General features: G+C 42.1%; 34 protein-coding genes (1 of these 34 running past the window's edge). 16 read left to right on the forward strand and 18 right to left on the reverse strand.

Going from position 1 to position 44,842, the window contains the following annotated elements; genetic code table 11:
• Both aspA and EI162_RS00220 read right to left on the reverse strand, forming a co-directional pair.
• Positions 1-1,125: the 5' portion of an aspartate ammonia-lyase gene (gene aspA, locus EI162_RS00215; protein ID WP_192522417.1), read on the reverse strand. The gene continues 288 nt to the left of window position 1, outside the view; only the first 1,125 of its 1,413 coding nucleotides appear in the window; it begins with the start codon at positions 1,123-1,125; the stop codon falls past the left edge of the window.
• 152 nt (positions 1,126-1,277) lie between these two features.
• Entirely contained in the window at positions 1,278-1,607 is a 330-nt protein-coding gene (locus tag EI162_RS00220) for a hypothetical protein (protein WP_192522418.1), read from the reverse strand.
• A 241-nt stretch (positions 1,608-1,848) separates the two neighbouring features.
• Here EI162_RS00220 and EI162_RS00225 point away from each other — a divergent pair, with 241 nt between their 5' ends.
• The 4 genes from EI162_RS00225 to EI162_RS00240 all read left to right on the forward strand — a co-directional run bounded on the left by EI162_RS00225 (position 1,849) and on the right by EI162_RS00240 (position 6,428).
• Positions 1,849-2,451 (forward strand): class I SAM-dependent methyltransferase, encoded by a 603-nt coding sequence (locus EI162_RS00225; protein ID WP_192522419.1) that lies wholly within the window; start codon positions 1,849-1,851, stop codon positions 2,449-2,451.
• Between the two features lie 259 nt (positions 2,452-2,710).
• Entirely contained in the window at positions 2,711-3,328 is a 618-nt protein-coding gene (locus EI162_RS00230; RefSeq protein ID WP_225735144.1) for a hypothetical protein, read from the forward strand.
• 284 nt (positions 3,329-3,612) lie between these two features.
• Entirely contained in the window at positions 3,613-5,226 is a 1,614-nt protein-coding gene (locus EI162_RS00235; RefSeq protein ID WP_225735145.1) for a Dyp-type peroxidase, read from the forward strand.
• Between the two features lie 53 nt (positions 5,227-5,279).
• On the forward strand, positions 5,280-6,428 hold the full coding sequence (locus EI162_RS00240; RefSeq protein ID WP_192522420.1) for a catalase family protein: 1,149 nt from the start codon (positions 5,280-5,282) through the stop codon (positions 6,426-6,428).
• 221 nt (positions 6,429-6,649) lie between these two features.
• Here EI162_RS00240 and EI162_RS00245 read toward each other — a convergent pair whose 3' ends face one another.
• From EI162_RS00245 to pnuC, 3 genes are all read right to left on the reverse strand, one after another.
• On the reverse strand, positions 6,650-7,549 hold the full coding sequence (locus EI162_RS00245; protein ID WP_192522421.1) for a DMT family transporter: 900 nt from the start codon (positions 7,547-7,549) through the stop codon (positions 6,650-6,652).
• 81 nt (positions 7,550-7,630) lie between these two features.
• Positions 7,631-8,230 (reverse strand): AAA family ATPase, encoded by a 600-nt coding sequence (locus tag EI162_RS00250; RefSeq protein WP_192522422.1) that lies wholly within the window; start codon positions 8,228-8,230, stop codon positions 7,631-7,633.
• Positions 8,181-8,933 (reverse strand): nicotinamide riboside transporter PnuC, encoded by a 753-nt coding sequence (pnuC, locus tag EI162_RS00255; RefSeq protein WP_192522423.1) that lies wholly within the window; start codon positions 8,931-8,933, stop codon positions 8,181-8,183. The genes EI162_RS00250 and pnuC overlap by 50 nt, the downstream gene beginning before the upstream one ends.
• A gap of 353 nt (positions 8,934-9,286) precedes the next feature.
• Here pnuC and EI162_RS00260 point away from each other — a divergent pair, with 353 nt between their 5' ends.
• From EI162_RS00260 to EI162_RS00285, 6 genes are all read left to right on the forward strand, one after another.
• Entirely contained in the window at positions 9,287-10,432 is a 1,146-nt protein-coding gene (locus EI162_RS00260) for a beta-ketoacyl-ACP synthase III (RefSeq protein WP_192522424.1), read from the forward strand.
• Between the two features lie 251 nt (positions 10,433-10,683).
• Positions 10,684-11,775 (forward strand): peptide chain release factor 1, encoded by a 1,092-nt coding sequence (gene prfA / locus EI162_RS00265; protein ID WP_192522425.1) that lies wholly within the window; start codon positions 10,684-10,686, stop codon positions 11,773-11,775.
• A gap of 140 nt (positions 11,776-11,915) precedes the next feature.
• Complete coding sequence (lysS, locus tag EI162_RS00270; RefSeq protein WP_192522426.1) at positions 11,916-13,454, forward strand: lysine--tRNA ligase; 1,539 nt, start codon at positions 11,916-11,918, stop codon at positions 13,452-13,454.
• A gap of 125 nt (positions 13,455-13,579) precedes the next feature.
• Entirely contained in the window at positions 13,580-14,839 is a 1,260-nt protein-coding gene (locus EI162_RS00275; RefSeq protein WP_192522427.1) for a hypothetical protein, read from the forward strand.
• Positions 14,840-15,012: 173 nt separating this feature from the next.
• The gene (dnaX, locus tag EI162_RS00280; protein ID WP_192522428.1) at positions 15,013-17,010 is read left to right on the forward strand and encodes a DNA polymerase III subunit gamma/tau; all 1,998 of its coding nucleotides are present in this window, start codon (positions 15,013-15,015) and stop codon (positions 17,008-17,010) included.
• 234 nt (positions 17,011-17,244) lie between these two features.
• Positions 17,245-18,144: a LysR family transcriptional regulator gene (locus tag EI162_RS00285; protein WP_192522429.1), complete on the forward strand. Its 900-nt coding sequence runs from the start codon at positions 17,245-17,247 to the stop codon at positions 18,142-18,144.
• A gap of 102 nt (positions 18,145-18,246) precedes the next feature.
• Here the strand turns inward: EI162_RS00285 and EI162_RS00290 are convergent, their stop codons facing one another.
• Both EI162_RS00290 and EI162_RS00295 read right to left on the reverse strand, forming a co-directional pair.
• Positions 18,247-19,428 (reverse strand): aspartate aminotransferase family protein, encoded by a 1,182-nt coding sequence (locus tag EI162_RS00290; protein ID WP_192522430.1) that lies wholly within the window; start codon positions 19,426-19,428, stop codon positions 18,247-18,249.
• A 40-nt stretch (positions 19,429-19,468) separates the two neighbouring features.
• On the reverse strand, positions 19,469-19,660 hold the full coding sequence (locus tag EI162_RS00295; protein WP_192522431.1) for a DNA gyrase inhibitor YacG: 192 nt from the start codon (positions 19,658-19,660) through the stop codon (positions 19,469-19,471).
• Between the two features lie 105 nt (positions 19,661-19,765).
• Between EI162_RS00295 and EI162_RS00300 the strand changes: the two genes are divergently transcribed.
• Positions 19,766-20,446: a DUF938 domain-containing protein gene (locus tag EI162_RS00300; RefSeq protein ID WP_192522432.1), complete on the forward strand. Its 681-nt coding sequence runs from the start codon at positions 19,766-19,768 to the stop codon at positions 20,444-20,446.
• A 144-nt stretch (positions 20,447-20,590) separates the two neighbouring features.
• On the opposite strand, the gene EI162_RS00305 is transcribed toward EI162_RS00300, so the two are convergent.
• On the reverse strand, positions 20,591-21,985 hold the full coding sequence (locus EI162_RS00305; protein ID WP_192522433.1) for an ABC1 kinase family protein: 1,395 nt from the start codon (positions 21,983-21,985) through the stop codon (positions 20,591-20,593).
• Between the two features lie 449 nt (positions 21,986-22,434).
• Positions 22,435-23,784: a phosphoribosylamine--glycine ligase gene (gene purD, locus EI162_RS00310; RefSeq protein WP_192522455.1), complete on the reverse strand. Its 1,350-nt coding sequence runs from the start codon at positions 23,782-23,784 to the stop codon at positions 22,435-22,437.
• 557 nt (positions 23,785-24,341) lie between these two features.
• Between purD and EI162_RS00315 the strand changes: the two genes are divergently transcribed.
• Entirely contained in the window at positions 24,342-27,740 is a 3,399-nt protein-coding gene (locus tag EI162_RS00315) for an NAD-glutamate dehydrogenase (RefSeq protein WP_225736872.1), read from the forward strand.
• A gap of 68 nt (positions 27,741-27,808) precedes the next feature.
• On the opposite strand, the gene EI162_RS00320 is transcribed toward EI162_RS00315, so the two are convergent.
• The 3 genes from EI162_RS00320 to EI162_RS00330 form a co-directional block, all read right to left on the reverse strand.
• Complete coding sequence (locus EI162_RS00320) at positions 27,809-28,909, reverse strand: WG repeat-containing protein (protein ID WP_192522434.1); 1,101 nt, start codon at positions 28,907-28,909, stop codon at positions 27,809-27,811.
• Between the two features lie 56 nt (positions 28,910-28,965).
• Positions 28,966-32,880, reverse strand: coding sequence for an AAA family ATPase (locus EI162_RS00325; protein ID WP_192522435.1), 3,915 nt, complete (start codon positions 32,878-32,880; stop codon positions 28,966-28,968).
• A gap of 88 nt (positions 32,881-32,968) precedes the next feature.
• Entirely contained in the window at positions 32,969-34,486 is a 1,518-nt protein-coding gene (locus EI162_RS00330) for an exonuclease SbcCD subunit D C-terminal domain-containing protein (protein WP_192522436.1), read from the reverse strand.
• Between the two features lie 321 nt (positions 34,487-34,807).
• Here EI162_RS00330 and EI162_RS00335 point away from each other — a divergent pair, with 321 nt between their 5' ends.
• Positions 34,808-35,473 carry a DUF4377 domain-containing protein gene (locus EI162_RS00335; RefSeq protein ID WP_192522437.1) on the forward strand — a complete coding sequence of 222 codons (666 nt, stop codon included), beginning with the start codon at positions 34,808-34,810 and terminating at the stop codon, positions 35,471-35,473.
• Between the two features lie 68 nt (positions 35,474-35,541).
• Here EI162_RS00335 and cysG read toward each other — a convergent pair whose 3' ends face one another.
• Positions 35,542-37,212, reverse strand: a complete 1,671-nt coding sequence (gene cysG, locus EI162_RS00340) for a siroheme synthase CysG (protein WP_192522438.1) — start codon at positions 37,210-37,212, stop codon at positions 35,542-35,544.
• 20 nt (positions 37,213-37,232) lie between these two features.
• Complete coding sequence (locus EI162_RS00345) at positions 37,233-37,460, reverse strand: hypothetical protein (RefSeq protein WP_192522439.1); 228 nt, start codon at positions 37,458-37,460, stop codon at positions 37,233-37,235.
• Positions 37,461-37,643: 183 nt separating this feature from the next.
• Here EI162_RS00345 and EI162_RS00350 point away from each other — a divergent pair, with 183 nt between their 5' ends.
• Complete coding sequence (locus EI162_RS00350; RefSeq protein ID WP_192522440.1) at positions 37,644-38,129, forward strand: hypothetical protein; 486 nt, start codon at positions 37,644-37,646, stop codon at positions 38,127-38,129.
• Positions 38,130-38,374: 245 nt separating this feature from the next.
• Positions 38,375-38,866: a hypothetical protein gene (locus EI162_RS00355; protein ID WP_192522441.1), complete on the forward strand. Its 492-nt coding sequence runs from the start codon at positions 38,375-38,377 to the stop codon at positions 38,864-38,866.
• 28 nt (positions 38,867-38,894) lie between these two features.
• On the opposite strand, the gene EI162_RS00360 is transcribed toward EI162_RS00355, so the two are convergent.
• The 4 genes from EI162_RS00360 to EI162_RS00375 all read right to left on the reverse strand — a co-directional run bounded on the left by EI162_RS00360 (position 38,895) and on the right by EI162_RS00375 (position 43,195).
• A complete protein-coding gene (locus EI162_RS00360; protein WP_192522442.1) occupies positions 38,895-39,845 on the reverse strand; it encodes an acetyltransferase in 951 nt (316 codons plus the stop codon).
• 325 nt (positions 39,846-40,170) lie between these two features.
• Entirely contained in the window at positions 40,171-40,809 is a 639-nt protein-coding gene (locus EI162_RS00365) for a phosphoadenosine phosphosulfate reductase family protein (RefSeq protein ID WP_192522443.1), read from the reverse strand.
• A gap of 111 nt (positions 40,810-40,920) precedes the next feature.
• The gene (locus EI162_RS00370) at positions 40,921-41,517 is read right to left on the reverse strand and encodes a DUF934 domain-containing protein (protein ID WP_192522444.1); all 597 of its coding nucleotides are present in this window, start codon (positions 41,515-41,517) and stop codon (positions 40,921-40,923) included.
• Positions 41,510-43,195, reverse strand: a complete 1,686-nt coding sequence (locus tag EI162_RS00375) for a nitrite/sulfite reductase (RefSeq protein ID WP_192522445.1) — start codon at positions 43,193-43,195, stop codon at positions 41,510-41,512. The genes EI162_RS00370 and EI162_RS00375 overlap by 8 nt, the downstream gene beginning before the upstream one ends.
• Before the next feature lie 310 nt (positions 43,196-43,505).
• Between EI162_RS00375 and sat the strand changes: the two genes are divergently transcribed.
• Positions 43,506-44,759, forward strand: coding sequence for a sulfate adenylyltransferase (gene sat / locus EI162_RS00380; RefSeq protein WP_192522446.1), 1,254 nt, complete (start codon positions 43,506-43,508; stop codon positions 44,757-44,759).
• Positions 44,760-44,842: the final 83 nt, after the last annotated feature.

Consider the following 44,842-nt stretch of genomic DNA (forward strand, 5'->3'; position numbering starts at 1 on the left):
CATACCAGTAAATAAGTTAAAGGCAATCACTGGCTCAAAAACGTTGAGTTGTAGCTGACCATTTTCAGACGCCATGACGATGGTATTATCGATACCCATGACTTGAAAACAGGCTTGATTCACCACTTCTGGGATGACTGGATTTACTTTGCCAGGCATAATTGAGCTGCCAGGCTGCATTTCAGGCAAACGATATTGCGCCAAACCAGCACGAGGACCAGAAGACTGTAAACGTAAATCATGCGCAATTTTAGATAAGCGCGCAGCGAGTAGGCGTAAGTTACCAGACAAAGCCACATAAGCGCTGGTGTCTTGGGTGGCTTCAATCAAGTCTTCAGCGATATAGTAAGGTCTACCAGTCAGCTCAGATAAGGTCTTGGCAACCTCTTCTGAATAGCCAGCTGGCGCATTCAGACCTGTGCCAATCGCTGTACCACCCATATTGATTTCATGAAATAGCGCACGAGTCGCTTCGATTCGCTCCATTTCTTTTTTTATCATCGTTGCAAAAGCATTAAACTCTTGACCCGCTGTCATAGGCACGGCATCTTGCAAATGGGTGCGGCCCATTTTTAGCTTGTCAGCCAGCTCAACACTTTTATTTTTAAAGCTATTGTACAAAACATCCATTTTGGCAAGCAAGCGAACGCAATAATCATCTAAGGCGACATTCATCGCAGTGGGGTAAGCGTCGTTGGTGGACTGTGAAAGGTTAACATCGTTATTTGGGTGTACGTACTGATATTCACCTTTTTTGTGACCTAAAATTTCTAATGCACGATTGGCGATCACTTCGTTGGCGTTCATGTTAGTTGAAGTACCAGCGCCGCCCTGAAACATATCAACAATAAACTCATCATGGTATTTATTAGCGATCAAATCATCGCAAGCAGCCACAATAGCGTCTTTGGTTGTTTCGTTTAACACGCCTACTTTATTATTGGCAATGGCAGCTGCTTTTTTGACGGTCGCAAGTGCGCGAATAAAAGTAGAAAATTGATGTAAGCGTACACCACTGACGGTGAAGTTTTCAAAAGCACGTAAGGTTTGGATACCATAGTAAGCATCGGCGGGTACGTCACGATAGCCGAGTAAATCATGTTCTTGGCGCGTAGTAGTGGTCATTCAATAAACTTCCTTTAGTAAAAACTTTAATCATTGTAGATAGCATTATAGCGTAAGTGTTTTATATTAGGATTAATAATGAAAATTTATTATATGACGCATAATTAAGTCAGACGAGCCTGATACCGTATCGGACAGACTGTCGTTAATATTTAGTGACGGATGTTTTCTGTCATTACTCCCATGTTATAAAGTATGAAGGCAATCACTGTCAGTGCGACAATGAATGGTGTGAGCATCCAAATGATAATGTTAATTATTAACGATGGCACCAATCCGTTAAATAAAAGAAGGTTTGGGGCAAAAAAATCGGTCATCACATCGATTGAACGCTTAGCAATAGGAAACAATAAAGTACTTAGCCCCAACATATAAACGTACTTACCAAAGCTAGGGTCACTCATTAGTATTGTAAAGTAAAACGCTGAGAAGAAAGCCATGCCTAACGCCCAGCATTTAAGAGTGTAGCTTAAATGAATCATATTACTTCCTCCCAAGGCATTATTGTGGTGGCAGCCAAAACACGCCTCTAATACTTTCATTATAGTGAATATACTATATATGTTATATTATGAATATATAGACTAAGTCAACTGTTTTCTATAATTATCTTCATTTTACTAATCACTCACTGGGTGTTAGCTTTATACATAAGCATTTATCAGCTAATAATAAATAGCCTAAGTAGTAATAAATAATTAAGAACTAAAAAAGGAAAATAAAATGTGGAACGAACGCTATAACGAAGCGGAGTACATCTTTGGCACAGAACCCAATGATTTTCTAAAAGAAAATTTTCAGAAAATAGCAGCAGGTGGCAAGGTTTTATGTTTGGCTGAAGGCGAAGGCAGGAATGCGGTGTTTTTAGCGGAGCAAGGCTATCAAGTCACCGCCATGGATATGTCTGAAGTGGGCTTAAATAAAGCGTTAAAGCTGGCGCAAGATAGAGGCGTGCAGGTTACCACGCAGGTTGCCGACTTAGCCGACTATAATTTTGGAGAAGAGCAGTGGGATAGTATCGTCTCTATTTGGGCGCATTTACCCGACGCTGTCCGTCGACACGTTCATGCCCAAATTGTACCGGCATTAAAACCAAATGGGGTATTTATCCTTGAAGCTTACACCGAACAGCAATTAACTATGGATGCTGTCGGTGGACCACCAGAGACGCAAAGAGAGCGTTTTGGTTCGTTAACAGTTTTACGTAGTGAACTGGCAGCGTTAGAAGAAATAACCGGTACTGAAAAACAGCGTATGATTTCAGAAGGTAAGCGCCATCAAGGCTTGAGTGCGGTGGTTCAGTTTATTGCTAAGAAAGACAGCTAGGATCTGATAAAAAGTATTTAAAAGAAATGTTTTGAAACTTTGTCGACTTAATGTGAAGAGAAAAGGGTTTGCGTTAATCAGGTGTTCTGTTTTGTTGAGTTAAATTGCTCTGTTTTGATTCAATATTTATTTTTGCTATGGTAGTTGGAAATAAGTCTATGGGCGTATGAAAGGCTTGTTTTTTTAGTTATGAAAAATAATTAACAATACTAAATTCTCAATATTATAAAAACGATAATTAACTATAAGGGCAGAAACTATGAGTAATAGTGCTAAAAATAAAAGAAAGCATATCATCGATAACTCTGAAGACCTAAAAGATAAAATTACTGAGTCTATTGATGATTTTAAGCTACGGGCTGAGCTGTTGGTCGCCAATTTAAAAGAAGGCGGCGATGATGGCTATGATCATTCGACAAGCACTGCCGGTGAAAAAGGGCTTAAATCGGGTAAAGTTTCAGAGCTGACGGTTATTGCACCTCTGAAAGAGGGCGGTGCTGAGCGTTTAAGAAAAGTTTTGGAAATCGCTGGTGGTAATTTAGAAGGGGCAACGCGAGTTGGTACGCTACACGACTTACGCTTTGTATTTTTAGATGATGACACTAGAGTGTTGTTTTGTACCGCTTATGATGGCGATTGGGACCCTTATATCGACGACTTTGCGACCAAAATTCCTGAGCTAATGGATATCTTGTTTGGTAGTGTCAAAGGCTGGCCTGGTATTAAAGACCCCAGTGTTAAGCAATTTATTTTAGACCATCAAATTACAGCAGCCGGTTGGTATGTCGGTGTACCACATCTAACCATTCAAGATATCCGCCGCCAAGATCGTATTGTCAAAGGTATCAATAAAGCCTTAGACGAAGCACAGTCTTAACGTCAGCTGTGAACCAGTATGCTGTTATTAATAAGCAGCTATAGATAAGCTGCTATCTATATCACCCTTTTAAAATGGGCTGGGTGAGATAGTTAGTTCAATATAAAAGAGATACAGCGGGGCTGGAATAAATTTTTTGTAGCCTCTGTCGGCGTAGGCACAGCAAGCAAGAAAAATTTGTACCAGTCACGCAGCATAGTATCGTGTATCTATTTTATTCAGTATCAGCTATATAGAGAATAAGGGCGGCATAAATCAATATAACTATAAAAATAGGTTGAATAATGAGTACAAATACTTCTAATAATGATAAGAAAAACGACAGCACTCAAAGCAATGACCACCAAAATAACCCTCAGCAAGAAAATAAATCTAACAATAGTTTGGGGGATAAACTGCATGACTTAAAAGATGAGTTTGGCAATCGTATCGAGGACAGTAAGTTTGAATCTTGGTTACAAGATATCAAAAAAGAAGTCGGTGATGGTATTGAAACATTGACTCATAAAGCGCGCGGGGTGTTCAATCCTAATTTAGTGAGCATGGAATTAGAAGACATCCAATCCATTATTTTACGAGATCGTCCGACGCCTTATTTTGGGACGGTCGTTGCGCTTAAAATTAATAATGCTAAAGTTGGGCGACAAATGCTCGCGCAAGTTTTGGCTGATGTCACTGGTAGTAAAGAATGGCATAAAGATATGGAAGCCACGCTATCTGTGGTCATGACTTATGCCGGTCTAGAGGCGTTGGATGTACCGCAATCCTCGTTAGATAGCTTTCCAGACTCTTTTAAAGCAGGTATGGCAGGACGGGCTGATAAACTGCGTGATAATGGCGTGAACGCACCACAAAATTGGGCAGCACCGTTTGGTGAACAAGGCGATGTTCATGTTTGCGCAGCCATCATCGCAGATAGCAAAGACAAATGGCAAGTAAAGCTTAGCGAGCTAAAAGACAATATTAAGTCACATATCAATAAAGACGATCCTGCCAGTGGTGACATTGAAATCCTAATGGAGCATGATTTTGGCTCTGATAATAATGTCAAAAATGTCTTTGGTTATCGTGATGGTATTAGTAATCCAGAAATCAAAGGCAGCGGTATTCAGACACCACCAAGCAACACGGATGACGCCATTGCAGCGGGCGAGTTTGTACTGGGCTATAAAGGTGAAGCGGGTACGATACCGCCTATGCCGCAGCCTGAAGTTTTGGGTAAAAACGGCTCGTTTATGGTATTAAGGGCTTATAACAGTCATGTTGCCGCTTTTAATAAATTTTTAAAAGACAACAGCGCAAGTGATGAAGCAGCTGAGTTACTGGGCGCGAAAATGTGGGGGCGTTGGCGTTCAGGTGCACCTTTAGTATTGTCGCCTGATTATGATGATGAGGCGCTGGGCGATGACCCAAACCGGAATAATGATTTTGGCTATAAAGACGACCCATATGGCAAAAAATGCCCGTTTGGTGCGCATACTAGACGTATGAACCCACGAGACAGCAAGGACTTTATTTTATCTGATGTGCGTATCCACCGAATTGTCAGACGTAGTGTGGGCTTCGGTGAGGTGTTACCAGCTGATGTCACCGAAGAGGATGGCAAAGAGCGTGGCTTGTTCTTTATTGGTATCAATGCCCATGCTATGGAAACGGTTGAATTTTTGCAATCTCAATGGATCAATGATGGTAACTTTATGAGTTTAGGCGAAGAAAAAGACCCTATGCTTGGCGTCCATCATGGCGATAAAGACGCGGCTGCCGATACTTTTACCGTTCCTGCCGAGCCAATTCGTCAGCGCTATCATGGTATCGAAACCTTTAATACCTTGTACGGTGGTGAATATTTATTTATCCCAAGTTTGTCGGCGTTGAAATGGATTAGTGAATTATCCTAAAAAAATAAATAATAAAAAATGCATATCTACTTATAAAAAAGGGCGAAAAAACCATGTTAAAGAAACTATTTAAACCTAAATATGTGCCATACGATAATAAGTATATTCAGTTATCAGAGCAGGATGAGCGTAATATTCGTACCATTACTGACGATATTAAAAACTATATTGCTAAAAGTGATGAAGCTAGTGGCATCGACTATCATACCCGCGATGCCCATGCCAAAGGTTATTGCGCACTGAAAGCGAAATTTGAGATTTTGGACAATATTCCTGCCGAGTATGCCCAAGGTTTTTATGCCACATCAGGTATTCATGATGCGGTTATTCGCTTCTCCAATGGCGCCTCTCGCGTGTCAGCCGATCGAGAACTTGGCTTAGCACAAGGTCTAGCCATTAAGGTGTTCGACGTACCCGGTGAGAAATTAGCGCCTGGTGAAGAGGATAGCCCTAATTTTGACTTTAACTTAATCAATCATCCGGTATTCTTTTGCAATAGAATCGAAGACTACGCTTATATCTCTAAGCTATTTTTAGAGATACCTAAATATGCTAAACAAGGCGCAGTCGGCAAAGCAAAATTAGCGTTTAACTGGTTGACCAACTATGGCTCAACTCTGCCAAGCAAAGAGTCATTAAAAACCTTTAAAGCATTGGGCGGGTTTACGACAATTGAGCCAAAAAATACTTTGCTTTATGATTTCCATTCGCAAGGCGTGGTACGTCATGGCGACTATATGGCTAAAATAAGAGTGACACCGACAACGGCATCGGCTAAAAAGATCACCCGTCGCGAAGTAGATATCGCTGCCAAAGAAGAAGCGATTGGTCCGCTGATTATCGATGAGATACGTGAGCACGATTATCAGTTTGAGGTGCAGATCCAGCTTTGTCGTAACCTTAAAAAGCAGCCGATTGAAGAGCTCACTACTGAATGGAAAGCGTCTGATACGCCTTTTGTGACAGTGGCAACGCTCACGATTCCTTGTCAAGATGTACCTGATGATGGCAATTTTGAGGTTATGGAAAACCTATCTTTTACGCCATTTCGTTGTTTAGAAGAAAACCGTCCGATTGGCAATCTACAGCAATCGCGATTAAAAGCTTATCAGATAGCCTCAGAGACACGCCATAAACTCAATGACGTCAAACGCCAAGAGCCTAAAAGTCTAAAAGAAACCTTTGATAAATCATTTTTTTAAATAGATGTTCAGGATTTTGTATTGACTAGGGTGTTTCAGTTCTACATATATAGTTAAAATACTTTACAAACGCTACGATACTGCGGGTATAGTTTTTTTGCAGCCTCTGTCTGCGTAGGCACAGCAAGCAAGGAAAAACTATACCAGCAGTACGTGATGTATCGATTTTACTTTTCACTGACTATATATCAAACGCTGAAGTTTGATCAGCCGTATATTGTCTATGACGTTAAGGGTTTTGGCATTTCTTTATTTAAAATAAACACCAATACCGCCCCTAAAATCACCACGCTTGCGATAACGAACGGTAGTGTCAATGGCTCAGATAAAAACACCATACCTAAGACAGCCGCTAACACAGGTACGCATAGCTGGACGACTGCCGCTTGGGTGCTTTTTAATAAGGGTAGTGCCATATACCAAATACTGTAACCGAGTCCAGAAGTTAAGGCTCCTGAAGCGGAAGCTAGTAATAGCCCTTCAATCCTGATGCTGTTGAGCTCATTCATGCCTAATAATAACAGTATAGGGATAACGGTTAGGCTTTTTATAAAGTTAAAGCCTGTAGCTCGTAATGGCGATATGCACGCTTTACCACGGATGCTATAAACACCCCAAGCAGCACCGCTTATTGCCATCATTAACGCGCCAAATAAAGAGGGTGTGGTAGCTGATGGCAACATCAAGTAGATAAAACCTGCGAAAGCTATCAATAGAGCTGTCCATTGCAGAGTATTTAAATGCTCTTTATTATAAATCCCCCAGCCAATCATCGTCAGCTGCACCGCTGAAAATAAAATAAGTGCGCCAGTTCCAGTATCAAGCTCTAGGTAAGCCACTGAAAGACACAGCGCATAAATCACTAAGCTTATGCTACTAAGCCAACTGCCTTTATCGTTTAAAATAGTGTCAGCAATACTGCCGTTTTGTTTTAAAGCGGTCTTTTTTAAATAGTGCGCCTGCATCGCCATGATAAGTCCGAGGCATGCTGCACCACTTAATAATCGAATCGCTGTGAAGTTCCAAGCATCAATATAGCCTTCTGCTAATGCCATCCTACAAAGCAATGAGTTGGCGGCAAACGCTATTAAAGCTGTCGTCGTGTACAAGATGACTTTCAAAATAAATCCTACAATCATTCATAGAGTTTTTGTGCTTAATTATCAATAATAGCCTAAGTATGGTTATTTAATTAAAAACGTTTACTCCAAAGCTCTTAACTCTAGCCACTTTACTACCTGTCGAACTCGTTCATCTCTATCACCGGCAATATATCGAAAAGGCTTTTGGTGGGTGTGTAGCTGACTGGCAAAATAAGCACTTATCTCTTCACGCTGATGTGGGCTATCACGCAAATCATCAGCGACCCACGGGATATCCACCTCGGTCAATAGTATCAAATCATAATGGTGCGCCAATGCTGCTTTGGTAAGCGCTTCAGGACAATCGCCATAATACCAATTGGCATAAATCATCAGCTCAAACAGGCTGGTATCACAGAATAAATAGTGGGCGTTATCTGGTGTTTGGGCGGCTTGTTCGGCGAGCTTATTCTCTAACTCAATCTGACCTTGGGCGATAGGTAATAAATCATCCCAGGTACAAGTAAGTTGCTGTTTATCCCATTTCGCTTGCAAGTACGTACGCATATATTCTGGCACCCAAGGAGACCCAAAGTGCGCTGCTAAATCGCGGCACAAGGTGGTCTTACCCGTACTCTCTGCCCCCAGTATAGCGACGTTAATGACGGATTTAGGCGTATGCTGCTTTAGGTTGCATACGGTAGCGTCGTTGCCATTCATAATATGCCCAAATTGCGATGAGAGTGAAGACGACGTATTGTAGCGCGGTAAAGGTTAAACCTTTATAAAAGTATAGCGGTACGGAGATAGCATCGGCGATGATCCATAATAGCCAGTGTTCAATCTTGCGCCGCGCCATCAGCCACATTGCCATCAAAAACAGCGCTGTAGTCAGCATGTCGGTATAATCCACCCAGGTAAATAAATGCAGACCTAATACGGCACCATCAAAGCTAAAGTTATTATTAATCACCGGTCTAAAATAATAGATCAACGCCACAAAAGCCGCAGTTGTAGTGGCCAGTAATGCCAATATAGGCAGGTCTTTTTTGCTTAAATGTTCCACTTCAATGGTATTTTGAGTATTATTATTTTCTGAGCCGCTATCATGCTGCTGGCTGGTTGGGTTTATATGATCTTGATACTGTGTGCGCTCTTTATTCTGCGTCCAGTTGATCCAACCATAGATGCTCATGACCGTGTAATAAGCGTTGATGAACATATCACCAAACAGCTGCCACTTCCACAGCAAGTAGACAAATATAGCAGTACTTACCAGTCCGACAGGAAAGACCAAGATATTGGTTCTGCTGGCGAGCATGACACTAGTAACCCCAAATACAACCGCCATCAATTCAAGCACTATAAATAGTGTGGGGTAGTCGGCGTATTGTCCAAATAACCAATTAAGAAGTTCTACCATTAGCATTACCAAATATGAGCGTTTATTATGTTTCGTTGATTTTGAGATTTCTAATAGATCAGGGCAAGTATCGTTGATAGCAGGTTATTACAATCGTCTCACTTTTACTCTGAACCGACTATCGTTTAAATTGCGCTAATTATAGCGCAGCTGTCGTAAAATAAAGCCAATCTTTACCTATTCCTGATAAGAAGCTGATTATTTGTAACAAAGTATTAGAAAAATAATAATATTCAGGCATAATAAAGGCACTGATTTTAAGTTTACAGTTATTCACTGAAATCAAACAACTGTTGTTTTTCACCTTTATGCTTATCCCAAGCCTTATATTGTAGTAGACAAGGAAGCTTATCATGACGACTTGTATCACAGGCACCGGCCTGTATATTCCCCCTTATAGCATCAGTAATGAAGAGCTAGTAGAGTCATTTAACCAGTATGTTGATAATTATAATACCAAACATGCCGACGACATCGAAGCAGGAACGGTTACCGCGCTTGAGCCTTCATCAGCAGCGTTTATCGAAAAAGTATCTGGTATTAAATCACGTTATGTGATGGAAAAAGACGGTATTTTAGACCCTGAAATCATGGCACCCGTGATTGCTTATCGTAATTTGGGCGAAGAGCTGTCTATCATGGCTGAGATGGGTGCTGCCGCGCTTAAAGACGCACTGGCAGACGCTGGACTTGAGGCCAATGATTTGGATGGTATCATCCTTGCCTGCTCAAACTTTCAGCGTACTTACCCTGCGGTTTCGATCGAGATTCAAAATGAGATCGGTATGGTGGGCGGCTTTGCTTATGATATGAACGTCGCTTGTAGTGCCGCGACTTTCGGTTTATCGCAAGCGCATGGCTCTATCGTTTCTGGCCTTGCTAAGCGCGTCGCTGTGGTCAACGTTGAGATTACCTCAGCGCATCTAAACTGGCGTAACCGTGACAGCCACTTTATTTTTGGTGACGTCGCCACTGCTTCTATCGTCGAAGATTTAGATACGCCAAGAGGCTATGAGATTTTGAATTCGAAGCTGTTCACTCAGTTTTCGACCAACATCAAAAACGAATATGGCTTTATGGATCGCTCAGAGTTCCTAGCAGCACAGACAGAGATGTATCCAGACCTTAAAGAGCCTGTGACTGATAAGCTGTTTTTACAAAATGGCCGTAAAGTATTCCGTGAGGTTTGCCCGAAGGTTTCAGAGGTTATCTCTGAGCATTTGCAAGAAAACGACATAGCAACGTCTGATGTGAAAATGATGTGGCTACACCAAGCTAATGCCAACATGCTGGATCTAATTTTGCGTACGGTTATCGGTAAAGAAGCAGACAAATCGATTGTCCCAAGCGTCATTGCAGAGTTTGCCAATACTAGCTCAGCCAGTCCGATGATTGTATTCCATCGCTATAAAGATGAGCTTGCCTCCGGTGATTTGGGCGTGATTTGCTCATTTGGCGCCGGTTATTCAATTGGATCAGTATTGGTTCGTAAAGTTTAGTTTTTTAAACCTTACCCTAAAGCTGTCATTATTATCAAAATAGCCAAGAACACTCTTGGCTATTTTTTTGTTTTCAATTTTTAAGCAGAGTTTATTTTTCCACCCAAACTATAAGAAAAAAGCGCCAATATCATAGAAACAACAAAAATGTTTGTCCATATATTGGCAAGATTGCTGAGAGGTTTTAATTTCATAGTAAAAATTTGCTATAATCACGGTCTTATTTCAATTATTCAATTAAAAGTCCTTTTATGAAAGAATCCTTACGACTGCGTTTAGACCAGATGGTAGACCGTTATGAAGAGGTCACCGCCTTATTATCAGACCCGAGTGTCATCAGCGATAATAATAAATTTCGTGAACTGTCCGTTGAGCACAGCGATTTGATGGAAATCACTACTTTATGGCAAAACTATGTGCGCGCAGAGACGGATCAAGCGGATGCAGAAGCGATGCTAGCTGATGCGACAGATCCTGACATGAAAGAGATGATGCAGGATGAAATCGAGAGCGCACATGATACCATTGTCGAAATGGAAGAGGCACTCAACGTCATGATGCTGCCAAAAGATCCCAATGATAAAGTACCAGCATTCTTGGAGATTAGAGCGGGAACGGGCGGTGATGAGGCGGCGATTTTCTCGGGTGATCTGTTCCGTATGTATCAAAAGTATGCCCAAAACCAAGGCTGGACGGTAGATATCCTGTCAGCCAATGAAGGCGAGCATGGCGGCTATAAAGAAATTATTACTCGTGTATCTGGTAATAGTGTTTATGGTCGCTTAAAGTTTGAGTCTGGTGCTCACCGCGTACAGCGGGTCCCTGAAACCGAAAGCCAAGGCCGTGTCCATACCTCAGCTTGTACCGTTGCGGTCATGCCAGAGGTTGAGATTGATGATACGGTCGATATCAATCCTGCCGATATTAAAATGGATACCTTTCGCTCAAGTGGCGCCGGTGGTCAGCACGTTAACACCACCGACTCAGCTGTACGCTTAACACATATTCCAACGGGTACCGTGGTAGAGTGTCAACAAGAACGCAGCCAGCACAAAAACCGCGCCCATGCGATGAAAATGTTGGTCTCCAAAATTCAACAAGTCAAGGTACAAGCGCAGGTCGATGTAGCGGATTCAATACGTCGCGACTTGGTCGGCAGTGGCGATCGCTCAGAGCGTATTCGCACTTATAACTTCCCGCAAGGACGTATGACCGACCATCGTATTAACCTGACTTTATACAAGCTTGATTCTATTATGGAAGGTGACTTGGATGAAATCCTTGATGCGCTGTTACGTGAACATCAGGCAGACTTGATGGCCAGTATTGGCGGCGGTGATTGATATAAGTGTTGTTATTTTCTTCAGTATGAAAAATATAACAGAGTTGTTCAGCTTTATTTTAAATGCTTTATTTGAATTTTTTATTTTAAGTTTATAGTTTTCGTTAATTCCATTAATTACCTAATAAGTTTGAGAGTGTTATGTCAAAGCCCAATAATCAAAATCAGAACCAAGAGCAAGTTCCAGAAGACGCTAATGAGCTGATTGCACAATTACAAGCTAAGCTAGATGATATCACTGCTTCAGGTAAACAGCCTTATCCCAACACCTTTAAACGCACCGACTATGCCCAAGATTTGCAAACTGCTTTTGAGGGGATCTCAAAACAAGAAATCGCTGACAATGATGCTAAAGGCGAGAAAACACAGGTCAATGTCGCTGGTCGGGTGATGCTCAACCGTGGTGCATTTATTGTTATCCAAGATATGACAGGCCGTATCCAATTATATGTGGCACGTAAAGAGCTTGATGATGAGACGCGTGCGAGTATTAAGTCACTAGATTTAGGTGATATCGTTGGTGTGTCAGGCTATATCGGTCGCTCAGGAAAAGGCGATTTGTATGTGCATATTGAAGAGTTTCATCTACTAACTAAAGCGCTACGTCCAATGCCAAATAAGTTTCATGGCCTAGCCGACGTGGAAGCGCGCTATCGCAATCGTCATCTTGATTTGATGACCAATGAAACAACCCGCGATACGTTTATGATTCGCAGCCAAGTGGTCAGCGGTATTCGCAAGTTTATGTTGAACGAACGTTTCATGGAAGTTGAAACGCCAATGATGCATCCTATCCCAGGTGGTGCGGTGGCACGTCCATTTGAGACCCATCATAATGCGCTAGATATGCCGTTGTATCTGCGTATCGCCCCTGAGCTTTATCTCAAACGCTTAGTCGTTGGTGGTTTTGAAAAAGTATTTGAGATTAACCGTAGTTTCCGCAATGAAGGTGTGTCAACCCGTCACAACCCTGAGTTCACCATGATTGAGTTTTATCAAGCTTATGCTGATTATCATGATTTGATGAATTTGACTGAGCGTTTGTTTAATGAATTAGCGTTGGATATTTTGGGTACGACTGAGATTACTTATCAAGAAGAAGCTATCAGCTTAAAAGCACCATTTATACGCCTATCTATGTCTGATGCCATTGCAAAATATGCTGAAAACTTCGATATGGCACGTATCAATGACCGTGAATACCTAGCAGAGTATGCATCGACGACGCTTAAGCAACAAGTAAAAGACGTGTTTGGTGTGGGTAAATTGCAGACTATTATCTTTGAAGAAACCGCTGAGCATCAATTACGTCAGCCAACCTTTATTACTGAATATCCAGCTGAAACCTCACCACTCGCACGTCGTAGCGATGACAATCCTGAGATTACCGATCGTTTCGAGCTATTTATCGGTGGTCGTGAATTGGCCAATGGCTTTAGTGAGCTCAATGATCCAGCGGATCAGGCAGAACGCTTCCGTGGGCAAGTTGCTGAAAAAGATGCTGGTGATGATGAAGCCATGCATTTTGATGAAGAGTATATAGAAGCGTTATCTTACGGCTTGCCGCCGACAGCAGGAGAGGGTATTGGTATTGACCGTTTGGTTATGTTGTTTACCGACTCTGCCAGTATTCGTGATGTGATTTTATTTCCACACATGCGCCGTAAACTAGAGAGTTAAAGCGAGCTGCTTGCCATACATCCCTGCTGGCACTAAACTGAACATAAGAAGGCCATTTACACTTAACGGCTTAGACTCATGAGGTTTTATGGGTATTTAATAGATACTTAATGGATAGGGATACTATGGACACTCAGCAAGCATCACCCTCACTTTGGCAGCAGATGGTTCAGCAAAGTTTTTTGTCTTTGTATGAGTTACCAGAAGATAAGAGAAGTAACCCTGAGCATTTTCAGGGTTATGATTTTGTTTTTGAGTTTTCTAATGCCATTATTTATCTGATCGTCAATGATGTGGTGATGCAAGCGGATAAGGAAAAAATAGACAGTACTCAAATTCGTGAGTGGAGAAAAGAGACTGTCAACCAACTCATCAAGCATCATGCCCAGCTTTATCTAAAAAATGATAAATCGATGGCGGATAATAAAATCTCAACCGATAAAGAGGTATATTTTATCGGTTTGACGTCACTGTCTATCAAGCATCAAGGTGATGCTCCAGAAGTATTGCCTTATACGGTCGGTTATGAATATGGCAGTCAGTTTTTTGCCGAAGACTGTGTGCTAGATTTGGATGATGAGCAAAGTGTTTTACAAATATTTAGCCGTCAAAACTTTATTGAGATAATAGAACAGTTGGTGACGCCGAGTGATTTGACGGCATTTTTAGCGTTTCATCGCCGTCAATTGACAGGGTTTGAGACGTTCCAAGACGAGTCGACGTTGCTTATCCAGTTTTTACAGTCACCTGACTTTCATCAAAGAGCGATTAGGGTACAAGAGCAATTGATCGATAATGAGTTAATCGATCAGATTGAGCTACGCTTGCTCAAAGCGGCAGAGCCTGATCAGGCAGTACTTGCCAAAGCACTCATGGCTGAGATTCAAAAAAACACTCGGATGTGGTACAAGCTATTTAACAGTTTGATCAAAAGTTATTATGAAGCAGGTCAACCACTACCAAAAGTGCAGGTCGATATTTTGGTAGATGAGTCAATGTATACCTACGCTTGTTTGGTTGAAAAAATCCTAGCTTATAAAACCATGGACCAAGATTCTCGCTGGAATGGTTATGTTTGTCATGAGCATTCTTATAATGTGTTTGGACGCCACTATCTCATGGTGTTTTATGCGCAGGATGAAAATAGCCCACTTAGCACAGACAAGGTACGTGCTTCTCATCAAGATTTATTGTTAGAACTTAACGCCCAGATGCAGGATCCCGTAATGGATGACTTGTTTTTGATCGGTGTGGAGTTTAGACCTTGCGACGATAGCGTAAATACTGAGGTGCATCTGGATGCTTTTTATCAGAATGGCTCGCTTATAGATGTAAACACCCAGCGTTTATACGAACAGCTGGCGCAACTTAAAGCCCAGTTATAATCAACTCTATATAAAACGCATACGGTAAGGCTCGCTTAGTCTACTATTTGTAGGACGCTCACTCGCCTTTCTTATATTCAAACTATATTGAACCGGCTACATAATCCAAATCTAATATAGATCGCTGATCTGATGCTTTACCTATATTTGTATTTTTCATATTGGCATTTACTATGACGCAGCAATATCAAGTTTTAGCGCGCAAATACCGTCCCAGAAACTTTCACGAGTTGATTGGGCAAACGCACGTCTCACAGGCGTTGATTAATGCGATTGACTATAATCGTCTGCATCATGCTTATCTGTTTACGGGTACGCGCGGTGTGGGTAAGACCACGATTGCGCGTATTTTGTCCAAATGTTTGAACTGCGATACTGGAATAACCAGTACGCCTTGCGGTGTGTGTGATAACTGCGTGGCCATCGATCAAGGTCGTTTTATCGACTTGATTGAGATTGATGCAGCCTCTCGTACCAAGGTTGAAGACACACGCGAGCTACTAGATAACGTGCCTTACGCGCCAAGCCAAGGGCGTTATAAAGTCTACCTGATTGATGAAGTGCATATGCTATCAACGCACAGCTTTAATGCGCTACTCAAGACGCTAGAAGAGCCGCCTGAGCATGTTAAGTTTTTACTCGCTACTACTGATCCACAAAAACTGCCCATTACTATCATCTCGCGCTGTTTGCAGTTCGTGCTACGTCCGCTGCCGCAAACATTACTCAGCGAGCATTTGGCAAACATCCTTACCCAAGAGCAAGTAGATTATACGCAGCCTGCACTTTGGCAGTTGGCCAGTGCGGCAAAAGGCTCAGTACGCGATGCTTTATCATTGACCGATCAGGCTATCGCCTTTGGTCAAGGTGCGTTGGATGATGTTACTGTCAACGCTATGCTTGGTCTCATTGATGCTGCTGATTTGGTCAGTCTAATTACCGATATCTACAATCATGATAAATCTGCCGTCGCTGCTCATATTGAACAGATGCGCGCCCAAATGGTTGACGCGACCAGCATGTTTGATGGACTGGCTGAATTACTACACCAGTTAGCATTAACTCAGTTGCTACCTGAAGTCGCTCTTAATGTAAATGAGGCGCAGGCACAAGATATTAATACGCTTGCCCAGCATATTAGCCCCGATATATTGCAGCTCTACTATGAGATTGTGGTACAAGCGCGCGAAGGCGTTAAACTTGCTAGTACACCGATGCAAGCGCTAGAGATGTGTATTTTACGCTTATTAGCGTTCCGCCCATTGCCTGTCGATGAAGTGTTAAGTAGTCATTCTATTGGATCTGCATCAGCTTCAGAAACGCCTGTTATAGAAGGTGGTAGTGCTACCTCAGATAATGACAATGTTGATAATGATAGGGTTGATAATGATAGGGTTGATAATGATAGGGTTGAAAACATTACAAATGTTACATCGCTTTCGAATGCACATTTAGCTTCAGTGCCACCATTACAATCTTACGATGTTGATTATCAACAACAGGGTAATGATGAGCAGCTGGGCGTAAGTCAAGAATATGAGTCGGAGGTTTTAAGCAATAGCGTTACTCCTGAACCTGTTGTTGAGCCTGAACCTGTTGTTGAGCCTGAACCTGTTGTTGAGCCTGAACCTGTTGTTGAGCCTGAACCTGTTGTTGAGCCTGAACCTGTTGTTGAGCCTGAACCTGTTGTTGAGCCTGATGAAAATGATTCTCAGTTAATATCGCAGCCTGATGACCCACGTACTTTGCTACGCTGTGCACCGCAAGAATTGGTAGGTGAGTGGACACCAGAGAAATGGGATTATTGGTTACAAACGGCTCGTGAGGCGGGTAGTTTGGCTTCAGATGAATTGGCACTCGCACGGCAAGGTATGATGACAGGTAACTGTAATGGTCAAGCTATCTTTGTCACTGCTGTAGATAGCAAGCATTTGCAAGCAACTTTCGAACAGCTAGCTGCAACTTTGCAAGAACAATTCACGCAGGCTGATATTAGCTTACAAATCGATGGCAGCGTCATGCAAGCTGAAGATAAAACACCTGAACGCCGTCAAAAGAAACGACTGGAACAAGCCAAAACTATGGCAGAGTCAAAATTGCTCAATACACCCGTGATGCAGTATTTGACTGAACGCGGCGAAGGAAGAATGGGTAACGTTCAGTTATATTAAACAATCAAAAAAACCATTGTTAATATAACTTAAAAGTCTGTATAATTGTTAGCAACAATGTTCATATAAAATATCAAGGTGATGCTAGTCTATCGTCTTGATATTTTTGTTTTTATTGCTAATTAAAGTGATAGGCGCAGATGGAAGAGATGTTTTTATTAACTGTGAGAACGTCCAAAATTCGTTATAATGGTTAAGTTATATTAATAAATGAAACGCAGCTTAGGTGAAAGTATGTTGGATAATTTACGCGGTATGGCTGTGTTCGCCAGTGTGGTCGGACATGGTTCTTTTAGTGGTTCAGCTCGTGAGCTTGGTATTACCACCAGTGCAGTCAGTCAGCAAATTCGCTCTTTAGAAAACGAGCTGGGTGTGGTGTTATTGCATCGCTCAACTCGAAAGTTGAGCTTAACAGAAGCTGGTGAAAGTTTTTATGAAGCCGCAAAGGATGTGGTCAGCGCCGCTGAGCAAGGCCGAATCAAAGTCAATCAACTGCGTGATGAGCTGGCTGGTAGCTTACGGGTGGCGACAACACCTGAGCTTGGCGTGCACCATATTTTGCCCGCTTTATCGACTTGGATGTCAGCGCACGACGACCTAAGTATTACTTATTTCGCAGACAATAATTATATTGATATGATTGATGAGCGTATCGATATTGCGGTACGTATGAGTCCCAATATTAATGATTCAACGTTGAGTAAACATCCGTTATCGGATGTACGTCAAATGTTGGTCGCTTCACCACAATACTTGCGTCAGCATAAGAAAATTGAAACTCCCAAAGATTTGGCAGACCATCAACTGATTTGTATTGATATTATGAAGGATGCCAATCAAATTGAGCTTACTCAGACTGAGACGGGTAAAAAAACACGTATTAAAATGAACTCACGTATCCATACCAATAACGTCTTCATGGCAATGACTATCGCCAAAGAAGGTCACGGTATCCTTAGAATGATGGAAATGGATGTCAAAAAAGAATTGGAATCTGGCAATTTAGTAGAAGTCTTGACCGGCTACCAGATGCCAAGTTTCGTACTATATGCTGTCACCTTAAATCGTGAACAGCAGCCTGCGAAAATTACGCGCTGCTTAGAAGTATTAAAAAAATACTTTCATGCCAATTAAGTTTAGCTTTACCTAATCTTACTTTTAAGGTAGCAGAAAAAAAGCCTATAGATAATATGTCTATAGGCTTTTTTATTTTCAAGCTTGGATTGAATCAGCGGCTTAAAATGATGGTTTCAATAAGTCAACCAAACGTTCAACCACTTGTGCGCTTTCATCACGGCTCATATTGAGCGGCGGCAATAAACGAATGACGTGACCACCAGTGACGTTAATAATCAGTTTTTGCTCATCACGGGCGCGATCAACCAATTGGCTACAATCCAACTCTTTAGGCAAAGCAATCCCAATCATCATTCCAGCACCGCGGCTACTGACGCCATATTGTCCCAGCACATCGACCATGCTGTCGCGAATAAACTGTCCTTCAGTGACTGCATTATCCATCACATCGCTATTTGTGAGCACTTCATAGACGCTATGGACCACACGGCTGGCTAATGGCGTGCCACCATAAGTTGAGCCATGACTACCGGCACCGAACAAACCATTAGCGCGACCGCGCACCATGCAAGCACCTACTGGGAAACCATTACCTAAGCCTTTTGCGGTCGTCAATACATCAGGGCGAGCATTGCTATGTTGATAAGCGAAATACTTACCAGTACGGCCGTTGCCTGTCTGTACTTCATCAAGCATAAATAGCCAGTTATGGGCATCACACTCTGCTTGTAACTCTTCTAGATAAGTAAAACCATTAGCTGCTGTATTGAGACCGCCTTCACCTTGAATGGGCTCTACAAAAATGGCGCAAATCTCATCATGGTCTTGAGCTGCTTGCTTAATCGCGGCAATATCACCAAAGGGCACACGGATAAAGTCATCATCCAAGGTGTAAAAGCCTTCGCGCGCTTTAGGATTGGCAGTGGCAGATAGCGATAATAGCGTACGTCCGTGGAAAGATTGTTCCATCACGATGACTTTTGGGCGTTTAAACCCTTGCTGATTGGCATATAAGCGCGCCAATTTTAATGCCGCCTCGTTTGCTTCCGCGCCACTATTGGCAAAGAATACACTGTCCATTTGTGCTGCGTTACACAACGCTTCACCAGCGCGCTCTTGCCAGTCGATACCAAATAGATTGCTGGTATGCACCAAAGTAGCCGCCTGCTGTTGAATAGCGTCAGTGACTTGAGGGTGGCAATGACCTAGTCCGCATACGGCAATACCGGTCAGCGCATCTAAGTAAGGGGTATCATCTTGGGTATACAGCCAACTGCCTGAACCGCGTGTAAAGCTGATGGGTTGGCGGCTATAAGTGGGCATCAGGTAAGTAGCAGACATATAAAACATCCTTAAGATGATAAGTTAATAAAGAAAGAGGTTATAGTTCGTCAGAAAAAGGCGTGGTTTCTGCAGGTAAAGTGTAGTCTTCATTTGCCCACGCGCCTAAATCAATAAGTTTGCAATGATGACTACAAAATGGCTTATATTTATTGTCCTGCCATGCGGTCTGAGTACCGCAGCGTGGACAAGGATAAGTCTTAGGTGAAGTGTTCGGGGTAGATTCAGTCATAGTAAGGGGGGAAGCATCCTAATATCATTAACGAAAGCAGTAAATTGACTATATAATAGCATGTGGCCGAATAATGGCAAAAGACAAATACCTTAAGGATAGTAGATGACTGATAATATCGAGCTTACGCATCAGCAACAGCGTGCGTTTCAACCAGAGAAGCTTTCGGCACCGCGTGATTTTATTATGCCAAACATAATTAACAAGAATAAGAATAATAGTCCTTTGATATTAGAAATTGGTGCAGGGAAGGGTAAGCACGCGCTTAGTTTTGCCGCAAAAAATCCTGATAAGCATTTGATTGCAATTGAACGTACGCGCAATAAATTTGACGCTTTCGCCAAACTGGCGGTGTTACAAAATTTACCGAACCTAAATGCAATCCATGCTGATGCGATTGCATGGATTGTACATGCCATTGCACCCAACATCCTGGCTAAGTTATTTATTTTGTATCCTAATCCTGAGCAGCATAATCCCAATCAGCAGTGGTTAAATATGCCATTTTTTGAGTTTCTATTATCGCGCTTAAAAGTAGGCGGCGAGATAACCTTAGTAACCAATATCGAAGCCTATATGGACAATGCAGAGCATCAAGCCACCAAGCTATGGTGCTTACCAAATACTCGTGGTCAGGTGTCAACTGACAGTCAGCGTACGCACTTTGAAGTGAAGTATCTAGCAAGGGGAGAGATCTGCTGGGAGCTTAATATGCGTAAGCCAGAGGGTTATAAAACAAGGTTCGATAATTGGCAGATTAATATGACAGATGACCATAAGAAATAGCCTAAGTAGTTTATAACTATTTATATTGATATAACATGGACATAGCCAATCAACTATAAAACATAAAATAGCCTAAGCGAATAAAATCAAAATTAAAAAAACCGCCCCTAAAGGACGGTTCAAAAATTACACAACCTTTTAATACTATAAATAAAGTTTAACTAATTTATTAGAATCAGTATGCGTGTCAAGAACTGTTAAAAAAGTATATGCGCCGATAAACTTTCGACTAATAAACATAAATTCTTTTGGCGGAAGATTAAACTCAAAAGATTGCATAGCCTGTGTTGCCTCAGTTGAAAGGCGAGCATGCAATTTACTGTTTGCCCAAATATAACGATACTGCTCATCCAAACATTCAGCTGGGATATCGGGGTTTGTAGCTGGATCACTAAAAGGTTCAGTCGCTAATAAGAATAACGAAGCGATATCAGAACGTACTTTATCACTCATATCGTCAAAGAAGTCATAGCCAGTCATAGCTAATATCATCGCTTGGTGGTCATGATGGTAGCCAGCCTTTAATAATCCATGAGCAATGGTCAATAGGTTGTCGTCAAACTGACGGATAGCACCAAAATCAAGTAATACTAATTTATCCGTATTATCTTCGTTGTCACTAACACGAACCGAATAGTTGCCAAAATTGGGGTCCGTTTGCATTTCACCCCACACGAAAATTTCTTGCATCATGATTTCAATAGCCGCTTGGCCAATCGCATTACGGCGCTCGTGGGGCAATAATTGCAGTGCGTCAGAGACGATACTGATACCTGGCTCATAAGACATGCAGAGTAGGCGTTTTGTTGAATAAGTACGGTTGATTTTGGGCACCACATAACGTGGATCATTGCTTAAGCGCTCATAAAAACGTTCTGTAGTAGCGGCTTCTGCTTCGTAATCGACTTCATGATGGAGTAGGTCGCGTATTTCCTCAAACCAAGCGTCGAGCGCACGCGTCTGCGGGACAATATTGCTCACTCTCAATAATTGCTTAAATAACGCAAGGTCAGAGTTGATAGCATCAGCCACACCCGGATATTGAATTTTTAACACAACTTGCTCGCCAGTTGCAATTACTGTAGCGCGGTGAACTTGAGCAAGAGACGCTGTTCCGATAGGAATTGTATCAACGTCTAACTCTTTCAACTTTTCACCTAATAATTGGCGCAGGGTTTGTTCCATTGTTGGCCATGATAAGGTAGCCGTATCATCGTTCAGCGTTTGCAAAGCACGCGTGATTTCTGGTGGCAATATATGTTCGCCATAAATCGCTAACATTTGACCAATTTTGACAACCGAACCTTTTAGCTTACCTAGCTCTTCTGCGAGATAATTTGCTTGTGCTTCCATAAACGCTTGGTTACGTGCTGTGCGTGCTTCTTTATTTAAGAACATGCCTGACACGCTATTACCAGCCCAACGGCGACCAATATTTAAAGACGTTTTGGCAATCGACATTCGACGCTCAAACCCTGAGGTTTTTAAGTTGTCGATTGATTGCTTATTATTAGAAGGTTTAGACGTATCATTTGCCATAAATATAATCATTCATCCGGTTGGTATTGATTTGTGGGTTCGAAACCTACAATACAAGAGAGATGTGATGCACGGGTACAAAATTGTATCATATAAAGTGCATTTGGTTGATGAGCCTAAGCATACTGACCACAGTTAGTTTGTAAGCTAACTTATGATCGTGACTATTGTAGTCTTTTAGATTCTAAAACGGTGGTGTTCAATCTCGTTAACTACTTTTATGCTCATTCTAACATTAAGCAACTGACTATAGATTTATATACGCTGGTTTGAACAGAGCTAACAATCTAAAATAAGTTTGCTGTAATTCAGCTATATTAAAAATAGACATCAAAAGTGATAGCAAAAATAAGACCTAGCATTATGCTAGGTCAAATAATAAGAATTCAGTATAACTTAACCAATCAGTAAGATTGAGCGACTACTTATTTTAGTTAATTTCTAATGATTTATGATGCGTCTTCACGGGTAATAGCGTGATGCCCAATATCGCGGCGGTAGTGCGCGCCATCAAAACTAATCGCACCGGTAACTGCTAATGCTGCTTGCTGTGCATCTGAAATATTATCTGCTAAGGCTGTCACGCATAATACACGTCCACCATTGGTTACCACTTCCTTCTCATTGCTTAATGCTTCGTTAGAAAGCGCATGGTCATTAGAGAACGCCGTGCCAGCATGGAAAACCTTTACGGTTTCTTGATTATCAGCATCTAGTTCTGGCAAGCCTGAAATAACATCACCTTTTGACGAGGTTTCAGGATAGCCTTTTGAAGCAACGACAATACCAAGAGCAGGGCGCTCATCCCAGTTGGCTTTGGCAGGTAATCGCCCTTCTAACCCTTGCGTGACCAAATCAACCATCGACGACTGCAGACGCATTAAAATAGGCTGGGTTTCTGGATCACCAAAACGGCAGTTAAACTCAATCACATAAGGGTCGCCTGCATCATCAATCATGAGGCCAGCGTATAAAAACCCAGTGTAAGGGTGACCAGCAGCGTTCATCGCATCAACCACGGGCTGAATCACTTGCGCCATGACTTTTTCATGCACTTCTTGAGTAACGACTGGTGCAGGAGAATACGCACCCATACCGCCAGTATTTGGTCCAGTATCGCCTTCAAACGCACGTTTATGATCTTGGCTGGTTGCCATTGGTAAGATGTTTTCGCCATCTATCATACAGATAAAGCTGGCTTCTTCACCTTGTAAGAACTGCTCGATAACCACACGGCTACCAGCATCGCCAAATTTATTGTCGGCAAGCATATCATCGATTGCTTCATGCGCTTGCTCAATCGTTTCTGCAACGATAACGCCTTTACCTGCTGCAAGGCCATCCGCTTTAATAACAATAGGTGCGCCTTGCTCATCAATATAAGCCTTTGCTGCGGCTGCATCGGTAAAACCCTGATAAGCGGCCGTTGGAATATTGTTGCTTTCCATAAACTCTTTGGCAAAAGTTTTTGAGCCTTCTAACTGTGCACAATAAGCAGTTGGCCCCCACGCTTTAATACCAGCATCACGGCAAGCATCAACAATACCAGTAACTAAGGGCGCTTCTGGCCCAACGATGACCATATCAATGGCGTTGTTCTTACAAAAATCGATGACCGCACTGTGTTCATCAGTACTGCTACTGCCTGAGCTCTCTAAAGTGACGTTTTGGCATTTAGGTTCAAGGGCAGTACCCGCATTACCAGGCGCAACATAGATATTTTGTACGTTATCGTCTTTCGCACACTGCCATGCTAGTGCGTGTTCGCGACCACCTGAGCCAATCACCAAAATATTCATCATACGTCTTGCCCTTAGCATTAAAGTTTATAATGAGTGAGTCACACACTCTTAAATATACTGGCATATTCTAACAAAAAACTCGTAGCGATTGCCATGAGTATCCACCTGCCAGCAAGTATTAGACTACATTAGAGGCTTATTATCTCATTATTAAAGGTTATCGACATATTGCTAGGGGCTGTATAGAATTCAGCTAAGGAACTGACAGAGACTATTTTTTAGGCAATTCGACGCCAAAAATAGTAAGTTTAGTTATTCTAAGCGCGATAGTTTTGGCTATGAAGTGGCAAAAAATAGTCCTGTTCCTTCGGACTGATGCTAAAATCGCCCCAGACGTTGTTGTAAATCTAGCTAAGGTCTCGACATTACCTTCGATTTACGCCTAGTCTGGAATTATTTTAGCGATCAGCAGTCCTAATAGATGAATTCTATACAGCCCCTAATCTATGAAATGATTTTGTAAGCTTTAGCTATGGCAATAGGTGCGTTACACTCTTAACAGGGAAGTGATGAAATAAGATTCATGACCCTTCATAACCAAAAGGATTGGTGTTATGTCAAACACTTCGCATACGGACCAAAAATGTGCTAATACAAATAATCTGAAAAATAAAATGGATACAGAACCAATGAACACAGAATCATTGCTGCGCGAACGTTTCTTAGAGTATATCCCCGCTGCGCATCAGGCGCATTTTGATGAAAAAGTTGCCCATGAAGACATTGAGCGACTGATGAGTCTAACCGACACAAAAACGATGATCTGGCATTTATACCAGTCAGAGTCAGATAACCAAAACCAGCTACATTTAAAGCTATACGGGAGTCAGCAGCCAACCACGTTGTCCGATATATTGCCAGTCCTTGAAAACTTTGGTGTATCAGTCATAACCTCAAAAAATTATATCTTTGATGTAGCAGAGCAACCAGTTTGGATGCAAGAGTATGAGCTTATCTTAGCTCATGTAGATACTGTTGATATGCAGGTAGTACGCAGTCAATTCGAAGACAGCTTGCAGGAAATATGGGCCGGGCGCGTTGATAATGACAGCTTTAACGAGTTGGTACTGACGACTAAGCTCGATACTTACGAGGTAGTCGTACTACGTGCTCTGTCGCGCTATATGCACCAAGCGCGCGTAGGATTTTCCATTCGTTATATTAAACAAACAATGATTAAAAATAGTGCGATAAGTGTACTATTGGCTGAATTGTTTGATGCAAAAATGAATCCTGAGTACGGTGCTGCAAGCGACGAGACTCGTACTAAAAAGATAGCACAGATTCAAGAACAAATTACGACTGTATTAACCGCCATTGATAGCCTAGATGAAGATCGTATCTTGCGTTGGTATCTAGACTTGATTAATGCGATGGTACGAACGAACTTCTATCAGGTAGACAATGAGGGTCAACGTAAAGACCGGCTGTCCTTTAAGTTCTTGGCAGCAGAGATTCCTAACTTACCAAAACCCAAGCTGATGTTTGAGATATTTGTTTATTCACCGCGTGTTGAAGCGGTACACATGCGTGGCGGTAAGGTCGCTCGTGGTGGCTTGCGTTGGTCCGATCGTATTGAAGATTTCCGTACAGAAGTCCTTGGTCTTGTTAAAGCACAAATGGTCAAAAATGCGGTGATTGTACCGGTTGGCTCAAAAGGCGGTTTTATCGTTAAAACAAAAACGATGGCCGATGGTCGTGAAGCCTTCCAAGCGGAAGGCGTTGCTTGTTATCAGGCGTTCCTACGCGGCATGCTGGATGTAACAGACAATATCATTGATGGAAAAATTGTCCCGCCAGCTAATACCGTGCGTCATGATGAAGATGATCCGTACCTAGTTGTCGCGGCGGATAAAGGCACAGCAACCTTCTCTGATATCGCCAATGCGTTATCAAGCGAGTATAACTTCTGGCTTGATGACGCCTTTGCTTCTGGTGGCTCGGTCGGTTATGACCATAAAGCGATGGGTATCACAGCACGCGGTGGTTGGGAGTCGGTCAAGCGCCACTTCCGTATGCGCGGCATGGACATTCAAAATCGTGATGATTTTACCGTCGTTGCGATTGGCGACATGAGTGGTGACGTCTTTGGTAATGGTATGCTCAGATCTACTCATACCAAGCTGGTCGCCGCCTTTAACCATTTACATATTTTTATTGATCCAAACCCAGATACCGCAGTATCTTTCGCAGAACGCGAGCGTTTATTTAAGCTGCCGCGATCAACTTGGGAGGATTATAAACCATCACTGATCAGCCAAGGTGGCGGCGTGTTCTCGCGCCAGGACAAAGTAATCACTATTAGCCCTGAGATGAAAGCAATTTTTGATATTGCTGATGACAGCTTAGCACCTAATGAGCTGATTAGTGCATTATTGAAATCACCAGTTGACCTCGTTTGGAATGGTGGTATTGGTACTTACGTGAAAAGTGCTAATGAGACCCATGCAGATGTTGGAGATCGTGCCAACGATGCGGTACGTGTCAATGGCGGCGAGCTACGTACCGCGATCGTCGGCGAAGGTGGTAATTTGGGCTTTACTCAGCAAGGTCGTATCGAATACGCACAAACAGGTGGGCGCATTTATACCGATGCTATCGATAACTCAGGTGGCGTTAACTGCTCAGACCATGAAGTAAATATCAAGATATTACTGGGTAAAGTGGTCGAACAAGGTGATATGAGCTTAGAGCAACGTAATGAATTGCTTGAAAGCATGACGGATACAATAGCAGAATTGGTACTGCGCCAAAACTATCTACAACCTCAAGCCATTGAGCTTAGTCAGATTCGCGCTGCAGCAAACCTGAGCGATCATCAACGTATCATTCAAATGTTAGAGAATGAAGGGCGTCTTGACCGTGCTATTGAGTATCTACCATCAGATGATGAGATTACCAAACGTCAAAAAGCGGGAACAGGCTTAACCAATCCTGAGCTGGCCATCATTATGGCCTATGGCAAAATGTGGGTTTATGACCACTTATTATCATCAGACTTACCCGATGCGCCGTACTTCATCAATGAGTTACGCCAATATTTCCCTGATGAGCTTGCCGCGCGATTCTTTGATGAGATGACTGAGCACCGCTTACATCGTGAAATTATCAGTACCTATTTGACCAATAATCTGGTCAACCGCTTAGGTATCGAAATCATCTTCCGCTTATTTGAGGAAACCGGACAAACACTTGCCACTATTGCTCGTAGTTATGCGATTGCCCGCGATGTGTTCCACGTCTCAAAAGCTTGGGAGCTTTTAGAGTCTCTTGATAACCAAGTAGATGCGACGTTATTGCTGGAGCTTGAGCTCAATCTGCGTGATGCCCTCGAAAACGGGGTGATTTGGTTTATCAATACCTTTGGTCAAGATCTACAAGTGGCCGATATGATTAACCGCTTTGAAGACAGTGTCGAAAATCTGACTAAATCAGGTGGCTTTATTGAGCAACAATTCTCAGAATATTTGCAAAAAGACACCACCAGTCTGATGGAAGAAGACGGCCTTTCTGCTACTGATGCTGCCATGTTTGCGATGTTGCCATACCATGTTGATGCACTCGATGCCGCATTATTGGCAGAGCAGTACGAGCGGCCAGTTGATGAGATTGCAACCTTATATTTTGAGGCCTATCATGTTTTACAACTCGATTGGATGATGAATAATACTGCCAACTTACCGCAGCAAGATTACTGGGATCGCCGTGCCCGCCGTGCACTGGTCAAAGAAGTGTCTCGCAGTTTAGGTATGCTGATGGATAATTTATTAGGTCAACCTAATGCCAAACAGGCCTTTGATGATTGGAAGTCACGGCATGCCAGCCAGCTTGAAGCTATCGGCGCCGAGATGGGGAAACTCAATGGTCTTTATAATAGCAGTGATGACAATCAAGTCGGCTTATCAACATTATCCGTTATGATGAGTGAGCTCAGTAGTTTAATCACTAAATAAGAGTCACTAAATAGAAATAGAAAAAGCCATCTTCATATATGAAGATGGCTTTTTATTTTGTTATGCTACTAATCTAACTTTATTAAGGACTTTAAACGCAGCATTTTGCCGTCTTTTTCTACCCAAACCTTATCTGCATCGTCGCGATAGCTATCAAATTGAGGTTTTAGTATCACATCGCCGTTATCATCAACAATCCCAAACTTGCCAGCTTGTTTATAAGTATAAAACTGATGGTATAGCAGCTTTCTAATCGGTGCATCCGATGAGAGGATTAACTTGCCACCCGCATCGATAATCTGGGCGCTAATAATATCTTCTTGGATATCTTCACTCATGCCAGTCGCTGTGCTGCCAGCCATTAAAGTGCTGCGTAAAAAAAGTGGGGGACTGATATTGTTATTAAAAGTTTCAATATGTTGATTGGCGGCAAAAGGAATGATGACTTCACTGTTTTGATTAATAAGCGCCGTTTTATCTTTTAAGTCTACCTGTAAGTATAAAGGCTCGCCAGTGCAGGCATTTAACGGCTGGATTACCTCGTATTGCGGCATCACAGTCCAATAACCTCGATCATCAAGCAGTCCAGTAAGCTGTTTCTCATTAGTAATAATAAAATAATCTTGGTCGTAATCAGAGTCATAATGTGCGTGCTGGATACGAGCGTCCGTCAGTTTATAAATCCAGTCGCCATGACGATTAATAATACCCTGTTTGGTTTTGCCGCTTGATGATTCGGCGCTGACAATAAAGCTGGTTGCTATATCAGGTTCAGTTTGAATAGCATTATATTCAAAAGGTACGATAATCTTGCCAGCCGCATTGATAACACCATATTTACCGTCTTGCTTAGCGATGACGTATTTATCCATCACTATATAAGCATCAGACAAATTATCCATGACGATATTACCGCTTAGGTCTTGCAGCTGCGACGACCCATCGTCTTGTTCGATTAGCTTGCCAGCAAAAGGCTTATTGTTTTCGATACGCTCAAAATAACTACTCGGTAAATAACCGGCACAATTAATCGTTGCATAAGCTGGGCTGATAGCACTGATAGATATTGCGACAATAGATAAAACCGTTAACAATGCTAAGCTAGTAGGGTTTATAGCTATTTTCCCAAAGCCTCGTTTAATATTAAAACGATTGGTATCAATACCCATAGCAATATCCTTTTATCTCAATTTTAATCAGCTGCTTTATTCAATATTACGCCAAATCACGACGCCTTTTCATGAGTGACTCGGCGACAGCCTTGACCGCTAATTTGGCTAAAACCACCAGAGAGTTTTTCAACTTTAATCTGGGTCAAAATACGATCCTTTAATGCTTGAACGTGAGAGATAATTCCAATCAATTTACCTTCTTGCTGCAAGCTGGTTAATGTATCAAGGGCAATATCTAGTGACTCTTCATCAAGCGTACCAAAGCCTTCATCCAAAAATAATGAATCGACGCGAATATTATGACTGGCCATCTGCGATAAACCGAGTGCTAAAGCAAGACTGATAATAAAGCCTTCACCACCGGATAAGTTTTTGGTACTGCGAATATCGCCGCCTTGGTAGTTATCAATGACATTAAGCTCAAGCGGATTGCTGTCATCATGAATAAGTAAATAGCGGTCACTCATCTTTTGTAATTGACTATTGGCATGATTGATCATCACCTGAAAGGTTAAACCTTGCGCGAAGGTACGGTACTTTTTACCATCAGCTGAGCCAATCAATGTATGCAGTTGCTGCCAGACTTGCAGCTTTTGTTTTTGCTCGTCGATGGCGCTGATCTGTGCCGCTTGCTCACCTTTTTGGCTGGTATTGTCCTTGAGCTTTTGGTCAATCGCGCCGATTTGCTGATTTAGCTGATCAATATCGCTTTGGGTCTGATGGTGCTGTACCGTAATCTCTTTTTGGCTTTGATCCGTCAAAGGTGTCGCCAGTTTTTTGTCTAGCGCGTGCTGGGTGCTATCTAGTTGTGACTTGGTATGTTGCACAGCACTCTCAATAGACTGTTTACGTTGACTTAAATCGTCACGTTGCTCTTTTGCTAGGCGTGCATTGATAAACTCTGCTTCATCTACGAACTGTGACTCTGAGAGTAGGTCAGTAAAGGTGCTTTGCTGAGCATTCATTGTAGTAGCCGCAGACTGTAACTCTGTGTCCAGCTGTTGTTTTCTAAGCTTTAATTGCTCTAATACCTGCTGCACAGTATCCAGCTGTCTTTGTGCTACTACTTGCTTGGCTTTAGCGTCATCAACAGCACTACGTAACTGGTCTTCTTCATTTTTTGGATCTTTATCTGCAAAAATCTCTTTTCTATCTCTAATGGATTGTTCGATAGCATTTGTTTTATGAGCGATGAGGTTCTCTAGTTCATTGAGCGCTGTTTCATCATTGGTAAGCTGCGATTGTTTGCTCTCAATGTGTGCAACCAAGCTACTAAGGGTATTGGTCAGTTGTTGTTGGCTGCTACTTTGCTCATTGTAATATTGTTTTAACTGCTTCAAAGCATTACGTTGTGCACGCAATTTGTCAAGATGGCGGTCATAATCGACTTTATCTAGTACTTCTTGCGCATTGATACTATTACCCAGTTGCTCAAGTGCGGATTGAACGTCTGTTACTGTCAGCTCCGTCATTAAATAGCTTTGGTGTTTATCCGCAGGATACTTATCCACCAAAGATGAAATAGTGGTCATCATGGGTGTTAGTTCAGAAAAATTAACAGCTTTCTCATATTCGATGCTCTCAACTTTTTGAGCATTAAGCTTGATATCAGTTGTCAGGCTACTTATGTCGCTAATAAGCGCTTGTTGTTGTTTTTCATCGGCCTCGATAGCAGTGCTGAGCGTTGAAGCACTTTCAGTTAGGTTTTCATATTTGACCACTATCGTTTTAAGAGACTGTCTATGCTCAGCTAAGTTGTTTTTAGTGTCATCCAATAAGGTTAAGGAGTGGGCTATATTAGTGATAGTTGCCTTGATGTCATCTTTCATCTGATTAAGAGGATTGATAATCGCCACAGTCGATTCAGAATAATGGTTTTCAACGTCAAACAGTGAGGATATACAATCTCGAATATCGCTGTATAACGTCTTAGATTGCTGCTGTAAGGGTGCTAACTGCTGCTGTTGATTATTGATGGCTTCTTTTTTGGTGGCATGGTCGATATGATGTTTGGATAAACCTTGCTCGATATTTTCAATGAGCGTCTTTAGTTCCGTTATTTTCTGCTGGGTCTGTTGTGTTTGTGACAGCTCTTTTCTATTATCGATACAATTGTCCAATAACGGATGGTTTTTACCATAAGGGTGTTCGTTTGCGCCACAAAGCGGGCAGGGCACACCATCCTCTAACTCTATTATATAATCTTCAAGCTTAGCGACCTTTTGTAGTAGATGTAGATACTCTTGCTTATCTTGTTTTTTGAGCTTGGCTTCTTGAATATCACTCTTGTGACTGGCAATCAAACCTTCTAATGTTATTACTTCCTGATTCAGTGTTGGTAATGTTAGGTTAATGTGTTTAATTTGGCTAGCAATCTCAGATAGCTGTCGCAGCTTAAAACTGGCTTGTTCAATCTGAGTGCTGATTTGATCGACTTGCTCTTGCTCGCTGCGCATATTAGCAATGGGCTGATTTTTAATAAGTGTGGCTTGCTGCTGTTGTAGGCTAGTAAGCTGTTCACGTTGCTGTTGAATTCGTGATTGATCTAGGTTTTGCTGTGCAATTAACTTATCAGAATCAGTTTGCAGCTGTTTGGCTCGATTATCGTGAGTCAGCTTATCAACGCTTAAGCTGACATTATCTTCTAGGAGTGCTCTTAAGCGTTTACAGCTATTGTCAAAGGTAGCCATATCCGTATCAAGGTCCACCAGCTCTTTATAATCATTAAAATACTTTTCCATGCTGCTAAGCTGAGTTCTGGTTTGGTATTCCGTTTGTTTGTGACTAGTTATTTCTTGACATAGTTTTTGGACATTAGCGGCTAGTATTTTTTTGCGTTGATTGTCGTCCACTAAAGACTGTGACTGCTGCTTTATATTACTATCCAACTCGCGCGTTTTTGCAATGATGGGTAAAGCAGTTTGTAAGTTGTTTGTGGCTTGATTTTCAAGCTCTGTGACAGTTTTTAACTGACTAGACGCTTGCTCAAGTGTTTGTTGCTGTGTCGGAATTTTATCAAGCAAATGTTGTTGTTCAGCATCCATTTTTTTTACCGTGTCACGGCTATAGCTAAGCTCACGAAATTGGCTGTCAATCTCTAACGCTTTATTGGCCAATGCTAAGCGCTGTGCTTCTGGGATGAATACTTGCTGTGCTTGCTGTGCTGTTGAAAAATCAGTTTTATAAGTAGACAGGTTTTGCCGCAACTCTTGCACACTATCTAGCCACTGCAGCTGCTCGCCCAGTGTTTTAAAGGTTTGGCGTTGCTTATCCTGCTGTTCATTAAGGTCTTTTAGCTCAGCTACAAGCAGATTTTCGTCTTCAGCACTTAATAACGATAATCCATCCACGCCTGCCTGCAACTTACCGAGCACCTCGTCCTCAAAGCGTTTCTTTTCATGGACATTGAGCGAGATTTTGGCATAAATAGCCGTACCGGTTATCTTCTCTAAAATGGCTGCTCTATCGCCAATATCTGACTTTAAAAACGCGGCAAAACTGCCTTGTGCCAACATAATAGAGCGCGTGAATTGGTTAAAATCCATACCAATTAAGTTTTGGATGTAAGCTGAGGTCTTAGACTTTTTTTCTTCTAAAATCTTGCCAGATTCGACTTCGCTGATCTCATGCTTGATTGGTAATAAATTGCCCTTGGCTTTTTTGTGGGCACGATGTTGGTACCATGAACACTGATAGCGTTTGGAATCAATCTCGATAATGACTTCTGCTGAGCATTCGCCCGTACCTTGGGTCATCATCTCATTTGCCGAACCTGTAATATCGCCTAATCTCGGTGTTTGGCTGTATAATGCTAAGCAAATCGCATCTAAAATGGTAGTCTTGCCAGCGCCCGTTTGCCCAGTGATGGCAAAGATACCTTCGTTAAGAAAGGCAGGGTCACTAAAATTAATGTGCCATTCGCCTTTTAAGGAGTTGAGGTTTTTGAGTCGAAGTTCAATTAAGCGCATGGCGGGGTCTTATTTTTATCAGTCATAGTAATAACGAAAATCGTGATGGAATCATGAAGTAGTTAAAAATTATTAAGCTGTTTTTATATTATTCTGCCTGAGTGTCTTCATGATGCAGGTTATAAACGATTTGTTCATAAGCATCACGTAAGGTTGTTTTTTGTTCATCAGGGACGTTATGAGCGGTCAAACAGCGCTCAAACACTTCTTGCTCATTTAAGTCTTGTAGCGTCTCAGAGGCTTGATGTTGATTGAGGACTTTATTATAAGTTTGCGTATTTTTTATTTTTAACACCTCACACGGTAAGCCCTCTACCATCGCTTGGATATGCTCACGTAAGTCACTAACCACTTCATCACCGTCATAAACAACTTCTAACCATACTGACTCAGTCAAGGCATCTATCGTCCTATCAATCATTTGTTTAATGGTTGCTAAATCGCCTGAAACTTGCGCCAATTTTTGGAATTTTGGAATAGGTAGGGAGACAATTTGCATCTGACGTGATTTATCGTGATGCAATAGATTAGAGGTTTCAGTATTTAGTATAAACTCTGCTCGATTGGAAACTTCTTCATCAATCAACTTTTTGTCACTTTCACTATTTTCTACTAACTCTTCAAAACTAAATAAATCATCCATAAATTCAGATGTTTGAGCTGCTATTTTTTTAGTGGTTTCTTTGATTGGTGCTAAAGAATGCTCAATGGCAACTTCTGACGCTAAGACTTCATCTTCAACATCATTTTCTGCTACACCAAATTGTACTAACAAAACTTGTTTCTGCTGTTTTGCTTCACCAAAACCCATAGCAATAGGTGATCCTGAATAGCGGATACTCTCACGACCACCGACACGCTGCGGTACATGCAAATGTCCAAGCGCCACATAGTCAAACCCATCATCGAACATATCGGCAGAAACCTTGCCAAGTGAGCCCACATACAAATCGCGCACGCCATCATCATCGGTCGTGGTGCCACCCGCCGCGAACAGGTGCCCTGTGGCGATAATAGGAATGTGCCGCTTGTGCGCCTTAGCTAGTTCAGCTTGCTTGGTTTTGGCAATGCTCGCCACTTCATCATAATGCGTGCAGATACCAGCGATGACATTGGCATCTTTGCTATCTACTGACTCGCCAGCATGACTATTTCGAACGTCGCGATCACGCAGATAGGGGACAGCGGCAATAATGCAATGCGCTGTACCGTCGGCATCGTCTAAAACCAACACTTCATCATTTAAGTCTTCACAAGCGGTACCGATAACATGAACATTGAGAAACTTTAAGACATTGCTTGGCGCATCTAAAAAAGTAGGGGAGTCGTGGTTGCCTGCGACGATGACGATATGCTGACAGCAGGATTTTGACACCTTGCCTAAAAACTCATAATAAAGCGCTTGGGCTCTATTACTAGGAGTCATGGTGTCAAATATATCACCTGCGACTATAAGTACATCCACTTTTTGCGTGCTAATAGTCTCTTGCAACCAGCTTAAAAATGCTTCAAATTCTTCATAACGCATGCGCCCATATAACCTGCGCCCTAAATGCCAGTCAGAGGTGTGAAGAATAGTAAGCGGTTTAATAGCAGATGCAGGCATAATTAGACTTAATGATGGATAAAAGACAGCGATTATTCTAGCAAGAATTGCTGCGGTTTGCTGTGGTTATGAACTTATAGTAAATTCACTTTAAAACGGTATCGCTTTCATATAGTACTAGGGTGTGTCCTCAATCTAAACGATCATACCTAAATGGGCTAAAAATGGCTAAATTTTGCCAAACATCGTCAAATAGTTGGCTAATATCCCGATATTATCTGCACTATTTTAAAATGAGGACACGCCCTAAATAACAAATGAGTCATACCGAAAAATCTTAATCGTTAGTAATATCTAAATTATCATTAATAAGGATATCCTATGTCGTTTATCAGATTATGCACATTGGCTTTGCTAGCCAGCTCATCTCTGGCTGCTTGCAGTAGTCATGAGCAGACCAATATGGATAATAAAACCAGTGTGAGTCAAGTCAAAGACAGCAACTCGTTTATCCATTCGATTAAGCCGAGTCGTTCCGAAGCAATCATTGGCCAAGTGACTGGTGTTATTTCGCAAGATAGAGCGCAGCAAAAAGTGATTCTTATGACTAAGAATGGACAACCTTATACAGCGTCCATTAGCAGGTCTAATTTCGGTCAGCAGAATGCTTATCAAATGCAAGAATTGGCTGTCGGTGATTACATCGAAGTGATGGGAGAGCAATCGACATCACAATCAGATAATAAGCGCCAAATTATTGTCCGTGCTATGCCTTATGTTTTACGTAAAATCATGGTCGCTGACCATCAGGTAGACTGTGTCGGTGTTGCGCCACAACTATGCTTACTGATTAAGCCTGCTAAACAAGCTAATAGTCAGTCGGACTGGGAGTATAGATATAGTGCTATAGAAGGTTTTGATTATGAGCCTGATTACGAATACACATTGCTTATCAAAAATACGCCTATTAGCAATCCGCCTGCAGATGCATCGTCAATTCATAGCAAGCTTATAAAGGTACTTGAGAAAAAAAGGACTAAAAACTAAGAGCTAAAAAAGCCCCAGCAGTAGATTGCTAGGGCTTTTTAATACTGTTTGGAAGTTTAAAAATAGATTTAACCAATCACCAACTGCTCTAAGCTTTCACTGTCTTGTTGCTCAGCAAGACTTGCCACCATTGATAATGCATGGGCTTGCTGGCTAGTATTATCTATGTTTGGTGTAGCCGCTGTACCGCCGCGTAACCAGTTACTATTCGTATCGCTAGTACTTTGACTGTGCTGCTGATTTTGTAAATTATACCAAGCCAAATCATCATGTAGCGCTACCACGTCCCCCATAATGAGCAAAGCTGGCGTGGGGAGCTGGTTTTGTTCTTGCAACTCAACGATATCGGCAAGCGTGCCGGTTAATACTTGCTGATTGGGCATACTGGCATTAGAGACGATAGCAATTGGGGTATCGCTACTGCGTCCTGCGTCAATCAAACCTTCAGTTAAACGAGGCAGTGAATGCAAACCCATATAGAAGACTACGGTCTCATCGGTATCCAAGAAGTTTTTAAAGTTATTATTAGGTGCACCAGCTTTTAAAAATCCAGTGACAAAGCGTACCGACTGCGAATGGTCGCGATGGGTCAGCGGAATACCGGCATAGCTGGCAGCGGCGTTGGCTGCGGTAATGCCGGGTACGACTTGGTAAGGTACGCCGTGCGCGCGCAGGCTTTCTATTTCTTCACCGCCACGCCCAAAGATAAAGGGGTCGCCGCCTTTTAGACGTACCACACGCCGTCCTTCTTTAGCGCTATTGACTAGTAGCTCATTGATGCCCAATTGCGCCACGGCGTGGTTGCTGCGTTTTTTACCAACGAATACTTTATCAGCATCGCGGCGGCATAAATCCAATACTTGTGGCGACACCAATGCATCATAATAGACGATATCGGCTTGTTGCATCAGACGTAGCGCTTTAAAGGTTAATAATTCTGGGTCACCAGGACCGGCACCGACGATATAGACTTCACCTATCGTACTTGGTGTTTCTGTTAGCTCATCGGCTATCACTGGCGCAGATGTTGAAGCAGACTTTGAAACAGTGCTCAGTACATTATCATCTGCGGTGTTTTTTGCAGTGATTGCAGCAGCAGTACTGTCTAAATCAGCTCGCAATTGCGCGGCAGCTTCCTTTTCGTTACCTGCAAACATCAGCTGACTGACTGAACCTTCAAAGGCACGCTCCCAAAACTGTCGACGTCCAGTCAATGTTGGTATTTTGGCTTTTACTTCGCCACGAAATTCACCAGCCAGCTTCGCCAATTTGCCATAGCCTTGCGGAATCAAGGTCTCGAGACGCGCACGCAGTAGACGTGCCAACACTGGTGCTTTACCATTCGATGAGATACCAATCACAATCGGATTACGATCAATGATAGCGGGGAAAATAAAGTCACACAAGTACGGTGTATCGACGACGTTTACGGGGATATTTAACTCGGTAGCATCGGCGTGAATTTGATGATTGAGTGCTTCATCATCGGTGCCAGCGATGATGACGCGTGCGCCTGTCATATAAGTTTTATTATAATTCTCATAAATCAATTGGTGCTTAGCATCTGTTTTATTATTTGTGAGTAGTGCCTGTAGCTCAGCGCAGATATCAGGGGCAAGGATTGTGATGCACGCGCCAGCACGGCTGAGCAAGTCAGCTTTACGTAGCGCCACATCGCCGCCGCCGACAATAAGTACTTTGCGGCCTTCTAATTTAAAAAACAATGGAAAAGTGTTCATAGCATCACCAGTTATTCAATTTAGTGTATGCCACTATTATGGTTTATTAGGTACGGCAGCTCACGTAAAGAATTGGCATTAGCATATTCGTTTTTGACATGATGACGATGGTTTTTGGTGAGATGTGGAATAGGTGTTTTAAAAGTAGATAATTGTTTTTTTAATGTGATAGTTCTTATTACGATAGCAAGGGTAAATGGAATGATGGCAGTCACGTAGGATTTTGCTGTAAAAGATAGCTGACGCATAAAATATCAACCTCCGATAGAGGTGTTTTAAAAGTTATAGATAAAAAGACTTATAAACCAACTCCTGGTGAAGGACTGATTTATGTTTAAAGAAGAAGTGAGCTTTTCTATCGTTCTAATATCAACTGGTTCAATAATTAATAAAAATAACTGTAAAGTAGAAATAAATCGGGCTAATTGTATATGAATAACGTTTTAAAAGACTATGCTAACCTGTTATGTTTATATTGGTCAGCAGTTAAAAAATTAGAGAGTTCAGGTAATGCTGAATTCTTTAAAGATGACTGGCTACAAGCCAACTGGGAATTGATTGTTGAAAGGCAGTTAGGAGGCTTCGATTTATACTTAGAAGTATATGGAGCTGGTGCAGATTGTAATGGCGAAAGCTCTAGGGTTTTATTTCCTAACAAACAAGCCACCCATAACATAATCCTAAGCCCTAAAAACGAAGATAAAATCTATGATTTTTTAGGAGAAGGTGATATAGACAATACTTTTGGGGAAGTTATTTTTCAAAGGTTTGTCACTATAAAAGAAGACGGTTGGTACTATGAAGAACCTCCTTTCGATATGATAGAAGCTTTATATAGAAATGAGATAATCATAGCAGAGTTTGATGCTATAAATATAGAATTAGGTATTATCTCTTCGGAAGACAATAGTAAATGACATACCTGAATACTGTTTTTCTGCCTAGCTGTTGTTTGTATAGTCGATACACTTCAAAAGTGTTATAGCGCTACTGGGATGCTTGTTTTTTAAAATATAGGTTGCGCAGCCTCTGTCGGCGTAGGCACAGCACGCAAGTAAAATTCATCCCAGTAGCGCATTTGAGCTTATATAACATTTTTATTTTCAGCTGACTATATATGGGCCGATTAAATCTTTTACCGATATCATCAAAAGGATTCTAAATGTTTATGAGTAATCTGTCGAAGCGATTTGTATCTTGTCTTGCATTACCGATCTGTTCGTTGCTGATAGTAGGTATTTCTGGCTGTTTTAAAAAGCCCCATCCTTCTTCTATAATAGAAGGTGATATTGAAATATCAACCAACAGTGATGGTGATTTGTGTTTTGAACCCTTATTTGCAACAACAGTATTACATGATCAGCCTATACAAATAAAATATATAAGAATGAGCGACTTAGAGATATATAATTACGATATTCCTGACGATCAAAGTCGCACAATGCTAACTATAGCTCCTATAGATGAAAAGTATTATATTATAGAAAAAGAAGAGAAGATCTGTTTGGACACCGATAATCCAAACTTAATACAGAGAACTTTTAGACCTTTTAAAACACAATCTGTAATAGTTGGAATTGGAGGGATAGACGATAAAGAAGAAGAAAATGTATATTTTCATCGTGAGTTTGACTATCCTTATGTTGCTGAATAATCAAACATCTTCAACCGCATGCCAAAACCTACTCAAACTCACTCAGCATTTTAGTAATGCGGGCATCTTTTTGTTGCCAGATATCTTCTAACCACTCAAACATCATCGCTTTGGTAGCTTCATCACGATCATAGCCGCCATCCATAATCGCCGCAAATAACTTATCCGGTATTTTTAAGCGCGTGACATCAACGCCCAAACGGCGAATATTACCTTTCCATAAATCATCGTAGTCAGGAGTGCCGTCAGGATAGACGATAGTAATATCCAAAATGGAGTCCATCTGATCGCCTAAGGCATTAATCGCTAATGATAAACCACCCGCCCGCGGCTTTAATAAGTGCTGATAAGGTGAGCCTTGCTTATCGTGTTTCTCTACCGTAAAGCGCGTGCCTTCTAAGTAATTAAGCAGGGCAAAAGGTTTGTTTTTTAATTGACGACAGGCACGTTTGGCTTCGATTAAATTTTGCTTTTTAAGTTCTGGATTCTTGGCCATCGCTTTAGGAGAAAATCGCTTAATCATCGGAAAGTCTAAGAAGTAAAAAGCTTGACCGATAACTGGGATATAAATCAAATTAAACTTAGTAAAAAATCGCGTTAAAGGCAGCGTATCTTGACTGATGTATTGCACGATACTGGTATCGACCCACGATTGATGGTTGCTGACCAGCAGATACTGCTTGTCTTCACTCAGATCGTCAGGCAGATTAATCCGCCAGTCTTTATGCGGTAGCGCATGGTCAATGACGGCGTTATTACTATTGATCCAGTATTTGGTAATCGCAATCAGCGCATCGTCTGTGACTTTTGCTCCGGTCAACACTTTTGCCGCCCCCAAAGTCCAGATGGGCAGGCCCACCATCGCACTATTGGCCGTGAGAACACTCGTACCGGTTAAAAAAGAGGCGGCTTTACCTACAGCTGGCAGCTTATCGTGAAGCTTCTCGTACAGTGAATCGATTTTTTTTATAAAGGGCATAACAAATATCCATATTAATGAGCGCGAGTGCCGGTAAGGAAAATAGGAGCAGCCTCATCCATGATGTGGCTTGAAAGCGTTGGTTTAATACCGCGCAACTACTAAGGCAAGCCATAGAATACCGCAAAGCTTGACAATAAAACGTTAAAGAAACGTTATTTATTTAACTCAAGCGATTGTAGAGCTCTGCATTTATATAAAACCTCATGGCAAATATCATTCTAAACACAAAAAGAAGCGATGATTTAGCATCATCGCTTCTTTTTTTTCTTAACATCTCTAGGGCGTGTCCTAATCATTTAGTCTTTTATTGCTAGCTAGTTACTTACAACTGCGTATGCAAACCACACTCGCGGTGCTCTTCTACCTTAGTCGGATCAAAATAGTCAAACTCATTGGGTAGGCTGTTTTCTTCAAGATAAACATCTAGATCAGCATCAGTTTTTTCAAATAACGGTGCTACTTTTAATACGCCATCTTTTGATAGGCTAAGTACATCAAGACCTTGGCGAAATTCGGTTTGATCTTTACGAATGGCGTTAAACCAAACGTCTGGTTTTAGCTCATCCAACGCACGACGGAATGGCTCAAGCTTCACTTGATCAGTAAATTCGTCATGTTGTGCATCATCAACACCAGGGATACCTTCCATCGTTACGTCACGATGGGCAGCGGTTTGCTTAGGGATATAGGTGATCACATTTAAGTTCAAATCGCGGATAACTTTATTGGCAAATTGATACGTGGCATCAGTGTTATAGCCAGAATCCACCCACAAGACGGTGATATCAGGGCGTTGTTTCGCAACTAAGTGCAAAATGGCAGATTCGTAAGGGCGGAAGTTGGTGGTAATGATGGGGTTTTTAGCTTGGCTAAGCGCCCATTCTACAATCTGCTCAGGTGACTTACCTTGCAAGTCTTGGTTGGCTTGGTCGATATCTAGATTTGGGTGTAATTGGCTCATAATATATTCCTTGGTTATAATTGATAATAGTGATAATTAATAATTGCGTAACTAAATTAAAAACAGCTGAATTAAAAAATGGTTAATAAGAATTGCTATGGCGGCAGCGTATTAAGCACCTGCAAACATCGGTAAGGCGCTAGCGTCGCGACCGTCGTAGCTGCTGGCAAGGGCATTAAATGCTTGACTGATATTAGAGATAGACTGCAGATCATGCTCACTTATCACAAAACTATCAGCGCCTGCACGTAACAGATAGGCGATTTGATCACGTCCAAACTCGCCAGCCATACGAATCTCACCTTGGTAGCCAATTTGACGTAGGGTTTGGGCAAAGCTAAAGCCGCGACCATCAGTGAAAGCGGGTACATGAATGACAATCAGGTCTTGCTGTAATAAAAACTCTGGTATACGCGTCAGTACTTCTGTATCGCTATCTGATGTCACCCAAACCCCAAAACGGCTGGTATGTTGGGCTAATAATTCACGTACTTGTTGTAATAACCCGCCGGCGATGTTGCCTTTAGCATCTAATAAATCGCTAAGTGGCAAAAGCACATCGAGCTTCTCTTGTTTTTGCAATAACTCAAGCAGTGATATGTGAGTTAATGCAATGCCGTCTGGTAGCTCATTGGTACTAAGTGCCAACCAAGTATCATTTTGGCCAATATCAGCGCCTTGCTCGTTTAACACATGATGATTAGCCATAGACCTTCTCCTTAAAGGGTGCGATGCCGACACGATTGATCAACTCACCAAAGCCTTCTACCTCATGCTCATTGCTGACGCGTTGCTCCAGATAGACGTCGATTATCTTTTGTATCGTCGTTGCCACATCATCAGAAGGTACGGCTCTACCGAGTATCTTACCGAGCTTGGCGTTATTACTAGAATTACCGCCAAGGCTGATTTGGTACCAGTATTCGCCTTTTTTATCGACACCAAGGATACCAATATCACCAGTATGATGATGCGCACAGGCATTCATGCAGCCTGACATATTGAGACGAATGTCACCCAAGTCATAAAGGTAATCGAGGTCATCAAACTGTTTTTCGATTTGTTCAGCGATATTATGGGTAGTGGCGTTGGCCAGTGAGCAAAAGTCCCAGCCCGGGCAGACGATCATATCGGTTAGGGTATTGATATTTGGACGAGCTAAATGCAGCTTAGCCAACTGTTGCCATAGCTCATACAACTGATTGGTTTGCACATCAGCGAAAACCAAATTTTGCTGATAAGTACCGCGAAGCTCGCCAAAGCTATATTTATCAGCAAGGTCGGCGAGGGCATCCATTTGCGACTCGCTAATATCACCTGATGGCACATAGCTGCCGTTAACTAAGCCCGCCTTTAAAGAAATCACTATCGCCCGATAACCTGCGATTTTGTGGGCGACGGTGTTTTGTTGATACCAATCAGCAAAGTTTTTATCGCTATCAAGCGTTTGTTGTAGCTCAGACTGTGCTTGTAGCGCGTCAAAGCTAAGGTAATCGGGTTCAGTGAAAAAGCTACTGGCTTTGTCAAAGTTGGCATCGGTCAGTGTTAGTGCCCCATCTTTGGTATGTGCTTCCCATTCAGCATCGACCAATTTAGCAAAAGCAGGACCACCCATGCTCTCGACCAATATTTTGATACGAGCTTTGAATTTATTATCACGGCGACCATGGAGGTTATAGACGCGCAAAATAGCGTCCAAATAGCTAAGTAGATGCTGGCGCGGTAAAAACTTATTAATAGTTTTGCCGATCACAGGCGTACGTCCAAGACCGCCACCAACGATGACTTCAAAACCTAATTCGCCCTCGTCATTTTGCTTAATATGCAAACCAATATCATGAACTTGCGTCGCTGCCCGATCATTGGCCGTGCCAATGACGGCAATCTTAAATTTACGCGGCAAAAAAGCAAACTCAGGATGAAAGGTTGACCACTGGCGAATAATCTCGCAGTAAGGGCGCGGATCGGCAATCTCTTCTTTATGAATACCAGCATAAGGGTCGGTGGTGGTATTACGAATACAGTTACCCGAAGTTTGGATGGAGTGCATCTGTACCGACGCCAGCTCTGCCAATATATCTGGCACTTCTTCGAGTTTTGGCCAGTTCAGCTGCATATTGGTACGAGTGGTAAAGTGTCCGTAACCCTTATCGTATTTACGGGTAATCTCAGCCAGCTTACGCAATTGATAGGTTGCTAGCAGTCCATATGGCACCGCAATACGCAGCATCGGTGCATAACGCTGGATATAAAGCCCATTTTGCAAACGCAGCGGCAAAAATTGCTCTTCTGGCAGCTCGCCCGCCAAAAACCGTTCGGTTTGGTCACGAAATTGTGCAACACGTTCCTCTACTAAGGTTTGGTCAGCGTAATTATATTGATACATGACGTAATCTCAATGTTATTTTTAAACGTAAAAGCAGCGACTAATCAGTTTTATTGCCAATCGCAAGGTAAACAATTCAGCTTTACATCATATAAGTTTGATTCCTTAAACATAAATTCCTTTAAGACATATCCATATCCAAACACAGCATAAATTTTCATAACCAAAGTTAGGTAGCCTATGTTTATCAAATTCAACTTCCAATTTTCATGGGTCGCCCATAATTTGTTATTCATTAGCAACTAACCGTTTAACTTTAAATTATCGCTTATTTATTTTCTTGACCATTCCTTGAGGTTTTAAAAACACTATGACATCTATAACCGCTAATCAAAAACCATCAAAGCTCGTTCCGCCACATGGTAGCAGCGAGCTTAAGCCGCTTTTATTAAATGATAGTGCGCGCAACCAAGCATTAAAGCTTGCCAGCACCTTGCCAACCATCACCTTAAGCTCACGTGAACGCGGTGATTTGATTATGTTTGGTATTGGCGGATTTACGCCATTGAAAGGCTTTATGAATCAAGCAGATTGGCAAGGTGTGGTTGATAACATGCGTTTGCAAAGTGGTGACAATGCTGGCTTGTTTTGGCCGATTCCCATTACTTTATCAGCGCCTAAAGTGACTGCCGACAGCTTAAGTCAAGGTGATAAAGTGGCGTTGGTGGCGCAAGATGGCGAGATCATGGGTATTTTAACGGTAGAAGAAACGTACGCCATTGATAAAGCTTATGAATGCCAAAAAGTCTTCACTACCACAGACCAAGAGCATCCAGGGGTGCAGCAAGTTTTAGAGCAAGGCGAGGTCAATATCGCTGGCAGTGTCGAAGTGTTAAGCGAAGGCGAGTTCCCAACCTTGTATCCTGAAATCTATAAAACGCCTGCGGAGACCCGTGAGATCTTGGATAATAAAGGCTGGAAAACGGTTGCCGCCTTCCAAACCCGTAACCCAATGCACCGCTCGCATGAGTACCTTGCCAAGATTGCTATCGAGATTTGTGACGGCGTATTGATTCATTCATTGCTAGGCGCATTAAAGCCGGGCGACATTCCAGCGGAAGTCCGCCAAGAAGCCATTAAAACCTTAATTGATAATTATTTTAGAGCTGACACCGTTATTCAAGCGGGTTATCCGCTCGATATGCGTTATGCCGGTCCACGTGAAGCATTACTGCATGCCGTGTTCCGTCAAAACTATGGCTGTAGTCATCTGATTGTCGGTCGCGATCATGCGGGTGTCGGTGATTATTATGGTGCCTTTGATGCGCAGGCTATTTTTGATTATGTCGGCAAAGACGACTTGATTACTCAACCGTTAAAAATTGGCTGGACGTTTTGGTGTAATGCTTGTAATGCGATGGCCTCTGATAAAACCTGCCCGCATGAAGCTTCTGAGCATGTCAAAGTGTCAGGAACCAAATTGCGTAAGGCACTATCAGAAGATGAAGAGGTGCCAGATAACTTTAGTCGTCCAGAAGTATTGAAAATTTTGCGCAATTACTATGCCGGTATCGCTCGTGAGGAACGTGCTGAGGTAAAATTGACCGGTGCTTCTGCGGTATAAGTATTAAGTATTAATTAGTAAAAGATTGGGTGGTGTTCTAAAAAGTATGCTGGCATCAGACGTAGCCATAATTGATGTAAAAG

This window comes from Psychrobacter sp. FME6 (assembly GCF_014861365.1).
Taxonomy (GTDB): domain Bacteria; phylum Pseudomonadota; class Gammaproteobacteria; order Pseudomonadales; family Moraxellaceae; genus Psychrobacter.

Bases quoted from the DNA above. Each gene is read 5' to 3' on its own strand.
- prfA (WP_192522425.1), top strand. From the start codon at position 10,684: ATGAAAGAATCCTTACGACTGCGTTTAGACCAGATGGTAGACCGTTAT.
- EI162_RS00240 (WP_192522420.1), top strand. From the start codon at position 5,280: ATGTTAAAGAAACTATTTAAACCTAAATATGTGCCATACGATAATAAG.
- EI162_RS00260 (WP_192522424.1), top strand. From the start codon at position 9,287: ATGACGACTTGTATCACAGGCACCGGCCTGTATATTCCCCCTTATAGC.
- EI162_RS00225 (WP_192522419.1), top strand. From the start codon at position 1,849: ATGTGGAACGAACGCTATAACGAAGCGGAGTACATCTTTGGCACAGAA.
- EI162_RS00350 (WP_192522440.1), top strand. From the start codon at position 37,644: ATGAATAACGTTTTAAAAGACTATGCTAACCTGTTATGTTTATATTGG.
- EI162_RS00250 (WP_192522422.1), bottom strand. From the start codon at position 8,230: ATGAATGGCAACGACGCTACCGTATGCAACCTAAAGCAGCATACGCCT.
- dnaX (WP_192522428.1), top strand. From the start codon at position 15,013: ATGACGCAGCAATATCAAGTTTTAGCGCGCAAATACCGTCCCAGAAAC.
- EI162_RS00325 (WP_192522435.1), bottom strand. From the start codon at position 32,880: ATGCGCTTAATTGAACTTCGACTCAAAAACCTCAACTCCTTAAAAGGC.
- EI162_RS00335 (WP_192522437.1), top strand. From the start codon at position 34,808: ATGTCGTTTATCAGATTATGCACATTGGCTTTGCTAGCCAGCTCATCT.
- EI162_RS00365 (WP_192522443.1), bottom strand. From the start codon at position 40,809: ATGAGCCAATTACACCCAAATCTAGATATCGACCAAGCCAACCAAGAC.
- EI162_RS00295 (WP_192522431.1), bottom strand. From the start codon at position 19,660: ATGACTGAATCTACCCCGAACACTTCACCTAAGACTTATCCTTGTCCA.
- EI162_RS00230 (WP_225735144.1), top strand. From the start codon at position 2,711: ATGAGTAATAGTGCTAAAAATAAAAGAAAGCATATCATCGATAACTCT.
- EI162_RS00305 (WP_192522433.1), bottom strand. From the start codon at position 21,985: ATGGCAAATGATACGTCTAAACCTTCTAATAATAAGCAATCAATCGAC.
- sat (WP_192522446.1), top strand. From the start codon at position 43,506: ATGACATCTATAACCGCTAATCAAAAACCATCAAAGCTCGTTCCGCCA.
- EI162_RS00285 (WP_192522429.1), top strand. From the start codon at position 17,245: ATGTTGGATAATTTACGCGGTATGGCTGTGTTCGCCAGTGTGGTCGGA.
- EI162_RS00235 (WP_225735145.1), top strand. From the start codon at position 3,613: ATGAGTACAAATACTTCTAATAATGATAAGAAAAACGACAGCACTCAA.
- lysS (WP_192522426.1), top strand. From the start codon at position 11,916: ATGTCAAAGCCCAATAATCAAAATCAGAACCAAGAGCAAGTTCCAGAA.
- EI162_RS00275 (WP_192522427.1), top strand. From the start codon at position 13,580: ATGGACACTCAGCAAGCATCACCCTCACTTTGGCAGCAGATGGTTCAG.
- EI162_RS00330 (WP_192522436.1), bottom strand. From the start codon at position 34,486: ATGCCTGCATCTGCTATTAAACCGCTTACTATTCTTCACACCTCTGAC.
- EI162_RS00315 (WP_225736872.1), top strand. From the start codon at position 24,342: ATGTCAAACACTTCGCATACGGACCAAAAATGTGCTAATACAAATAAT.
- EI162_RS00300 (WP_192522432.1), top strand. From the start codon at position 19,766: ATGACTGATAATATCGAGCTTACGCATCAGCAACAGCGTGCGTTTCAA.
- EI162_RS00290 (WP_192522430.1), bottom strand. From the start codon at position 19,428: ATGTCTGCTACTTACCTGATGCCCACTTATAGCCGCCAACCCATCAGC.
- EI162_RS00320 (WP_192522434.1), bottom strand. From the start codon at position 28,909: ATGGGTATTGATACCAATCGTTTTAATATTAAACGAGGCTTTGGGAAA.
- EI162_RS00370 (WP_192522444.1), bottom strand. From the start codon at position 41,517: ATGGCTAATCATCATGTGTTAAACGAGCAAGGCGCTGATATTGGCCAA.
- pnuC (WP_192522423.1), bottom strand. From the start codon at position 8,933: ATGGTAGAACTTCTTAATTGGTTATTTGGACAATACGCCGACTACCCC.
- purD (WP_192522455.1), bottom strand. From the start codon at position 23,784: ATGAATATTTTGGTGATTGGCTCAGGTGGTCGCGAACACGCACTAGCA.
- EI162_RS00345 (WP_192522439.1), bottom strand. From the start codon at position 37,460: ATGCGTCAGCTATCTTTTACAGCAAAATCCTACGTGACTGCCATCATT.
- EI162_RS00220 (WP_192522418.1), bottom strand. From the start codon at position 1,607: ATGATTCATTTAAGCTACACTCTTAAATGCTGGGCGTTAGGCATGGCT.
- EI162_RS00355 (WP_192522441.1), top strand. From the start codon at position 38,375: ATGTTTATGAGTAATCTGTCGAAGCGATTTGTATCTTGTCTTGCATTA.
- EI162_RS00375 (WP_192522445.1), bottom strand. From the start codon at position 43,195: ATGTATCAATATAATTACGCTGACCAAACCTTAGTAGAGGAACGTGTT.
- cysG (WP_192522438.1), bottom strand. From the start codon at position 37,212: ATGAACACTTTTCCATTGTTTTTTAAATTAGAAGGCCGCAAAGTACTT.
- EI162_RS00360 (WP_192522442.1), bottom strand. From the start codon at position 39,845: ATGCCCTTTATAAAAAAAATCGATTCACTGTACGAGAAGCTTCACGAT.